Source organism: Neobacillus soli NBRC 102451 (assembly GCF_001591665.1).
Taxonomy (GTDB): Bacteria; Bacillota; Bacilli; order Bacillales; family Cytobacillaceae; genus Neobacillus; species Neobacillus soli.
Map to the genome: position 1 here is coordinate 1 of NZ_BCVI01000040.1, position 57,671 is coordinate 57,671.

Sequence of the window (57,671 nt, forward strand, 5' to 3'; positions counted from 1 at the left end):
GAATGTAGGCATCCTCTTTTACTAATTTTTCTTCAACATTAGTACCAATTCTTCATCCGGCGTAACATAAACCGTCTGCTGATTGTCATAAATCACAAATCCCGGCTTGGCGCCGCTAGGTTTTTTAACATGACGAACTTTCGTGAAATCAACTGGTACGGAGCTAGAGTTCCGTGCTTTACTATAATATGCAGCCAAAACAGCTGCCTCCCGAATGGTTTCATCTGCTGGTTCTTTGCTGCGAATTACGACGTGGGATCCCGGAATATCCTTCGTATGGAACCAAATTTCATCCCTTGCCGCAAGCTTATTGGTTAAATAATCATTTTGCTTATTATTTTTTCCGACGATGATCTCGGTCCCATCTGTAGCAATAAAGTGATCCAAAACCGGTTTTGCATTTTGAAGCTTCTTTACTTTCCGTTTCTGGCGTTCGCGAATATAACCGCCCTCGACTAGCTCCTCGCGAATCTCTTGAATATCCTTCGGTGAGGCCGCCTGTACTTGCTGCTGTAAATTATCAAAGTAAGCTACCTCAGCCAAGGCGAGATCAATTTGCTCAACGACAACAGCAACCGCATTTTTTGCCTTTTGGTATTTGGAGAAATATTTTTGGGCATTTTCAGATGGCGTTTTCCTAGGATCCAGTGGAATCGTAATCGTTCCGCCTAATTCATCATAATAGTTGAGAACTTCGATTTCCTTCATTCCCTTTTTTGCTGCATAAATATTGGCGGTTAACAGCTCACCAAAACGCTGATATTGATCAGCTCGCTCTGCTTCTTTTAACGTGTCCTCAAGCTTCGAAATTTTCTTTTCATTTTTTTCCTTTTCATTCCCAATAAATCGTTCAATGTCATTTCCTTGCTGTTTCACCCGGTCGCGTTCCGCCTTGCCAAAATAATAGCGGTCAAGCATTTCACTAATCGTAGAGAAGGTCTTTATTTCTCCCTTTAAATGCTCGAGCGGGAAAAGATAATAAGCGTCCTTGCCGCCTGATGAGATGATGGCAGGAGAAATATCCCCTGATTCCACCTTTTTAATCAAACGAATAAACGTCTCTGGTACGGTCGTTCGATTGGCAAGGCCGCTTTGGAAAATAACTTCCTTTGCGAAAAGCGGCGAGGTACCTGCAAAATGCTCGACTAGCTGCCGGTCTAGCTTGCCGCCATTAAAATCGACACTTCGTAAAACGTCCTCTTCCGAAGCCATGAATGGATATTGCTTGTTTTGCGCAGGAGGAAATACGTATGGCTGCCCCGGCAAAATGGCTCTAAAGCTATTTACGGCAAAGGAGATATGCTTGATGCTATCAAGAATAACATTGCGCGTTTTATCAACGATAATAATATTGCTATGTCTGCCCATAATTTCAATGATCAGCTGTTTATAGCTAATATCGCCGATTTCATTTCTGCCTTTAATTTCAAAAATGATCATCCGGTCTGTTTCTACCTGATATAAATCCTCTAATATATAGCCCTCGATATGCTTTCTGAGCAGCATACAGAACATCGGCGGTTCACTTGGATTATCATAGGCTTCATTGGTGAGCTGAACCCTTGCGTAGCTTGGGTGTGCTGATAATAATAGCTTTTGATTTACCCCGTTTGCACGAATGGTGAGAATTACCTCATTTTTATAAGGTTGATGAACCTTGTTTATCCGTCCGCCCTTAAGGGAACGAACAAGCTCATCGACCATTGCTTTTGTAAATAAACCATCAAATGACATGGAAAACATCCTTTTCTACATACATATATATTAATTATAGCTTACTTAATTAATCCCTGTCTTATTTTACCCTTCAACTTTGGAAGTTTCACTTAATCATAGCATTTTTTTGGACGACCCTGAATAAGCTTTCCTTAGAGCGAGTCTCTTACAATTAAGGGGGAAGTGAGATGGTCGGATGAAATTCCATGAAATGAAGATAGAACAAGTAGAAAAGGCCTTAGAAACCGACTTTTCTTCTGGATTATCACAGGAAGAAGTAAAGAAACGCATTGCTGAGCATGGGCATAATGAATTGGACGAAGGAGAAAAGCAATCAGCTTTACTCTTATTTTTTAGTCAATTTAAAGATTTTATGGTCTTAGTACTCTTAGCCGCTACCTTGATTTCCGGCTTGCTTGGCGAATATATCGATGCGATTGCCATTATTGCGATCGTTATTATTAATGGTATCCTTGGGTTTTATCAGGAACGGCGGGCAGAAAAATCGCTGGCAGCGTTAAAGGAATTGTCCGCGCCCCATGTAGCAGTACTCAGAGACGGTAAATGGATTAAGGTTCCTTCGAAAGAAATTGTCATCGGAGATATCCTCAAGTTTGTCAGCGGCGACAGGATTGGTGCTGATGTCCGTGTGATTGAATCCAAAAGTTTAGAAATAGAAGAGTCGGCCCTTACTGGTGAGTCTGTTCCTGTTTCAAAGCATATCGACTGCCTAACAAATCCCAACCCGGGAATTGGCGATATGGAGAATATCGCCTTTATGGGCACGATGATTACGAGGGGAAGCGGTCATGGGGTTGTCATTGCGACCGGGATGAAAACAGCCATGGGGCAAATTGCCGATTTACTCCAAAATGCCCAGGCGCAAGACACACCATTGCAGCGCCGTTTAGAACAGTTGGGGAAAATTTTAATAACCGTTGCATTGCTGTTGACAGTACTTGTGGTTGTGGTCGGTATTTTACGGGGACACGAGATATATGAGATGTTTTTAGCGGGTGTTTCCCTTGCAGTGGCAGCCATCCCAGAAGGACTGCCGGCGATTGTGACCGTAGCATTATCACTCGGTGTTCAAAAAATGATCAAAAAAAATGCGATTGTCAGGAAGCTGCCGGCAGTTGAAACCCTAGGCTGTGCGTCGGTCATATGTTCTGATAAAACAGGGACGATGACACAAAACAAAATGACCGTTACCCATTTATGGAGCGGGGGAAATACGTGGACAGTCGACGGGGTAGGGTATCAGCCGCAGGGTCACTTTTACCAAAATGACCGTAATGTTCACCTTAAAGATGAGAAAGCATTACAGCAAATGCTGATTTTCGGAATGTTATGTAATCATTCGGATTTGGTCAAAAAGGAAGATGATTTCATTCTTGATGGCGATCCCACCGAAGGGGCACTGCTGGTAAGTGCGATGAAAGCAGGCTTTAATCGTCAAAAATTGCTAACTGAATTCACCATCATCAATGAATTTCCTTTCGATTCTGCCCGAAAAATGATGAGTATTCATGTAAAGGACAAACAAGGCCGGCACTTTATTATCACAAAAGGTGCACCGGATGTTATTTTAGGTAAAAGTGAATCGGTTCTTTGGGATGGACGGACACAACTTTTAAATAAAGAGACGCAAATTAAGGTTCAGGATTCAATTGATAATCTTGCTGCACAGGCGCTTAGAACCATTGCGATTGCCTTTAAGCCAATCCCGGCTAATACCATCATCCTAAGCGAACAAGAAGCAGAGAAAAAGTTAACGTTTATTGGTGTGCAGGGAATGATTGACCCGCCAAGACCTGAAGTGAAAAAGGCTGTAAAGGAATGTAAGGAAGCGGGTATTAAAACTGTGATGATAACTGGTGACCATGTGATTACGGCAAAGGCGATTGCCTCAAAGCTAGGAATAATGACAAACAAAAGCAAGGTGCTCGATGGGAATGGGTTAGCTGATATGTCGGTGGAAGAGCTCGAAGATGTGGTCGATGACGTGGCTGTTTTCGCCAGGGTTTCACCAGAGCATAAATTGAAAATTGTCAAAGCATTACAAAATAGAGGACATATCGTGGCAATGACGGGTGATGGAGTGAATGATGCCCCAGCTATTAAAGCAGCAGATATTGGAGTAGCGATGGGGATAACCGGAACAGATGTCGCCAAAGAAGCTTCAGCACTTATCTTGTTAGACGATAATTTTGCTACAATTAAGGATGCGATTGTAGAGGGTAGAAACATTTACGAAAATATCCGCAAATTTGTACGCTACCTATTAGCATCCAATGTAGGTGAAATTTTGGTGATGTTGTTTGCCATGATTTTAGCACTGCCGCTGCCACTTGTACCCATTCAAATACTGTGGGTAAATCTGGTTACCGACGGCTTGCCGGCCATGGCACTTGGTCTCGACCGTCCAGAGGATGATGTGATGAAGCGAAACCCGCGTAGCCCGAATGAAGGTATTTTTTCACGCGGATTAGGCTGGAAAGTAGTCTCCCGTGGATTTTTAATTGGTATTGTAACATTACTTGCATTTATCATCGTTTACCATAACGATCCGACACAACTTCCATATGCCCAAACGGTGGCTTTTGCCACACTCGTTATGGCCCAGCTTATTCATGTTTTTGATTGCCGCAGTGAAAAGTCAGTCCTTTCAAGAAACCCATTTGGGAATCCATATCTTATTGGGGCTGTTATTTCATCGCTCGTTTTAATGGTTGGGGTGATTTATTTGCCAGCATTGCAGCCGATTTTTCATACAGTTCCAGTCGCTGCTAAAGATTGGCTCCTGATTATCGGGCTTTCAGCTGTTCCAACTTTTTTACTAGCGGGATCATTTTTGTTAAGAAAAACAAAATAAAGTGTGTTATAATCCAAAAGGTAATAGAAAAACTCTATTACCTTTTGCCTTTTTACAAAAGTAAAATTCACGATCCATTTTTCATAGATTGGATGTGCAAGTGATGGTTATTAGTATGACAGGCTTTGGAAGAGGTAGGTCAGAATCGGATTCCTTCTCTGTAAATGTGGAAGTGAAAACAGTAAACCACCGTTTTTGCGAAATGAATATCCGAATGCCGAGGCGGCTTTTAAAAATTGAAGATAAAATAAAAAAGAAACTGACCCAGCATATCCGTCGTGGCCGGGTTGAGGTGTACGTAAGCTTAGAAGGTGATGGTGTCGTAACCCGCACAGTCCATGTTGACTGGAAATTGATTGAGGAATATTACCAATTTATTAAGCAGGCACGGGAAAGATACGATATTGAAGGGACCGTCACACTTCAGGATTTGCTAAGCCGAAGTGAACTTTTACATATTGAAGAAAGTGAAGTTGGCAATGAAGAGCTTGAGAATTTAGTTCTTAACGCTGCAGAGGATGCAGTTATTTTATTAAAACAAATGCGGGTGGCTGAAGGAGAAGAATTAAAAAAGGATTTGCTTACCTCCATAGCTCATTTAGAAACAACGATGATTGAACTCCAGAAGTATGCACCACACGTTGTTCAATCATTTAAAGAGCGTTTAACGAAAAGGATGCAGGAGTTCGTCAATGGACAAATCGACGAAGCAAGAATTTTAATAGAGGCAGCGGTTTTTGCTGATAAAGCGGATATTAATGAAGAAATGACAAGGTTGAAAAGTCACACCCAACAATTCAAAGAAGCGCTAAAAAGCCAAGAACCTATTGGGAGGAAACTTGACTTTCTCGTTCAAGAAATGAATAGAGAAGCAAACACAATCGGTTCAAAGGCAAATGATTCAAACATTGCAAAGAAAGTAGTAGAAATAAAAAGTATCCTTGAGAAGTTGAAGGAACAGGTTCAAAATATTGAATAGCATTGTTTAGAAAAGGTTTGACACGGCCAAAATATATTATTGATGATTGGATGATGACGATGTCGATTAAATTAATAAATATTGGATTTGGAAATATCGTTTCTGCCAATCGGATTATCTCAATTGTCAGCCCTGAATCTGCACCAATAAAGAGAATTATCCAAGATGCCCGCGACAGGGGATCATTGATTGACGCTACATACGGAAGACGTACACGTGCAGTGATTGTTATGGATAGCGACCATGTAATTTTATCAGCTGTACAGCCAGAAACAGTGGCACATCGCTTGTCGGACCGTGATGAAACTATTGATGAAGGGTAGGATATTTGAACATGCAGGAAAAAGGATTGCTGATTGTACTTTCTGGGCCATCCGGGGTTGGAAAAGGAACAGTTCGAAAAGAAATATTTTCACATCCAGATACAGCTTTTGAATACTCGATTTCAATGACTACGCGCTCACCTCGTGCCGGAGAAATAGATGGGGTCGATTATTTCTTTAAGTCAAAGGAAGAGTTCCAACAATTAATCGGGCAAGATAAGCTGTTAGAGTACGCTGAATTTGTCGGGAATTATTACGGGACTCCTGTTGATTATGTTCGTGAAACTCTGGATTCCGGTAAAGATGTCTTTTTAGAAATTGAAGTAAAGGGTGCCCGCCAGGTTCGTGAAAAGTTTCCCGAAGGGTTGTTTATTTTCCTCATGCCGCCAAGTCTGACTGAATTAAAAAACCGGATTGTGACAAGAGGAACGGAAACAGATGACATTATCCACAATCGAATGTTGTCTGCCCGTGAAGAAATTGAAATGATGGAATTATATGATTATGTCGTTGAAAATGACCAAGTCGAGCGGGCCTGTGAACGTGTCAAAGCAATTGTCACTGCTGAACATTGCCGCAGAGAACGCATAGAACATCGTTATAAAAAATTACTGGAGGTTGAATAAAATGTTATATCCTTCTATCGATTCATTGCTTGAAAAAATTGATTCTAAATACTCTCTTGTCTCCGTTGCAGCGAAACGTGCGCGTGCGATGTCGCAAGTAAAGGATGAGAGACTGCCAAAGTATGTTTCTTATAAGTATGTTGGGAAAGCACTTGAGGAAATTTACAGTGGTGAGCTTACCTATCGGATTTCCAAACAGGCAGAAGCAGCTACTGACTGATCAAAAAGATAATGAACATGAAGTAAACCGTGAAAGAAGGTCTGACGATAAAGGAAAACTCCTTACGTGTCAGCCTTTTTTATTTTGCTTTTACAATAGATGTTGATTTTTGTCGATTTTAAGTAGGAAAAAGATGAAAAATTGCTAGCTATCTAGCATAATAAAAAAGAGTTAGTGTTTTAAAAGTGAGGGATTAACTGATGATAAAGGATAAAAAGATATTAGTATGTGTTACAGGAGGTATAGCTGTTTATAAAGCAGCGGCGCTGACGAGTAAGCTTGTCCAAGCTGGTGCGCTGGTGAAGGTCATTTTAAGCGATTCAGCTGCGAAATTTGTTACCCCATTAACCTTTCAGGCATTATCCCGCAATGAAGTCTATACGGATACCTTTGACGAAAAAAATCCGCGTGTGATTGCCCATATTGATTTAGCGGATTGGGCAGATTTAATTCTTGTTGCGCCAGCAACGGCTAATACCATTGCCAAAATAGCCAATGGAATCGCCGATAATATGATTACCACTACATTGCTAGCTGCCGTTTCACCTGTTTGGATAGCCCCGGCGATGAATGTGCATATGTACGAACATCCCGCTGTGAAAAAGAATCTTGCCATTTTGGCCGACTATGGATATCAATTTATCGAACCTGGGGAAGGGTATCTTGCCTGCGGATATATTGGTAAAGGCCGCCTGGAGGAACCGGAGAAAATGGTTGAGTTGATTCAAGAATTTTTCAGGCATGACAATGTCCAACAACTAACGGGGAAGACAGTGGTCATTACAGCAGGACCGACCAGAGAAAAAATTGATCCTGTCCGTTTTATTTCCAATCATTCCACAGGGAAAATGGGGTATGCTCTCGCCGAAGAGGCGAAAAAACAGGGTGCTCATGTCATTTTAGTTTCGGGACCTGTTCACCTTCCCGCCCCTTCAGGGATAAATATGGTAAAAGTTGAGAGCGCGGAAGAAATGTACAATGCTGTTATGGGTTATTTTGACCTTGCTGATGTAGTGATTAAAACAGCAGCCGTTGCCGATTACCGCCCCAAAATCAGCTATGACCATAAGGTGAAAAAGCAGGCAGGTGACACGAGCATCGAACTGGAAAGAACGAAGGATATTTTGTTTGAACTGGGGAAAAGGAAGAATGGTCAGGTGCTCATAGGTTTTGCTGCTGAAACCGAAAAGGTTGAAGAATATGCAGGCAAAAAGCTAACCACTAAAAATGCTGATATGATTGTTGCCAATAATGTGAAAGCGGCTGGAGCGGGATTTGGGACAGATACAAACATTGTCACCCTCTTCAAACGTAATGGAACTGTTACCGAATTACCACTTATGTCAAAAAGTGCTGTTGCAAAAAGGATTATTGAGGAAATTACTTCTCTTCTGAAGGATATGGGTAAAAATGGAAATAGCTAGTGTGATTGTTGACGTTCCGACAAAGCAAACGGATCGAGCTTTTGATTATTTAATTCCGGAGGATTGGCGGGGAACGATTCAGCCAGGAATGCGAGTCATAGTTCCGTTTGGCCCAAGAAATATTCAAGGGTTTGTCACCGAGCTGAAATCCGAATCAGCCTTTAAAAAATTAAGAGAAATCATCGAACCCATGGATCTTAAGCCCGTTTTAAACCAGGAATTATTAGAGCTTGGTGACTGGCTGACTGAAAATACGCTCTGCTTTAAAATCTTCGCCTATCAGGTTATGCTGCCGGCAGCATTAAAGGCGAAATATGAAAAAAAAGTCAAGCTTTCTATAGGGATGGCAGTTGCCGATTTACCGATTCAGCTCCAGGGCTTTTTTGAAAACCAGGAGATGCTTGAATGGGAAGAAGCATTAAAAAAAGGAATTGTTCCCCTTTTACAAAGAGAGGCGGCAAAGGGCCATCTTGAAGTCATTTATGTGGTCAAAGAAAGGGTTAAGAAGAAACAGCGGAAATTTGTCCGCCCGCTTGTCACCCTTGATGAATTAAAAAAAGAAGTGGAACGCTTCCCGGCAAAGGCAGAAAAGCAAAAGTTAGTATTAAGCTATTTTGTCGAGCATTTTCAAGCTGTTGAATTAAGGGAGTTGACCTCAAATCTTAAAACCTCAGCAGCTACAGTGAAGGCCCTGGTTGAAAAAGGGATCCTTACTGAGTTTGAAATGGAGGTATACCGTGATCCATTTGAACATCGAACCTTCAAACGAACGAAACCATTACCATTAACGAATTCACAGCAAACGGCCATCGTGCCGATTTTAAATGCTATTGAAACAAATCGGCACGAGGTGTTTTTACTATATGGTGTTACGGGAAGCGGTAAAACTGAAATCTACCTGCAATCGATCCAGGAGATTATTGAGAAAGGTCAGGAAGCGATTGTACTAGTTCCGGAAATTTCGCTTACCCCACAGATGGTAAATCGCTTTAAAGGGAGATTTGGAGAACTAGTAGCGGTAATGCACAGTGGGTTATCGGCGGGCGAAAAATATGATGAGTGGCGTAAGATTCAACGCAAGGAAGTAAAAGTGGTTGTGGGAGCCAGATCTGCCATTTTTGCGCCGTTTGAGAATCTCGGGATTATTATCATTGATGAGGAGCATGAGACAAGCTATAAACAGGAGGAAATGCCGCGCTATCATGCCAGGGATGTAGCAATAGCAAGGGCAAAAACATACAGCTGTCCCGTTGTGCTTGGAAGTGCCACACCCTCACTCGAATCCTTTGCAAGGGCGCAAAAAAAGGTGTACCACCTTTTATCATTGCCAAGCCGAATGAACAATCAAACTCTTCCTTCCGTGGAAATCATTGATATGCGTGAGGAGCTTCGTGAAGGCAATCGCTCGATGTTTTCACGGAAGCTACTTGAAATGCTAAAAGACCGCCTTGAAAAAAAACAACAATCGGTATTATTTTTAAATAAGCGCGGTCATTCATCCTTTGTGATGTGTCGGGACTGCGGTTATGTGATGAATTGCCCGAATTGCGACATCTCGCTGACCTACCACCGTGTGAATGAACAAATGAAATGCCATTATTGCGGCTATGAAAGCTATGTACCAAAGCAGTGCCCTGAGTGCACAAGTGAGTATATACGTTATTTTGGAACAGGGACACAAAAGGTAGAGGATGAGCTTGGGAAAATTCTCCCTGAAGCCAGGGTCATTCGAATGGATGTCGATACAACGGGCCGAAAGGGTTCACATGAACGGCTATTAAATGATTTTCAAGAGGGCAAGGCCGATATATTATTAGGAACGCAAATGATTGCGAAGGGACTGGATTTTCCCAATATCACCCTAGTTGGTGTTCTATCCGCTGACACGATGCTCCATTTACCAGATTTCCGCGCGTCCGAAAAAACTTTTCAACTGCTAACACAAGTAAGCGGACGAGCCGGACGTCATCAATTGCCAGGTGAGGTTATTATTCAAACCTATACGCCTGAACACTATAGCGTAGAACTTGCGGGAACCCAAGATTATGATCTCTTTTATCAACATGAAATGATGATCCGAAAAACTCATCATTATCCGCCATTCTATTATCTTTCACTCATTACAGTCAGTCATGAGCAATTGATGACTGTTGTTTCGGCTACAGAGAAAATTGTTAATTATGTCCGCTCGCAAGTTTCCAAGGATGCAGTCGTTTTAGGACCTGCAGCCTCACCCGTAGCAAGGATTAATAATAGATATCGCTATCAATGTCTGATAAAATACAAACGGGAACCGAACCTTTCGAAAATATTGAAAACGATTCTTGACCAATATCAGAAAGATACGAAAAGCGGCTTACTGGTTTCGATTGATTTAAATCCCTATATCCTAATGTAATCTCCCAAGAATCAAGCTGGAAAAAGGTTATCATTTTGATTTTTGGGTGAAAATGAATAGTACCAATTTATAAAAAATTACACCTCTTATCATGAGGGCAGTATAAATGGAGGAACAGTCCTTGGCGATACGAGAAATTGTAATATACCCTGCCGAGATTCTTGAGCAAACATGCACGGCAGTGGTGAAATTTGACAAGAAACTTACAAGAGTGCTTGATGATATGTATGACACAATGATTGAATATGATGGGGTCGGACTTGCTGCTCCGCAAATTGGACTAGACGCTAGAATGGCCATAGTTGATATTGATGATGAATTGGGGACAATCGAGATGATTAACCCACAAATTTTGGAATCCTTCGGCGAGCAAACTGGACCAGAAGGCTGTTTAAGTTTTCCTGAACTATTTGGCGAAGTGACGAGGCCTAATTTTGTTAAGATTGAAGCATTTGACCGTAAAGGCAGGAGGTACACGCTCGAGGCTGAAGGTTTCTTAGCCAGAGCCATTCAACATGAAATCGATCATCTTGACGGAATTTTATTCACGACAAAAGTAACGAGATATCTTACGGAAGATGAGTTAAAAGGAGTAGAGAGTGAATGACGAAAATTGTTTTTATGGGCACACCTGATTTTTCAGTGCCAGTCCTTAGGCAAATCATCAATGATGGCTATGAGGTCATTGGGGTTGTAACCCAGCCGGATCGGCCGGTAGGCAGAAAAAGAGTGTTAACTCCGCCGCCGGTTAAGGTAGAGGCATTAAAACATGGAATCCCCGTCTTTCAACCTGAAAAAATCCGTCAAGAAAAAGAGCTTGAGGAAATCCTTTCATTAAATCCAGATTTAATTGTAACGGCCGCCTTTGGGCAAATTTTACCCAATAGGCTGTTAGAAGCTCCTAAATACGGCTGTATTAATGTCCATGCATCGCTATTACCGGAACTTCGCGGCGGTGCACCGATTCATTACGCGATCATTCAAGGGAAAAAGAAAACCGGTGTGACGATCATGTATATGGTTGAGAAATTGGATGCCGGTGATATTTTAACAAGTGTTGAAGTTCCCATCACAGAACAGGACAATGTGGGTACACTGCACGTAAAGTTAAGTGAGGCTGGGTCAAAGTTGTTATCCGAAACCTTGCCGTTCCTTCTGGAAGACAAACTTATTCCTAAACCGCAAAACAATGCTGAAGCAACGTTCGCAAGCAATATTAAGCGGGAACAGGAAAAGATTATCTGGTCGAATTCAGGGGAAGAAATCTATAATCAAATCCGTGGGCTAAACCCTTGGCCAGTTGCCTTTACAACGATAGATGGCCAGATATTAAAAATATGGCGGGCAGAAAAGGTTACCGGCTTAATGAGTCAAGGACCGGGAGCTATATTAAAAATAGAATCAGATGGCATTACGGTCGGCACTGGTGACCAGACAGCTATTAAATTTCAAGAAGTACAGCCTTCCGGGAAAACAAAAATGACGTGTGAGCAATTTTTGCGGGGCGCTGGCTCGAAAATAACATTAGACAGCAAGCTGGGGGAATAAGATGACGGCGCCAAAAAGAAATGTCCGTGAAACCGCAATGGATCTACTAGTAGCCATTGAGAAAAACCAATCCTATAGCAATTTGCTCCTTAACAGCACGATTGAAAAACATGAACTGCCTGCAAAAGACGTCGGATTACTGACAGAATTGACATATGGCACATTGCAAAGACGAATGGCGTTAGACTATTTTTTAAAGCCCTTCATAAAAAATAGTAAAAAGCTTGAGAATTGGATTCACCATTTATTAAGACTCACCCTTTATCAAATGATTTACCTTGATCGAATACCGGACAGAGCAGCGATTTATGAAGCGGTAGAAATTGCTAAAAAACGCGGTCATAAAGGGATTGCTAGTTTGGTTAACGGGGTGCTCCGCAGCATTCAGCGCGAAGGGCTTCCATCCTTGGAGGAAGTTTCTGATCCTAGCGTTAGATTAGCGATTGAAACTAGTCATCCCGAATGGCTTGTCACTAGATGGGTAAACCAATTTGGCTTCGATAAAACGAAAGAAATGTGTGAAATTAATTTAACCGCACCGTTACAGACAGCAAGAGTAAATCTCACAAAAATTTCTCGAGATGAATGTATAGTGCTTTTAGAGGAGGAAGGCTTTCAAATTGAAAAAAGCCCAATTATTCCTGAGGCTATCAGGTCGATAAAGGGGAATTTAGCCGCATCCTCTGCCTTTAAATCAGGAATGTTTACGATTCAAGACGAAAGCTCGATGCTCGCCGCCTATGCATTAGGTGGTGAACAAGAAGACTTGGTCCTCGATGCCTGTGCGGCACCAGGAGGAAAAAGTACTCATATTGCTGAAAAAATGGACAATACGGGTGAAGTGATATCGATTGATCTTCACGAGCACAAGGTAAAATTAATCAATGATAATGCCCGCCGTTTAGGGTTAAACAAGATTAAGACCATCGCAATGGATTCTAGACTTTTACAGGAAAAGTTTGCGGATGAAACATTCGATCGGGTACTGCTCGACGCACCGTGCTCCGGTCTTGGTGTGATGAGGAGAAAACCTGATATGAAATATACGAAAACAGAAAAGGATATCGAGCGGTTAAGCGGTATTCAGCAAAAGCTATTAACATCCGTTTCTCCCTTAGTGAAAAAGGGCGGTATTCTCGTCTACAGCACATGTACTGTCGATAAAGAGGAAAATGAACAAACGGTCATGACATTTTTGGAAAATTATCCTGAGTTTGAAGCGGATTTATCATTCAAGAATCGGATGCCTGAAGCGATTCAACCACTCATCAATGGTTTTGACCTCCAAATTTTCCCTCAGGATTTTGGCTCTGATGGGTTTTATATTGCAGTATTAAGAAAAGCGTAAGCGGCCATTTAGCGCACGACTAACTGGAGCGCTTCGACTGAGATAAAGGAAACACGGAGAGCGAAAGCGATTCGATGTTGACTTATCGTAGGGAGGAGGGCGAAGTACACTAGTCGCTGGCCGCCGAAGCTAGACAATAGAAAGAAGGTGTAACAGTTGGAACAATTGAATACAACTGAGACAAACACAAAATCGGACATAAAGAAAAAATCTATCTACTCTTTAGAGCTTCACGAATTAAAAAACTGGCTCTCTGAAAATGAGGAAAAGCCATTTCGGGCCGAGCAAATTTTCGATTGGCTTTATAAAAAGCGAATAACCGCATTTGAAGATATGAGCAATGTTGCAAAAAGCTTGCGAGATAAACTTGACGAACATTTTCAACTGACAACCCTAAATACTGCTATTCAACAAACATCTGCTGACGGAACGATAAAGTTTCTGTTTGAATTACATGATGGCTATTCAATCGAAACCGTCCTCATGCGCCATGATTATGGAAATTCCGTCTGTGTAACGACGCAGGTTGGCTGCCGGATTGGCTGTACCTTCTGTGCCTCAACACTTGGTGGCTTAAAAAGGCATTTAGAAGCAGGCGAGATTGTTGCACAGGTTGTCAAAGTACAACAGGTACTTGATGAAACAGACGAGCGGGTTGATTCCGTGGTAATCATGGGGATTGGTGAGCCGTTTGATAACTACGATAATATGATGTCATTTTTAAAAATTATTAATCATGACAAAGCACTTAATATTGGGGCACGGCATATCACCGTCTCAACAAGTGGAATTGTTCCAAAAATCTATCAGTTCGCTGATGAAAAAATGCAAATCAACTTTGCTATTTCCCTCCATGCCCCGAATACAGAATTACGGTCAAGGTTAATGCCGATTAACAAAGCATATAAACTTGATGACTTAATGAAAGCAGTAAGGTATTATATCGATAAGACAGGTCGCCGGATAAGCTTTGAATATGGTCTTTTTGGCGGGGTAAACGATTCCACTGAGCATGCGGAAGAATTAGCAGCCCTCTTAAAGGATATTAAGTGCCATGTGAATCTTATTCCAGTTAATTATGTCCCTGAAAGAGACTATGTTCGAACACCTAGAGATAAAATTTTTGCATTTGAAAAAACACTAAAAAATCGAGGAATTAATGTAACCATTCGCCGTGAGCAGGGGTCAGATATAGATGCAGCATGCGGGCAGCTTCGAGCAAAGGAGCGAAAAGAGGAGACGAGGTGACAAAAGTGAAGGCTGTTTTTAAAACGGACCAAGGTAAAGTTCGCCAGAATAATGAAGATAGCGGGGGGACTTTTGTAAATCAAGATGGACATCTTCTAGCCATTGTAGCAGATGGAATGGGTGGTCACCGAGCCGGTGATGTGGCCAGTCAAATGACATTATCACATTTACAAAAAATGTGGGAGCAATCTGAAGGGATTCAAACCGCTGATCAAGCCGGAGCATGGCTGAAAACCCATGTTCTCCAGGTGAATCGATTATTGTTTGAACATTCCAAAAGCAATCAGGAATGTGAAGGAATGGGTACTACCATTGAGGCAGTGATTGCTACAGATCATTTTACAACTATTGCCCATGTAGGCGACAGTCGTTGTTACATCTTAAATGATTCTGGATTTAAGCAGCTAACTGAAGATCATACGCTCGTCAATGAATTAGTCCGAACTGGACAAATCACAAAAGAAGATGCAGAGCATCACCCTAGGAAAAACTGGATCTTAAGGGCATTGGGAACAGAAAAAGACGTGAAAATTGATATCAAAACAATCATGTTCGAAGAAGGGGATTTTCTCCTTCTTTGCTCTGATGGATTGTCAAATAAAGTTAGCGACAATGTAATGGTTCAAATTCTTCAAAATGAAGATTCGCTGGAACAAAAGGCTTCATCATTTGTTAACATCGCAAACGAAAATGGTGGAGAAGACAACATCACCCTGATTATATTAGAGTTTGTTGATGAAATTGAATTGGGTGATGATAAGTGATTATTGGGAAAAGAATAAGCGGCCGCTATAAAGTTCTTGAAATGATTGGCGGAGGCGGGATGGCAAATGTTTATTTAGCGCATGATATGATTTTGGACAGAGATGTTGCCGTAAAAATGCTGCGCCTCGATTTTGCCAATGATGAGGAATTCATTCGACGCTTTCATAGAGAAGCACAATCCGCTACTAGTCTTGCCCATCCCAATATCGTAAGTATTTATGATGTTGGTGAAGAGGATTCCCTATACTATATTGTCATGGAATATGTGCATGGGCAAACCTTAAAGCAATACATACAACAGCATTCATCATTAAGGGTAGATGAAGCACTAGATATTATGATGCAATTAACTTCGGCTATTTCAAATGCTCATCATAATCATATTATTCATCGGGATATAAAGCCGCATAATATATTAATTGATGGTAATGGTAATGTGAAAATTACTGATTTTGGAATTGCAATGGCTTTGAGTGCTACAAGTATCACTCAAACGAATTCTGTATTAGGTTCCGTCCATTATTTATCGCCAGAACAAGCCCGTGGCGGAATGGCCAATCGAAAATCCGATATTTATTCACTTGGGATTGTCATGTTTGAAATTTTAACAGGCAGACTTCCGTTTTCTGGGGAATCAGCTGTTTCTATTGCCTTGAAGCATCTCCAATCGGAAACACCTTCTGTCAGAAGATGGAATCCAAACATACCGCAAAGCGTCGAGAATATTGTCTTAAAAGCAACAGCAAAGGACTCGTTTCATCGTTATAATAGTGTCGATGAAATGGAGGAGGATTTAAGGACGGCCCTTGATCCAGAGAGAATGAATGAACCCAAGTTTGTTATTCCGATTGATAATGAAGCAACGAAGGCAATCCCAGTAATAACCGATGAGCGTCCTCTTAAAAATTTCGATGAAACATTAGTTCATAGTACTGATAAAATAGGGCCAGCCAATAAGAAAGCAGCAAAAAAGGCCAAAAAAAGTAATAAAAAACGAAAAAAGTGGCCAATTGTGTTAATATCGACATTCTTTGCACTCGTCATTCTTGGTGTATTATCAGTTGTTTTTTTACCTGGATTATTGTCTCCAAAGGATATTAAAATTCCTGATGTAAGTGGAATGGATGAAGTTGATGCGATTTCCAAGCTAGAACTAACAGGACTAATGGCAGGGAAAAAAATCGAGATAACCGATAATAAAGTGGAGAAAGGCAAGGTCATTAAGACAGACCCCGAAATTGGCAGTACCGTAAAAGAAAATGGGAAAGTTGATTTATATATTAGTTCTGGAAAAGAAAAGTATGAACTATCAGATTATGAGGGGCGCCTCTACGAGGATGTAATCCGCTTACTCGAGAATAGAAATTTTAAAGATATTAAGAAAACTGACCAGAACGATGACAGTGAGCCAGGGACAATTATTAGTCAAAATCCACCTGGCGGTGAAGAGGTCGTTCCCGAGGATACAGTCTTAGAGTTTGTTGTCAGTAAAGGGCCAGAAAAAATTGTCTTAAAGGACTTAACACAATATAGCTTAAAAGGTGCTCAGGATTACGTTTCAATGGTAGGGCTGACCTTAGATTCCACACAAGAAAAATACGATGAAGAAATCCCTGCCGGCATGGTAATTTCCCAATCACCGAAGCAGGGGGCTGAATTGAAAAAGGGAGACAAGGTGACAGTCGTTATTTCAAAGGGAAAAGAAGATAAACCGCCAAAAAGATTTGTCAAAGATATAACGATTGAATATGTCCCAGATGTAACAGGAGAGCCCGGTCAAAAACAGGAGGTTCTTATCTATATTGAGGATATGAACCATAGTATGACAGAACCTGCTGAGACATTTGAAATAACGGAGACTAAAAAAATTCCAATTGAACTTCTTATTCCATTCGGAAAGAAAGCAGGCTACAGAGTTATTCGTGACAGCACGGTCATTGCCCAAGAAGTAATCAATTACGATGATGTGGAATGAGCAAAGCCATTCCATGCTATGCATAAAGAATGGCTGACAATAAAGAGTATCTTTAGGGTAAATTAAGCCTTTGAGAAAATGAATAGGCAGGGAGTGTGGCTATGCCTGAAGGAAAAATTATCAAAGCTTTAAGCGGCTTTTATTATGTTCTTGTTGACGGGGAATTAATCCAATGCCGTGGACGAGGGGTATTTAGAAAAAATAATATTACCCCTCTTGTTGGTGATGAGGTAGTTTTCCAAGCCGAAAATAACTTGGAAGGGTACATTATGGAAGTGAAAGAACGCAGAAATGAATTGTTCCGACCGCCTATTGCTAATGTAGACCAAGCGATACTGGTTTTTTCTGCTGTTGAGCCGGATTTCAGTACCGTGCTGCTCGATCGTTTTTTGGTTTTGGTTGAATTTAATCATATCGAACCATTAATTTGTATCACCAAGATGGACCTTACGAACAATGAGCAAAAGCAGAGGTTGGAAGCCCATAAGGAGCAGTATAAAGCGGCTGGATATGAAGTAATTCTCACTTCTTCCGAAACAGAAGGAGGAATAGAACAGTTATATCCGCATGTGGAAAATAAAATTTCTGTGTTTGCCGGCCAATCGGGTGTCGGGAAGTCTTCATTGCTTAATGTTCTTCGGCCTGATCTTGAACTTAAAACAGATGATATTTCCTCCCATCTAGGCCGCGGGAAGCATACGACAAGACATGTTGAGCTCATTAAGATTGGTAACGGACTAATTGCCGATACACCAGGATTCAGCTCATTAGAATTCACCGGTATTGAAGCGGAGGCATTGACATCCTGCTTTCCAGAATTACAGAAGGCGAGCGAGAATTGTAAATTCCGTGGCTGCTTCCATATAAGTGAGCCAAAATGCGGTGTCAAACAATCCGTTGAATCGGGGGAAATCCCAGACTATCGTTACCAGCATTATGTGGATTTCCTCCAGGAAATAAAAGATAGAAAGCCGAGGTATTAAGCATGGTGAAAATAGCACCTTCGATTCTTTCAGCCGATTTTTCAAAATTGGGGGAAGAAATTTTAGCAGTGGAGAGAGGGGGAGCAGATTACATTCATATTGATGTCATGGATGGTCACTTTGTCCCAAATATCACGATTGGACCACTGATTGTGGAAGCCATTCGCCCGATAACAAAGCTGCCGCTGGATGTGCACTTGATGATTGAAAACCCTGATCAATATATTGAAGCGTTTGTCAAGGCCGGGGCTGATTATATTACCGTTCATGTCGAGGCGTGCCGACATCTTCATCGTACCATCCAAAATATTAAATCGTATGGAATCAAGGCGGGTGTGGTGTTAAATCCAGCTACACCAGTAGACTCGATTCAACACATCATTGGGGAGATTGATATGGTGTTATTAATGTCAGTCAATCCCGGGTTTGGCGGCCAAAAATTCATTCCTGAGGTTCTTCCAAAAATAAGAAAAGTGAAAGAATTGGCGAACCAAAAAGGGGTAGCTCTGGAAATTGAAATTGATGGCGGCGTCAATCCGGAAACGGCAAAACTGTGCATGGAAGCTGGTGCGACGGTACTGGTCGCAGGCTCAGCGATTTATAATCAAACGAATTACGCAAATGCCATATCGTTAATAAGAGGTTAGTGAAAAGAAAGTCGGCATAATTGCCCGGCTTTTTTTGCCTATTGTAAAGGGGAAGAGTGTTTTGATTATCAATATTCTCGCCGGTGGTCCTGAAGACCTTTTACCTAAGTTGACTGATTTTGCTGAAAATGCTGTCTGGGTGGGAGTGGATCGCGGGGTCTTTCATCTGTTAAAAAGAGACATAAAGCCAGTGATTGCTTTTGGGGATTTCGATTCTGTTTCGCAAGAAGAATTAACATTCATTGAAGGTGAAGTAACAGAATTGAAGCGCTATAAACCTGAAAAGGATGAAACGGATATGGAGCTGGCCCTCAATTGGGCAATAGATCAGAATCCTAAAATAATCCGCTTGTTTGGAGCAACCGGGGGCAGACTCGATCATTTGTTTGCTAATGTTCACCTTTTGCTGAATTCTTCAAAAGTAAAGAACACAGCTGAAATCTTTTTAATTGACCGCCAAAATATTGTCTTTCTAAAAGAACCCGGGACCTATAAAGTTGAAAAAAGTCCTTATGAAAAATATATTTCTTTTGTTCCTTTAACGCTAAATGTTTCCAATCTTACCCTTGAAGGCTTTAAATTTCCATTGAAGAACCGTCATATTTCACTTGGGTCAACGCTATGTATTAGTAATGAACTTATTAGTGATTATGGTACTTTTTCATTTTCTGAAGGCATATTAATAGTGATAAGAAGTCATGATTAATATGTTAACTTGTAGCTGATTTCGTTCGTTTGAATAATATGTTAAGGCGTTCGAAAAAAGTTGAAATGAATAAGCTGTGGGAGATTTGTGAGGAGGGACAGTATGAAATTCTATACGATTAAACTGCCGAAATTTTTAGGCGGACTTGTCCGGGCGATGATTGGTGCGTTTAAGAAAAACGAATAAAAACATACTAAATTTAATTAGTTTCTGTTTATGACCATTTATAACCTTTTGGCACCCGTTTGGGTGCTTTTTATTTTTCCTATTGGGGAAAGATAAAAGAATCACATCAATTGTCCTCTTTTGGACAAAAAATAAAGGACATCCGATTGGATGCCCCACACCTTTTATACTCGTTCAACTTTACCGGATTTTAACGCTCTTGCAGAAACCCAAACACGCTTAGGCTTACCATCAACAAGAATACGTACTTTTTGTAGGTTAGCACCCCATGTACGCTTATTCGCGTTCATTGCGTGAGAACGATTGTTACCAGTAGTTGTTTTCTTACCAGTTATTACACATTGACGTGGCATAATGATTTCCCTCCTTAACTACCAAAAGCTATATACAGCAATCTTTTAGATGCTTCATCTAGATATAGAAAATTGTCCTAAGCAAATTTTCTAGCCTTGAGATACCTTAATAATTTATCATACAACTTATCTGAATGCAAGAGCTGTGTGGAAACCTTTCAAGAAAAAAGCCTTGACAGTCAGAAAAGCGCAAGCTTCCTTTGCGCGATGTCTGCTAGTCGCTGGGCGCTGGAGCCAGACAATTCTCAAAGTTTAAAAATATTAAACAGGCAGGTATGGCTTTCAATATTGGATTGACTATAGTAAAATGACTGTAGTCAAAGAGCAATTTTTCAGGAGGGGGAACGATTCATGTCCATTGAATTGAAAACAAAGTTCGGACAAATTGATATTTCCAACGAAGTAATCGCTACCATCGCTGGAGGAGCGGCAATCGAATGCTACGGTATTGTCGGTATGGCCTCGAAGAATCAAATTAAAGATGGTATTACTGAAATACTACGAAAAGAAAATTTTACTCGGGGCGTGATTGTGCGCCAGGAAAATGAGGCAATACATATTGATATGTACATTATTGTCAGCTATGGAACGAAAATTTCCGAAATTGCCCACAACGTGCAATCAAAGGTTAAATATACCCTCGATAAAACTGTTGGACTTGCCGTGGACTCGGTAAATATTTACGTTCAGGGAGTTCGTGTGACGAACCCGTAAGTTCGTGTGACGAACCTCAAGTAGAGGAGGAAAGTTTGTGTCAATAACAGCATTAGATGGAAGGCGTTTTGCCGAGATGGTAATTCAAGGTGCCAATCATTTGGCTGCAAATGCAAAAATGGTTGATGCCTTAAACGTTTTTCCCGTACCCGATGGTGATACAGGAACAAATATGAATTTATCAATGACATCCGGGGCGAAGGAAGTAAAAAATAATATTCAGGAACATATTGGTAAAGTTGGGGTGGCCCTCTCTAAAGGATTGCTAATGGGGGCACGCGGAAATTCTGGAGTCATCCTTTCCCAGTTATTTCGTGGTTTTTCAAAGGCCGTTGAAACGAAGGCACAAATATCCGGGGAAGATTTCGCGCATGCTTTAGAGGCAGGTGTTGAAACGGCATATAAAGCGGTTATGAAGCCTGTCGAAGGAACCATTTTAACAGTTGCAAAAGATTCAGCGAAGAAGGGTGTTCAGGCTGCCCAAAATTCGAATGATATAATCGTCATTATGGAAGAAGTATTACGGGAGGCGAAGGCTTCCCTAAAGCGCACACCTGACCTGCTTCCTGTTTTAAAGGAAGTTGGCGTAGTTGATAGTGGTGGACAAGGTCTTGTTTTCGTTTATGAGGGCTTTCTTGCGGTGCTTAAAGGTGAGGAGCTTCCGGAATCATCAGACTTGCTTCCTTCGATGAACGAGTTGGTTAGTGCAGAACATCACAAAAGTGTCCAAAGCCATATGAATACCGAAGATATCGAATTTGGCTATTGTACAGAATTTATGGTTCGGTTTGAATCAGATAAAGTGACCAAGCATCCATTCAATGAAGGTGTTTTCCGCAATGATCTCAGTCAATTGGGAGATTCTTTATTAGTGATTGCCGATGAAGATGTAGTTAAGGTGCATATTCATTCTGAACAACCTGGCGAAGTCTTAAGCTACGGACAGCGGTATGGGAACTTAATTAATATGAAAATAGAAAACATGCGTCAACAGCATTCCAATATTGTCGGCGAAATACCTACTGCGTTAGCCACTAAGCATCCTGGGTCATCAAAAGAACTTCAGGAATATGGAATTGTGACAGTTTCCATGGGTTCAGGGATTGCGGATTTATTCAAAAGTATTGGGGCGCATGCCGTTATTGAAGGCGGGCAAACGATGAATCCGAGTACAGAGGATCTCGTGAAAGCGGTGAAGGAAGTACATGCCAAAAAGGTATTTATTTTACCGAATAATAAAAACATTATAATGGCTGCGAACCAGGCAGCCGATGTTTCTGAGGAAGAAATTTATGTGATACCGTCCAAAACTGTCCCTCAAGGACTTTCTGCACTGTTAGCATTTAATCCCTCCGCAGGTCTACAAGCGAATGAAACCGCGATGAACGATGCCTTAAAGCACGTAAAGACTGGTCAAATCACCTTTGCTGTACGTGATACGCAAATTGATGGCTTAGAAATCGAGAAAGATGATTTCATGGGTATTGCTGAAGGGAAAATTGTCGTAAAGAACAAGAATAAAGGAAAAGTAGCTGAAGATCTCCTTTCACAAATGTTGGATGAGGATTCTGAAATCTTGACAATCATTTATGGTGAAGATGTGACAGAAGCGGAAGTAACCACCCTAACAGATTTTGTGGAGGAAAAATTTGCCGATGTGGAAATAGAAATCCATAACGGCGGGCAGCCACTGTATTCTTTTATCTTTTCAATTGAATAAGGAACAGCTAAAATAGAAGGGAACCTCCACTAGTGGAGGAAACCCTTCTTTTTTTGTGAAAAAACGATGGAATTGGATTATCTTAATCAAAACATAAGAGTTTCAAATATATAAATTAGTGTTAAGGGGGAGAAGCGTGTGAAGTTTAGAAGCGTATTTGATATCATTGGTCCGGTCATGATAGGTCCATCCAGTTCGCATACGGCCGGAGCAGCAAGAATAGGCAGAGTGGCAAGAAGCCTCTTTGGCAGAGAGCCAAAATGGGCAAATATCTCTTTATATGGTTCCTTTGCTAAAACCTATAAAGGTCATGGGACGGATGTAGCCATCGTTGGCGGCCTTCTAGATTTTGATACCGATGATGTAAGAATTATCAAGGCCATTGAGATCGCCAATGAAAAAGGGATGAAGCTTCGTTTTATTGAAGAAGATGCGGTTACTGATCACCCTAACACTGCAAGGATCATTATTGGTGATCATAACGGGGAGCTTGAATTGGTCGGGATATCAATTGGCGGCGGGAAAATTGAAGTGACGGAGCTAAACGGCTTTGAATTAAAGCTATCAGGAAATCATCCGGCCATCCTCGTGGTCCATAATGACCGCTTTGGGGCGATTGCCGGTGTAGCCAACATTCTTGCAAAATATGAAATTAATATTGGCCACATGGAGGTTTCACGGAAAGAGCAAGGAAAGCTTGCCCTTATGACGATTGAGGTCGATCAAAACATTGATGATAAAATTCTTGATGAGCTCGAACAGCTCCCTAATATATTAAAAGTCACAAAAATTGTTGATTAAAAGAAAAGCAGAAGCGCTGGAGCTAGACATCGATAAGGGGGAAGATATGTGTTTCGTAATGCAGCTGAATTAGTTGAAATGGCCAACAGTCAAAATAAAAAAATATCAGAAATCATGATTGAGCAAGAGGTTACCGTAACAGGCCGCTCTAGAGAAGAAGTCATGTCCTTTATGGATAGAAACCTTAAGGTTATGGAGGAAGCTGTTGAAAGAGGGATTAAAGGGGTCAAGTCACATTCGGGCTTAACAGGCGGCGACGCGGTCCTTCTCCAAAAATATATTGAAAAAGGAAACTTTTTAACAGGTGAAACCATCCTTGATGCTGTTAGTAAAGCGGTCGCCACAAATGAAGTGAATGCTGCAATGGGAACCATTTGTGCAACGCCGACTGCAGGTTCAGCGGGTGTAGTCCCGGGAACATTATTTGCGGTCCAAAAAAAACTTAACCCAACAAGAGAGCAGATGATTTCATTTCTTTTTACGGCAGGTGCATTCGGATTTATCGTTGCCAATAATGCCTCCATCTCCGGCGCAGCCGGCGGCTGCCAAGCGGAGGTTGGCTCAGCAGCAGGAATGGCTGCGGCAGCGATTGTAGAACTGGCAGGCGGCACGCCACAGCAATGTGCGGAAGCGATGGCCATTACATTAAAAAACATGCTCGGTTTAGTTTGTGATCCAGTTGCGGGTCTTGTAGAAGTTCCATGTGTGAAACGAAATGCAATGGGTGCAGCCAATGCGATGGTCGCAGCTGATATGGCGTTAGCAGGAATAACGAGCCGCATCCCATGTGATGAAGTTATTGATGCGATGTATAAAATCGGTCAATCGATGCCATCTGCACTTAAAGAAACAGCGCAGGGAGGGTTGGCGGCTACACCGACAGGTCGTGCACTAGAAGCGAAAATCTTCGGTATACCGCTCAATAAAAAGTGAATATAAACCTAAACCAATCAGTAACGGCATTAAAGGGAATTGGGGAAGAAACGGCTGAAATCTTTTCGGAAATGAAAATCTATACCATTCATGATTTATTGGAGTATTTTCCTTATCGCTATGAAGACTATTCGCTAAAGGATTTAACGGAAGTGATTCATGATGAGAAGGTAACAGTCGAAGGGAAGGTTCATAGCGAGCCTTCTCTTGTCTATTATGGCCGGAAGAAATCCAAGCTGACCATCAGGCTTTTCGTCCAGTCATACTTGATTAAAGTCGTCTTTTTTAACCAGCCTTATTTAAAAAATAAAATCGTCATCAATGAAACCATTACCGTAACCGGAAAATGGGATGCCCACAGACAAACCATCACAGCGAATGAAATGCAGGCAGGTCCAAATAGCAAACCAAAGGAATTTGAACCAGTTTACTCTTTAAAGGGCAAATTAACGACAAAAGGAATGCGAAAATTTATTAACCTTGCTTTTCAACAATATGGCAGCTTTCTTGAAGAAACACTGCCACCAGTCTTTATTAATAAATACCGGCTCCCTTGCAGACAGGATGCCATCAAAGCTATGCATTTTCCTAGTTGTCAAGAAGATGTAAAACAAGCGAGACGGCGCTTTGTCTATGAAGAATTTCTTTTGTTTCAATTAAAAATGCAAGCATTAAGAAAATTTGAACGAGAGCATTCCCCTGGCATCACGCAAAACTATGATTTAAAAAAATTAACAGAATTTATCAATACCCTTCCTTTTCCGTTAACAAATGCCCAAAAACGGGTGGTTAATGAAGTGTTGGCGGAATTAAAATCGCCATTTCGGATGAATCGTCTATTGCAAGGGGATGTAGGGTCTGGGAAAACTGTCGTTGCAGCGATTGGTTTGTATGCCTGTGTGACAGCGGGCTTTCAAGGGGCGCTAATGGTTCCTACAGAAATCTTAGCAGAACAGCATGCTGAATCCTTAAAAAGCCTTTTAGAACCTTTTAAGGTAAGGTGCGAGCTGCTAACGAGTTCCGTCAAAGGGAAACGCCGCCGGGAACTCCTTCAGGATTTAGCGGACGGAGAAGTAGATATTTTAATTGGCACTCATGCTCTTATTCAGGATGAGGTTGTTTTTAAAAGACTTGGCTTTGTGATTACGGATGAACAGCATCGCTTTGGTGTGGAACAGCGAAGAGTGTTAAGGGAAAAAGGAGAAAATCCTGATGTCCTGTTTATGACCGCAACGCCAATACCTAGAACACTAGCAATCACGGTATTTGGTGAAATGGATGTTTCCATCATTGACGAAATGCCAGCTGGAAGAAAAACAATTGAGACATACTGGGCAAAACCGGAAATGCTTGAGCGTGTTCTAGTCTTTGTCGAAAAGGAATTAATGAAGGGGCATCAGGCCTATGTCATTTGCCCATTAATTGAGGAATCGGACAAGCTTGATGTCCAAAATGCCATTGATGTCCATACGACACTAAGCCACTATTTCCATAACCGTTATCAGGCGGGCCTCATGCATGGCCGACTGAGTTCCGATGAAAAGGATTCGGTTATGAAAGCGTTTAGTGCAAATGAAGTACAGGTGCTTGTATCAACAACTGTTGTTGAGGTTGGGGTGAATGTACCGAATGCAACGATGATGGTTATTTACGATGCTGAACGGTTTGGACTTTCACAGCTGCACCAGCTCCGCGGGCGCGTTGGGCGCGGAAGCGATCAATCCTATTGTATTTTACTCGCAAACCCAAAGTCTGAAGTGGGACAAGAGCGGATGAGAACCATGACAGAAACGAACGACGGATTTGAATTGAGTGAAAAGGATCTGGAATTAAGAGGACCAGGTGACTTTTTTGGCAGAAAGCAAAGCGGTGTTCCCGAATTTAAGGTCGCAGATATGGTCCATGACTACCGTGCCCTTGAAACAGCAAGAAATGACGCGGCGTTACTGATTCAGTCCGAAACCTTCTGGACCGCTCCTGAATATCAGCACTTAAGAAAAGGGCTTGAAGTGTCAGGTGTCCTAGAAGGAGAAAAGCTAGATTAACCCATTACTTTTCTACTTAATTTTATTTTTTAAAGGAATACTAAAAAGAAGGCTGTATTAGAGGTCATTATTGATTTTGTACTATGTTGATTGGAGCGGAAGGCGCGAGACTCCTGCGGGAGTACGGGGCAGGGGAGACCCCACAGGCGCTTCAGCGCCGAGGAGGCTCCCCGGCACGCCCGCGGAAAGCGAAGCGCCTGGAGCGCAAATCAACAGGCAAGTTAACACAGCCAAAAAAAAGCAGATAGTAAGAATGAAAATTTAATTCTTGCAATCTGCTTTTTTAAATTTTATACTACTCTTAGTACCTAGTCATAAGATCTCGGAACGGTGTGAAAAATGATGAGAAAAAGTAAAAAAGAACGTCAAAAATTGTTGACGTCGACCATAGAAAATAATCTATTTATTACCGATGAAGACTTAGCGGAAAAATTTCAGGTTAGTGTCCAAACGATTCGGCTGGATCGGTTAGAATTATCGATACCAGAACTCCGTGAACGAATTAAAACGGTGGCCGAAAAACGTTTCGAAGATGAAGTCCGTTCCCTGCCGCTTGAGGAAGTTATTGGTGAAATTATTGATATAGAATTAGATCATAGTGCGATATCGATTTTTGATGTAAAGGAAGAACATGTCTTTAGGAGAAATAATATTGCCCGCGGGCACCATGTTTTTGCCCAGGCAAACTCCCTTGCTGTCGCTGTAATTAATGATGAATTAGCATTAACTGCAAAAGCCAATATCCAATTTAAACGTTTGGTAAAATTAAATGAACGGGTTATTGCCAAAGCAAAAGTAACGAAAATTGATGAGAATGCTGGCAGAACGTTTGTTGAAGTGACAAGTTTTGTGAATAATGAGACTGTGTTTACTGGAGAATTTGAAATGTACCGTTCGAAAAATCGTTAAAGGATGAGGCAAAATGAAATTAGCAATCGATGCCATGGGCGGCGACAATGCCCCAAAAGAAATCGTATTAGGCGCAATGAAAGCCGTTCAGGCATTTTCAGATATACATATCACCCTTGTCGGGGACGAAAATAAAATTAACGAAACATTAACAGTTCATGAGCGGATTTCAGTTTTACATACAACCGAGGTTATACTTGGAACCGATGAACCGGTGCGCGCGGTTCGACGTAAGAAAAATGCCTCGATGGTACTTGCAGCCCAGCAAGTAGCGGAAGGATTGGCAGATGCCTGCCTCTCTGCAGGGAATACAGGGGCATTAATGGCAGCAGGTCTTTTCGTTGTTGGAAGAATTGAAGGGATTGACCGCCCTGCCTTAGCGCCCACACTGCCAACCATCGGAGGGGAGGGCTTCCTGCTCCTTGATGTCGGAGCAAATGCCGATGCCAAACCTGAGCATTTGCTACAAAATGCAATAATGGGTTCCATATACAGTGAAAAGGTTAGAGGCATAGCAAACCCTCGTGTTGGCCTTTTAAATATCGGAACGGAAGAAAAGAAAGGGAATGAGCTGACAAGAAACGCTTTTGACCTTTTAAAATCTGCAAATCTTAATTTTATCGGCAATGTTGAGGCCAGGGATTTACTTGATGGTGCTGCGGATGTGGTCGTAACGGATGGTTTTACGGGCAACATGGTATTGAAGACCATTGAAGGAACTGCCCTGTCCATGTTTAAAATGTTAAAAACGGCTTTAATGAGCAATTTCAAAAGTAAATTAGCGGCTGCAGTGTTGAAACCAAATCTTATGACTTTAAAAAATACAATGGATTATTCTGAATATGGCGGGGCTGCCCTTTTTGGCTTAAACTCCCCAGTCATCAAAGCGCATGGCTCATCAAACGGACAGTCCATCTTTAGTGCGATTCGGCAGACAAGGGACATGGTAAATTATGATGTCGTTGGATTAATAAAACAAACGGTAGAAAATGCAAGTCCTTCTAAATAGGATGATAAGGGAGTGCTTAGAATGGGTAAAATAGCCTTTGTGTTTCCCGGCCAAGGATCACAAGCAGTTGGGATGGGAAAAGCGTTAGCAGAAAAACACGCTGATGTCATGGAATATTTTATGAAAGCAGATAAAACGCTAAATTCTCAGTTGAGTAAGCTTATTTTTGAAGGACCAAAAGAAGAATTGACGTTGACGATTAATACACAGCCTGCCTTGTTAACAACAAGTATAGCTATATTAGACTTTTTCAAAAAGTCCGGGATTAAAGCGGACTTTGCCGCTGGTCATAGCTTAGGAGAATATACTGCTCTTGTAGCTGCAGGTGCACTTACCTTTGAGGAAGGCGTCTATGCCGTACGGAAACGGGGCGAGTTTATGGAGAATGCCGTTCCAAATGGTGAAGGTTCCATGGCTGCTGTATTAGGACTTGATCGTGATAAGCTTGCAGCGGTAACCAAAGAAGTGAGTGATTCAGGTGTACCAGTTTCTTTAGCTAATTTAAATTGTCCAGGACAAATTGTCATTTCCGGGTCGAAACAAGGGGTAGAGTTAGCAGGGGTGAAAGCAAAAGATGCTGGGGCGAAAAGAGTGCTGGCCTTAGAAGTAAGCGGCCCTTTTCATTCTACTTTAATGAAACCTGCGGCAGACCAATTGCGTGAGGTTTTAGATGGCATTGAAATGAAAGATGCTTCCATTCCGGTCGTGGTAAATGTTACTGCAGAACCAATTAGTTCTGCTCCTGAGTTCAAGGATAAATTAATTGAACAGTTATATTCCCCGGTATTATGGGAAGACTCCGTCGTGAAAATGATTGAGCTTGGCGTGGATACCTTCATTGAAATTGGTCCTGGAAAGGTCCTTTCCGGCTTGATCAAAAAAATTGATAAAACGGTAAAAACTTATTCGGTGTCAGACGCTGAAAGTGCGCAGGCAGCAATAGAAGCGCTAAAGGAGGAAAAACTATGAGTTTAGCAGGGAAAGCAGCCCTTGTAACTGGCGCATCGCGCGGGATCGGCAGAGAAATTGCCCTGGAACTTGCAAGACAGGGTGCGGATGTTGCAGTAAATTTTTCAGGCAGTGAGGCAAAAGCAAATGAGGTCGTGGATGAAATTAAGGCCCTTGGCAGGGATTCTTTCGCAGTAAAATGTAATGTATCAAATGCAGAAGAAGTGGCTGAAATGGTTAAAGCGTCGATTGACCACTTTGGTAAGCTTGATATTCTTGTTAATAACGCGGGAATTACAAGGGATAATTTATTAATGAGAATGAAAGAAACGGAATGGGACGATGTTATCAACATTAACCTAAAGGGAGTTTTCCTTTGCACAAAAGCGGTAACGAGGCAAATGATGAAGCAGCGGGTTGGCCGCATCATTAATATAGCCTCCATTGTCGGTGTCAGCGGGAATCCGGGACAGGCGAACTATGTGGCAGCAAAAGCCGGAGTTATTGGTTTAACAAAGACAACAGCAAAGGAGCTTGCTTCTCGAAATATTACCGTCAATGCTATTGCACCGGGATTTATTACGACTGATATGACGGATAAATTACCTGAAGAGGTCAAGGCAGAAATGTTAAAACAGATTCCTTTGGCTCGTTTAGGAGAGCCTAAAGATATCGCGAAAATGACGGCATTCCTTGCATCTGATGATTCTTCCTATATAACAGGACAAACCCTTCATATTGACGGCGGAATGGTTATGTGATTTTAAAAAACATGGTGTATTTATTGAATGAAATACTCTATAATAGCTTGAGGGGAGGTGAACAAGCATGGCAGAGGTATTAGAACGTGTTACAAAAATCATCGTAGACCGCTTAGGTGTTGATGAGTCTCAAGTTAAGCTTGAAGCTTCATTTAAAGATGATCTTGGCGCTGATTCCCTTGACGTAGTTGAATTAGTAATGGAATTAGAAGATGAGTTCGATATGGAAATTTCTGACGATGATGCTGAAAAAATTAGCACGGTTGGTGACGCTGTTAGTTACATAAATAACCTTAAGTAATCTCGTTAGATTTATTCATAAAGCTCCGTTTCCAAACGGGGCTTTATTCTGTATGATAGAACTTGGCAGAACTATCTGCCAAGTTTCTTTGTGTTTTATAGTTGGATATAATAGTGTGTAAATTAGATGCAAGGTGGAGACGTTTTTATGCGCAAGAACAATAAGGAAAAAGAGTTGAATAATCGCGCAATAGAAAATCTATTCAAGGATTTTCAGGACAAAATCGGAATTTCAATTGAAAATGAAAAGCTATTAAAACAAGCTTTTACTCATTCATCCTATGTGAATGAGCATCGCAGAAAGCCTTTTGAAGATAATGAAAGGCTTGAATTTTTAGGAGATGCAGTCCTTGAGCTGACCGTGTCCCAATTTCTCTTCAAAAAATATCCCACAATGACAGAAGGAGAATTGACGAAACTCCGAGCTGCGATTGTTTGTGAGCCATCGCTTGTTGTTTTTGCGAACGAGCTTAGCTTTGGGAAATTAATTTTGCTAGGGAAAGGTGAAGAACTGACGGGTGGCAGAGCTCGTCCAGCTTTACTTGCAGACGTTTTTGAGGCCTTTATTGGGGCCCTCTATTTGGACCAAGGGATTGAAACGGTCATTAAATTCCTTGAAAAGACTGTTTTTCCTAAAATAAATGCAGGTGCTTTTTCTCATGTGATGGATTTTAAAAGCCAATTGCAGGAATTAATTCAACGGGATGGGACAGGTGCACTTGAATATCGTGTCCTCCAAGAAATAGGTCCGGCCCATAATAAGGAATTTGTTTCTAGAGTATCCTTGAATGGTAAGGAATTAGGAGTAGGGACTGGGAAGTCAAAGAAGGAAGCGGAACAGAATGCTGCGCAAATGGCACTGGACCTATTAAAAGAAAAAACAACCTAGAAATAACAAGATGTTGCAAGATGTGCCCCGCTTGCATGCAAGGGAGGAAAATGAAGTGTATTTAAAACGGTTGGACATCCTTGGTTTTAAATCATTCGCTGATCGCATCGGTGTTGATTTTGTTCCTGGCGTAACCGCTGTTGTAGGTCCGAATGGGAGCGGAAAAAGCAATATTACCGATGCAATCCGCTGGGTGTTGGGTGAACAGTCGGCAAAATCCCTCAGAGGGAGCAAAATGGAAGATATAATCTTCGGTGGCAGTGATTCAAGAAGGCCGCTGAATATTGCTGAAGTTACCTTAACATTAGATAATCAGAATCATGGGTTGTCGCTTGATTATAACGAGGTAAGCGTCACAAGGAGAGTCTCCCGATCGGGTGACAGTGAATTTTTAATAAATAATCAGCCGTGCCGATTAAAGGATATTATCGATTTGTTTATGGACTCTGGGCTGGGAAGAGAAGCGTTCTCAATTATTAGCCAAGGAAAAGTGGAAGAAATCTTAAATAGTAAAGCCGAAGACCGAAGAACTATTTTTGAAGAAGCGGCCGGGGTTTTAAAATATAAAAACCGCAAGAAAAAGGCGGAAGTAAAATTGTTCGAAACCCAGGACAATTTAAATCGTGTGAATGATATTTTACACGAGCTAGAAAGCCAAGTAGAACCATTAAAGATGCAAGCATCGATGGCAAAAGACTTTTTAGAAAAAAAAGAGGAACTTGAAAAATTTGAAGTGGCTCTAACGGTCTATGAAATTGAAGACCAGCACCGGAAATGGGAGCATTTATCAAAACAATTGGAAGAACATCAACAGGAAGAGCTGAAGCTTTCTTCTAGCCTGCAAGTAAAGGAAGCCAAAATCGTCGAAATAAGGGACCAAATTTCAGCGCTTGATGAGTCGATTACAGACCTGCAAAATGTGCTTCTACATGCCAGTGAGGAGCTAGAAAAGCTTGAAGGTCGTAAAGAGGTATTAAAGGAACGAAAGAAAAATGCAGCACAAAATAAAGAACAGCTTACAACCAATATCTGTGAATTAACCGAAAGAGTTAACCAGTTCAAAAATAACCGTAGCAAGCTCGCTGAGACTGTCGGGATTCTTGAACAACAGGTTAAACAACTTCAAGCTCAGTTAAAAGAAAAACAGGGAAAATTACAGTTATATTCCGAAAACATCGAAGAAAAAATTGATTTATTAAAAAGTGAATATATTGAATTACTAAACGATCAAGCAGGCGCAAAAAATGAATTAAAATATATTGAGCAGCAGCTTGAACAGCAGGAAAGAAAGAGTGCGCGTCTTGATGTTGAAAATGATAAATTTATCCAGGATCGACAAATAGCTGAGAGTAAAAAAGGTAAAATTCTATCAGCTTTAGATCAAATTCAACAGAAGCTTGCGGATCAAACAGCCGCCTTTCGGGATAAGCAGCGAAAGCTTGAGACAACAAAAAATAATTATCAAAAACAAGAAAAGACCTTGTATCAGGCCTATCAGATTCTTGCGCAGGCAAAGTCAAGAAAAGAAATGCTTGAAGAAATGGAAGAAGATTATTCAGGCTTTTTCCAAGGTGTAAAAGAAATCCTTAAGGCCCGCGGGAAAAAACTCGAGGGAATAGAAGGCGCCGTGGCCGAGCTTGTGACAGTTCCAAAAGAGTACGAAACGGCACTGGAGACAGCATTTGGCGGTGCATTGCAGCATATTGTTGTCGATACGGAACAAAATGCCCGTGCAGGCATCCGCTATTTAAAACAGAACGCCTTTGGCAGAGCCACCTTTTTACCGCTGAGTGTCGTGAAGGGAAGATCATTGTCGTCTGCACAGTTGTCATCCATTCAACTGCATCCGTCTTTAGTTGGAACCGCCGTAAGTCTTGTCAAATTTGAGCAAAGGTATGCGGAGGTCATGAATAACCTCCTTGGGAATGTCGTGATCACCAAGGATTTAAAAGGCGCCAATGAATTGGCGAAAATTCTGCAATACCGCTGTCGTTTGGTGACGCTGGATGGAGATATTGTTAATCCAGGCGGCTCAATGACGGGTGGAGCGGTTAAACAAAAAACAACTTCTTTATTAACACGCAAAGGGGAGCTGGAGGATTTAACAGCAAAGCTTGTGGTAATGGAAGAAAAAACGATTGAATTAGAACGTCTTGTAAAAACGTTAAAAGAAGATGTGCAAAACTCGGAAATACAGCTTGAAGGCATTCGCAAAGACGGGGAAGAATTAAGGTTAAATGAACAGTCCTTGAAAGGGGACCTTCTTCATGCAGAGATTGAAGAAAAGAATATTAATGACCGATTAGCGATTTATGATCTCGAAAAGAAACAATTCTTCGATGAACAAACGACCCTTTTGAAAAGGAAAACGGAACGATCCGAGGCGATGGAGACCTGCCAGGTAATGATTTTAGCGCTTGATAATCAAATAGTGACGCTTACTGAACAAAAGACGAATGATTCAACATCGAAAGAAATGCTTATCAACGAAATGAATGACTTAAAAGTAGCGTTCGCAGCTAAAAATGAGCAGTATTTGAATGCAAAGGAACGGTATACACTCGTTAAGAAGGATTTTGAAGAGAGCGAACAAAAGCTTGCCCTTTATACAGATGATCTTAACCTGTTAACCTCGGAAATGACGAACAGTTCATCGGGGGAGGAACAGCTAGAAGCTGCTGCTAAAAGAAAACAACAAGATAAAGAAGCAACGTTACAGTTAATTACTGCTCGGAGACAGGAACGGCTGACATTACAGGGTTCACTTGAGGACTCAGAATTGGAAGCGAAAGAACTGAAGAGACTTCACAGAGGGATGATTATCGTTTTAAAAGACGAGGAAGTAAAAATCAATCGTATGGATGTGGAGCTTGAAAACCGTCTTACCCATCTTAGAGAGGAATACTTATTGTCCTTTGAAGGTGCGAAGGAGCAATATCCATTAACGATTCCCATAGAAGAGGCGAGGAAAAAGGTTAAATTAATTAAGCTGGCCATTGAGGAGCTTGGCAATGTCAATGTCGGTGCGATTGAAGAATATGAGCGTGTCTCTGAGCGCTATCTGTTTCTAAATGAACAGAAGAACGATCTTCAAGAAGCAAAAGATACCCTTTACCAGGTGATTGATGAAATGGATGCGGTAATGAAAAAACGTTTTGAACAAACCTTCAACGGGATTCGAGAACATTTCGAACCGGTGTTTCAAGCGCTTTTTGGCGGCGGTCGGGCAGATTTGGTTCTTACGGCACCGGAGGATTTATTAACGACCGGTGTGGAAATTGTCGCGCAGCCGCCAGGTAAAAAGCTTCAAAACCTTGGTTTATTATCGGGCGGGGAGCGTGCTCTAACAGCAATTGCCCTCCTGTTCTCGATTTTAAAAGTACGTCCCGTTCCGTTCTGTATTCTCGATGAAGTTGAAGCTGCCCTGGATGAGGCGAATGTATACCGTTTCAGCCAATATTTAAAGCGGTACAGCAAGGAAACACAATTTATCGTGATCACCCATCGCAAAGGGACGATGGAGGAGGCGGACGTCCTATACGGGGTTACCATGCAGGAATCAGGTGTTTCAAAGCTTGTATCTGTTCGCTTAGAGGATACGAAGGAACTTGTTGAAACTTAACTAAGGAAGTGAAAGCATGAGCTTTTTTAAAAAATTAAAAGAAAAAATTACGAAATCGACGGATACAGTAACAGAAAAGTTTAAGGAAGGTCTGACGAAAACTAGGGATAGCTTTTCTGGAAAAGTAAACGATCTTGTTGCCCGCTATAGAAAAGTCGATGAAGACTTCTTTGAAGAATTAGAAGAAATTCTGATTCAAGCCGATGTTGGCTTTGAGACGGTAATGGAGCTGATAGATGAGCTCAAGATGGAAGTAAAGCGCAGAAACATCCAAGACCCACGTGAAGTTCAAAGTGTTATTTCCGAGAAGCTGGTTGATATTTACAATGCCGGGGAAGAGCAATCCTCGCAGTTGAATATTCAAAAGGACGGTCTCACCGTTATGTTATTCGTTGGGGTTAATGGTGTTGGTAAAACCACGACTATCGGAAAACTTAGCTATAAGTTTAAGAATGAAGGGAAGAAGGTCATGTTAGCGGCAGGTGACACCTTCCGGGCCGGTGCCATCGAACAGCTTGAGGTTTGGGGAGAAAGAGTGGGCGTCGATGTGATTAAGCAGGCAGAAGGGTCTGACCCTGCAGCCGTCATGTTTGATGCAATTTCTGCGGCAAAATCCCGTCAAGCAGATATTTTGTTATGTGATACAGCAGGTCGTTTGCAAAACAAAGTGAACTTGATGAAAGAGCTTGAAAAGGTAAAGCGAGTGATTGAGCGGGAAATTCCAGGTGCACCGCATGAAGTGATTCTAGTTCTTGATGCGACAACAGGTCAAAATGCTCTTATTCAGGCAAAAACGTTTAAAGAAGTGACCAACGTCAGTGGAATTGTTCTTTCGAAATTAGATGGGACAGCAAAGGGCGGGATTGTTCTTGCGATTCGTAATGAATTAAAAATTCCCGTAAAATTTGTCGGTCTGGGTGAAAAAATGGATGATCTCCAGGAATTTGATGCGGAAAGATACGTGTATGGATTATTTGCCGATGAAGTGGAAAAAGCGGAATAATCATGTAAAGATAGTATCTTGACAGATATTGTCTGACCCTGTAAACTACTTGTGTAAAGGCTTTTCACTTAACATGGCATTGGAGGGAACCCTAGCATGATGCTTGAAAAGACAACACGAATGAATTATCTTTATGATTTTTACTATTCGTTGTTAACGCCAAAGCAGCAAAGCTATATGTCTCTCTATTATTTAGATGATTACTCCCTTGGAGAAATTGCTGAAGAGTATGACGTAAGCCGCCAAGCCGTTTATGATAATATTAAACGGACGGAAGCAATGCTTGAAGAGTACGAGGAAAAGCTGCTATTATTTCAGAAATTTCAAGAGCGCTCAAAACTTTTAAGGCACGCAAAAGAATTGCTTATTGAGGAGAACACTTCAAAGCAGGCAATGTTAGAAACCGTTGCCGAGCTTGAGAAATTAGATTAGGAGGCGGCATGAATGGCATTTGAGGGATTAGCCGACCGACTGCAAAATACAATTCAAAAAATCCGCGGGAAAGGGAAAGTTTCCGAAACGGATGTAAAAGAAATGATGCGCGAAGTGCGCCTTGCACTACTCGAAGCCGACGTTAACTTCAAAGTCGTCAAAGATTTTGTCAAAAAAGTCAGCGAACGTGCCGTCGGACAAGAGGTGCTGAAAAGTTTATCTCCTGGACAGCAGATCATTAAAATTGTTAACGAAGAATTAACGGCATTAATGGGGGGCGAGCAAAGCAAGATTGCCACGTCCAATCGCCCGCCAACTGTGATTATGATGGTTGGTCTGCAGGGGGCCGGTAAAACAACGACAACAGGGAAGCTTTCGCTTTTGCTTCGTAAGAAGTATAACCGTAAACCATTACTTGTTGCCGCTGATATTTACCGTCCAGCAGCAATTAAACAGCTTCAAACCTTAGGCAAACAATTAGATATGCCTGTTTTCTCCCTTGGTGATCAAGTGAGTCCTGTTGAAATTGCCAAGCAGGCAATTGCCAAGGCAAAAGAAGAGCATCATGATTATGTCTTAATTGATACAGCCGGTCGTCTTCATGTTGACGAAGCGTTAATGGGTGAGTTGAAAGACATTAAAGAATTGACTAAGCCAGATGAAATTTTTCTGGTTGTTGATGCGATGACCGGGCAGGATGCTGTCAACGTAGCACAAAGCTTTAATGAACAGCTTGGCTTAACAGGGGTTGTGCTAACAAAGCTGGACGGTGACACGAGGGGCGGTGCAGCGCTTTCTATTCGTGCTGTAACGCAAACACCGATTAAATTTGTCGGCCTTGGCGAAAAAATGGATGCCTTGGAGCCGTTTCATCCGGAACGAATGGCATCAAGGATTCTCGGCATGGGCGATGTGCTGACACTAATTGAAAAAGCACAAGCAAATGTTGACGAACAAAAGGCGAAAGAGTTAGAACAGAAAATGCGGACAGCTACGTTTACGCTCGAAGACTTTTTGGAACAGCTCGGCCAGGTTCGTAATCTCGGACCGCTTGATGAATTATTAAAGATGATGCCTGGGGCAAACAAAATCAAAGGCTTAAATAATATGCAAATTGATGAGAAGCAAATTGGCCATGTTGAAGCAATCATCAGGTCAATGACCAAGGCAGAAAAAAACAATCCGGAAATCCTTAACTCAAAACGCAAAGCACGGATTGCCAAAGGAAGCGGGCGAACTGTACCTGAAGTGAACCGCTTGTTGAAACAGTTTGAAGACATGAAAAAGATGATGAAACAAATGACAGGAATGCAGCAAAAGGGCAAGAAAAAAGGCGGATTTAAACTTCCATTTAAACCGTTTTAACTTGCCTGAAAGTGGTAATAATGACTGTAAAGAAAAAACACTTTACAAATGATTTAATAATTGATATTATACTATCTTGTGTGAAACTATTCGGAGGTGCTTATTTAAAATGGCAGTAAAAATTCGTTTAAAACGTATGGGAGCTAACAAAAACCCATTCTATCGTATCGTAGTAGCAGATTCTCGTTCACCACGTGATGGACGTTACATTGAAATCGTTGGAACATACAACCCAGTTGCACAACCAGCTAAAGTTGACATCAACGAAGAATTAGTTCTTAAATGGTTAAAAGACGGTGCAAAGCCATCTGATACCGTTCGTAACCTTTTCTCAAACCAAGGCATCATGGAAAAATTCCATAATGCAAAATTAGGTAAGTAACGCTAGCTACGATGAAACAGTTAATCGAAACAATTGTTAAGCCCCTTGTTGATTTTCCGGAGGACGTTCGAGTCAATGTCTCGGAAGACGACAACCGCGTAACCTATCTGTTATATGTGAATAAAACGGATATGGGAAAAGTGATTGGCAAACAGGGGCGTGTTGCAAAGGCCATTAGAACTGTTGTTTATGCAGCAGGATCATCACAACAGAAGAAAATTTTTCTAGAAATTGGTGAATAGCTTTTTGCATCTAGATGAAGGGAGGATTTTATCCTCCCTTTTTTGCTATCAGAAAAGCGGAAGCGCCCGGTTAGCGAAGTCCACTAGCCGCTGGGCGCTGAAGCCAGACAGTTCCCAAATTTCAATGAACTGAGGGAGGAAAATCCTATGCAATTAATTCAAACTGTTGTGGTGAAACAAATAGTAACGGAAAAGAGCAAGCAACTACTTTTTGATAATTACCATTCCCGAAAGCTTCAACTACAGAAGGAATGCGATCAGCTTCTTTTCGAGATGAAGCGGGTTGAAAAAACCAAAACCTTCCCGCCTGAGGCACTGAAAAAACAATTTGAAAAAGAAATTCAAATGCGCAAGGAAAAAATAAAGCTTCTTGAGTTTCAAATCGAACAATTACATATCCTACCTTTAGGCAGTGAATTAATAGAAAAAGAAGTTCAAGCACTGATGGATGTAAATGAGGGCGATATTTGGGATGAACAAATGGGACAGCCTGAAATTATTATTAAAGATGGAATCATAAAGGAAATAAGGTGAAAAATAAGATGGAAAAATGGTTTAATGTTGGGAAAATTGTAAATACGCAAGGCATAAAAGGTGAAGTGAGAGTCGTATCAAAAACTGATTTCCCTGAAAAACGTTATAAGACAGGGAATGTTTTATATTTGTTTATGCCAAATTCAAACAATCCAATTGAACTTACTGTGAAAAGCCACCGGACTCATAAAAATTTCGAAATACTTTCTTTTGAAGGCATTACTAATATTAATGAAGTTGAAAAGTTTAGGGATGGAATTTTAAAGGTGCCTGAATCGCAGCAGGGTAGATTAGAAACGGATGAATTTTATTATCATGAAATTATCGGTTGTCTTGTTACTACAATGGATGGAGAGGAAATCGGGAAGGTTTCCGAAATTCTCTCCCCTGGTGCCAATGATGTCTGGGTTATTAAAGGGAAAGGCGGTAAAGAAATACTGATCCCCTATATCCATGATGTAGTCAAAAAAGTCGATGTAAACGAAAAAGTGATCATCATCCACCCGATGGAAGGCTTACTATCATGATGAAGATCGATATTCTCACCTTATTTCCGGATATGTTTTCTGGAGTATTAGGGCAATCCATGCTGCAAAAAGCAGCTGAGAGAGCTGCGGTCGAATATAACGTTGTTAATTTTCGGGATTATGCCGATAACAAACATTCTACTGTCGATGACTATCCTTATGGGGGCGGGGCAGGAATGGTATTAACGCCACAGCCAATCTTCGATGCCATTACAGCTTTAAGGGAAAAAGCACAGAGTAAACCACCAAGAGTGATTCTCCTTTGCCCACAAGGGGAACGGTTTGAGCAGCAAAAAGCAGAGGAACTGGCAAAAGAAGAGCACTTAATTTTTATCTGCGGCCATTATGAGGGCTATGACGAACGAATTCGCCAGCATATTGTCACAGATGAAATATCGATTGGCGATTATGTATTAACGGGTGGAGAGCTAGGAGCGATGGTTGTGGTTGATAGTGTGGTCCGTCTCCTGCCGGAAGTGTTAGGCAATCAGGAATCCCATCTTAAAGACTCCTTTAGCACGGGGCTGCTAGAGCACCCCCATTACACAAGACCTGCGGATTTCCGTGGGTTAAAGGTTCCCGAGGTTCTCCTATCCGGAAATCATAAGTTAATTGATGAATGGCGTAATAAAGAAGCATTGCGCCGTACACTTGAAAGAAGGCCAGATCTGTTCGCTAAAATCGAACTTACAACAGAACAGGAAAAATGGCTCGAAGAAGTAAAAAAAGATGGCCAGTAATATTGCGGGTCCGTAATAATTATGGTATGATACTACTTGTGACTTGAGCTGATAGTTGTCAGTCTGTGGTCTTATAACGATGTTCCGCTGCAATAACAAGTTAGTAGATGTGCATGAGCGTCTGTTGGAAGGAGTTGAAAACGATGCAACAATTAATTAAAGAAATCACACAAGAACAACTTCGTACTGATCTTCCTAGTTTCCGTCCTGGTGACACTGTCCGTGTACACGTGAAAGTTGTCGAGGGTACGCGTGAACGGATTCAGTTATTTGAAGGTGTTGTGATTAAGCGTCGTGGTGGTGGAATTAGCGAAACTTTCACAGTTCGTAAAATTTCTTACGGAGTAGGCGTTGAGCGTACTTTCCCTGTACACACACCAAAAATTGCGAAGCTTGAAGTACTTCGTCGCGGTAAAGTTCGCCGTGCTAAGCTTTACTACTTGCGTAATCTTCGCGGTAAAAAAGCAAGAATTAAAGAGATTCGATAATATGAAAAGAAAAAGAGCTTGCTCTCTGCAGGCTCTTTTTCTATACATATCTATTTGAAAAAATTGTAAAATAACTTTAGTGGGTTGTCTAAATTCTAGCTGTTTTTAAAACAATTATTAAAGTTTGATTAAAATGGATAATCCCTTCGTGTTAAATATGGTGAAGTTATGTAAAATAAGCTTTATAAAACATTTTTGTTGCTAAGATTGGTGGGGATTGTTTTGACAAAAAAGAAAAGTGAACTCTGGGAATGGATGAAGGCCCTTTTGATTGCTGTGATTTTAGCAGCGGTTATTCGGTACTTTCTTTTTGCACCGATTGTTGTAGATGGTTTATCGATGATGCCGACCTTGAAGGATCAGGATCGAATGATTGTTAATAAGTTTAGCTATAATATTGGAGAGCCAAAGCGATTCGATATCATCGTCTTTCATGCACCTGAGAAAAAAGATTATATAAAACGTGTTATAGGATTGCCAGGCGACACAATTGAGTATAAAGATGATACGTTATATGTAAATGGAAAAGCGTATGAGGAACCGTACTTGGATGCGTATAAGAAGAAATTAGAGGGCGGTCCGCTGACGGACTCTTTTAAATTAGAAGAAACAGCTGTTGGCCGTAAAACAGTGCCAAAAGGTGAATTGTTTGTCATGGGTGATAATCGCCGCTGGAGTAAAGACAGCCGTCATATCGGGACAATTCCGTTGAGCAAAATCATCGGTAAAACAAGTGTTGTCTATTGGCCAATAAAAGATGCACATATCGTTAAAGTGAAATAAAGTTTACTATCCAGCTTCAGAGCCTAGCCCCTAGAGGCCATTAGCCAAGCCGTCATGAAGGTTAAAAAGCAACCTTCCTGCCGCCTTGTCTTATCCTTGTCGGGGCTGGTTAAGGCGCTTACGCTTTTAAAGGAGGTGACAGCTTTTGACGATCCAATGGTTTCCTGGCCATATGGCCAAGGCGCGCAGAGAGGTCACGGAAAAGTTAAAGTTAGTTGATATAATTTTTGAATTAGTGGATGCTAGAATACCGTATTCATCAAGAAATCCGATGATTGACGAAATTATCCAGCATAAACCGAGGTTGGTTTTATTAAATAAGGCAGATATGGCCGATAGAGAAGCAACAAAGGAATGGATTGCCTTCTTTGCGGAAAAAGGTATAAAAGCACTCGCCATTAATTCGCAAGCGGGAGAGGGCATGAGGACCATTGCCCAGGCATCTCAGGATATAATGAAGGAAAAGTTTGATCGTTTAAGGGCAAAAGGTGTTAAACAACCGAGAGCGATTCGGGCAATGATTGTCGGGATCCCGAATGCGGGGAAATCAACATTAATCAATCGCCTTGCCCAAAAGAATATTGCAAAGACAGGAAATACTCCGGGTGTAACCAAGTCCCAACAGTGGATAAAGGTAGGCAAGGAAATGGAATTATTAGATACACCGGGGATTTTATGGCCAAAATTTGAGGACCAAGAGGTTGGCAAGAAACTGGCAATCACTGGTGCGATTAAAGATACGTTATTGAACCTTCAGGATCTTACTGTCTACACACTAAGGTTTTTGGAACAGGTGTATCCGGAACGTTTAAAGGAGCGTTATAATCTTGAGTCCCTTCCTGAAAACACAGTTGAGATGTTTGACCATATAGGAATCCTTCGCGGTTGCCTAATGGCAGGTGGTCTTGTCGATTATGATAAAGTATCAGAATTAGTCATAAAGGAAATTCGGTCGGAAAAATTCGGGCGCATTACATTTGAACGACCCAGCGACCTGATGGCTGATAAATAAATATAACATGAGTAAGCTCTCTTAACAGAGAGCTCATTTTATTTTTATTGTCAATGTAAGCCTTTACTATTACAATTATTCTGTAAAACCACCAAAAGATTTTTGGTACAGCCTATCCAGGTTTCGGTCTATTACCAGGATTTATCGCTAGTTACTTTGTAGTATTCCTTGTAAAATTAGTTAAAAAGCTGTTTGATAGTTTTAAAATAACCATCACGAGTTTAAAGGGGCGTTCTCAATGAAATATCGATCCGCTTTTGATATTATCGGTCCAGTCATGATTGGACCGTCAAGCTCTCATACAGCAGGTGCTGCACGAATTGGCAGGGTCGCAAGGACCTTATTTGGGAAACAGCCAAAGAAAGCAATCATTTCGTTGTACGGTTCATTTGCAAAAACCTATAAGGGACATGGAACAGATTTCGCGATTGTTGCGGGTCTTTTAGATTTTGATACATTTGATGAACGAATGCCAAAATCATTGGAAATTGCTAAGGAAATGGGTTTAGAAGTTGTTTTTCAGATTGAAGAGGCAGTGACGGAACATCCAAATACCGTCAAAATTAATTTATATGCTGAAGAAGATGAACTTGAAATGGTTGGGATCTCAATCGGGGGCGGAACGATTGAAATTACGGAATTAAACTCGTTTCCGTTAAAATTATCCGGCGAACATCCCGCCATCTTGGTTGTTCACAAAGACCGATTTGGTATCATTTCAGCTGTAACCAGTGTTTTATCAACATATGAAATTAACATTGGACATATGGAGGTTTCAAGATTGGAAAAAGGTGAAATGGCTTTAATGGTCATTGAGGTCGACCATAAAATTGATGAAAAGGTTATTGATGAATTATCAAAACTTTCAAATGTATCGCAAATCATTCGTATGGTTGAATAGAAAAAAATTGGGCATACATCAGGGGGAATAGACATGTTTCGAAATGTAGCGGAGCTTGTTAAACTTGCAGAAACCAATCAAGTAAAAATTGCAGAAATAATGATTCGTCAAGAAATAGAAGTGTCAGGTCTTTCTAGAGAAGAAGTCATCGGGAAAATGGATACAAATTTAACGATCATGGAACAAGCGGTGGAAAGAGGACTTAACGGTGTACATTCCCATACAGGTTTAACCGGCGGCGATGCCGTCTTACTTCAAAACTATCTAAAAAGCGGAAAAGCGCTTTCTGGACATATCCTTTTGGATGCGGTAAGTAAGGCTGTGGCAACCAATGAAGTGAACGCGGCAATGGGAATTATTTGTGCCACTCCAACGGCAGGGTCTGCAGGTGTCGTTCCGGGCACATTATTTGCTGTAAAAGAAAAATTACATCCAACACGATTGGAAATGATTGAATTTTTGTTTACCTCAGCTGCCTTTGGCTTCGTAGTCGCTAACAACGCATCTATTTCAGGCGCGGCAGGAGGATGTCAAGCGGAAGTAGGATCAGCAAGCGGTATGGCGGCAGCGGCCATAGTAGAATTGGCTGGCGGATCACCCCAACAGGCTGCCGAGGCGATGGCAATCACGTTGAAGAATATGCTTGGATTAGTCTGTGACCCTGTGGCGGGCTTAGTGGAAGTTCCTTGTGTAAAACGGAATGCCATGGGTGCCTCCAATGCCATTACGGCAGCAGACATGGCCCTCGCGGGTGTGACTAGCAGGATTCCATGTGATGAGGTTATTCATGCCATGTTCTTAATTGGCCAATCCATGCCTTCTTCATTAAGAGAAACAGCAGAAGGCGGTCTTGCTGCAACACCGACAGCAAGAAGATTAGAACAGGAAATATTCGGCAACGGCAGCACAGTTAAACTCAAAGACCTAGTTATTTCCTAACAAGAAGGCTGTGCTAAAAGCCAGTGTTGATTTTGTAACAATGTTGATTGGAGCGGAAGGCGCGAGACTCCTGCGGGAGGACGGGGCAGGGGAGACCCCGCAGGCGCGAAAGCGCCGAGGAGGCTCCCGAACAGCCCTAAGGTGCGCGAAGCGCCTGAAGCGCAAATCAACAGGCTAGTTTAATAGAACATTACTAGTGAAGTAGCACACGTTTGTGTGCTATTTTTTGTATTGTATTTAGCATTATGACAAGGTATTATTACAACGGGTGAAAAAAATGAAGATACAAACAATCGCAGAAATAGAACGACAATTGGAAAATATAGAGGCAGAAAATGATCCGTTCTTGTTGGATATCCGTCAAGATGAGCGAAAGGGTGTTCAACAGCTAATTCAAAAATGGCAGAATAAAAGGGCGAAGAATCAACAGCTAAAAGAAAAATTTGCTGAAATGAATGCTTATGAAAATAAATGGCGTTCAATTGGATATGAAATGATTGCCGGAATCGACGAAGTGGGAAGAGGGCCGCTTGCAGGGCCGGTTGTTGCAGCGGCAGTCATTTTACCTAAAGACTTTTTCCTAGCGGGTATTGACGACTCAAAGAAACTTTCCGAAAAAAAACGGCTGGAATTCGATCTAATTATTCGAAGGGAAGCACTGGCGTTTAGTGTAACGATGATTGAGGCAAAGGAAATTGATGAAATTAATATTTATGAAGCAACAAAAAAGGCAATGAATGCGGCAATCGCAGCCTTAGACCCTAAACCGGATTTCTTGCTGATTGATGCGATGAAGCTTGAAACTCCCTACTCGTCTGAATCCATTGTTAAAGGTGATGCAAAAAGCATCTCGATCGCGGCAGCATCGATTATCGCTAAAGTAGCTAGAGATGAGCTGATGAAGGAAATTTCGCTCCACTATCCAGTCTATGGGTTCCAGCAAAACATGGGATATGGAACAAAGGAACATATCAACGCAATCTACCAACATGGTATTACCTCTTATCATAGAAAAAGCTTCGCACCAATCAAGGACATTATTAAAATATAATTTTTTGCATAATGGTGGACAAGGTATCTGTCATTATATAAAATGAAAACGGAGTCAATTTTTAGAAGTGTAAGATATAGGAGGATGGGAAATGAATATCCATGAGTATCAAGGGAAAGAGATCCTCAGACAATATGGGGTAGCTGTTCCAAACGGAAAAGTGGCCTTCACTGTGGAAGAAGCAGTCGAAGCGGCGAAAGAACTTGGCACACAGGTTTGTGTCGTAAAAGCACAAATTCATGCTGGTGGACGGGGGAAAGCCGGCGGTGTAAAAGTAGCGAAAAACCTTGAAGAAGTTCGTACATATGCTAGCGAAATCTTAGGGAAAACACTAGTTACACATCAAACAGGTCCTGAAGGAAAAGAAGTTAAACGTCTGCTTATCGAAGAAGGCTGCGATATCAAGAAAGAATACTATGTTGGTTTAGTATTAGACCGTGCTACTTCAAAGGTTGTGTTAATGGCATCTGAAGAAGGCGGTACAGAAATCGAAGAGGTTGCTGAAAAGTCACCTGAGAAAATTTTTAAAGAAGAAATTGACCCGGTTATCGGTTTACAGCCTTTCCAGGCGCGTCGAATCGCGTTCAATATCAATATTCCGAAAGAGTTAATCAATCAAGCAGTAAAATTCATGACAGCTTTATATACTGCTTATATCGAGAAGGATTGCTCCATTGCAGAAATTAATCCGCTTGTCGTTACAGGTGATGGTAAGGTAATGGCACTGGATGCGAAATTGAACTTTGATTCCAATGCGTTATATCGTCAGAAAGAAGTATTAGCGTATCGTGACCTTGAAGAAGAGGATGCGAAAGAAATCGAAGCATCTAAATATGATTTAAGTTATGTTTCTTTAGATGGAAATATCGGCTGTATGGTTAATGGTGCCGGACTTGCCATGTCAACGATGGATATCATTAAACACTATAGCGGAGACCCTGCAAACTTTCTTGATGTTGGGGGCGGTGCTACAGCAGAAAAGGTAACTGAAGCATTCAAAATTATCCTTTCTGATCCAAACGTAAAAGGTATTTTCGTTAATATCTTTGGTGGAATCATGAAGTGTGATGTTATTGCTGAGGGTGTAGTTGAAGCAGCTAAGCAGGTTGGACTAAGTGTCCCACTTGTTGTTCGCTTAGAAGGAACGAATGTTGACTTAGGTAAGAAAATTTTAGCTGAGTCCAGCATAGACATTATTGCTGCAGAATCCATGGCTGACGGCGCACAAAAAATTGTTTCATTAGTGAAATAGGATCTATTAGAAAGGGGAATTAACGTGAGCGTTTTTATTAATAAAGACACAAAGGTAATTGTTCAAGGGATTACAGGTTCAACCGCCCTTTTTCATACAAAACAAATGCTTGAATATGGCACTCAAATTGTCGGTGGTACATCTCCAGGTAAAGGCGGAATGGAAGTTGAAGGAGTTCCGGTCTTTAACACGGTTAAAGATGCAGTTGAAGCAACTGGTGCTGTAGCATCCGTTATTTATGTTCCGGCGCCATTTGCAGCCGATGCGATTATTGAAGCCGTTGATGCAGATTTAGATCTTGCTATTTGTATTACTGAACACATCCCAGTACTGGATATGGTAAAGGTAAAACGTTACATGGAGGGCAAAAAGACACGTTTAGTTGGTCCTAACTGTCCAGGTGTTATTACTCCTGACGAATGTAAAATTGGTATCATGCCTGGTTACATTCATACAAAAGGCCATGTCGGAGTTGTTTCTCGTTCCGGTACATTAACATACGAAGCAGTCCATCAATTAACCACAGCAGGACTTGGCCAAACGACAGCAGTCGGTATCGGCGGCGACCCTGTTAACGGGACAAACTTTATCGATGTTTTAAAAGCCTTCAATGAAGACCCAGAAACATATGCGGTTATCATGATTGGTGAAATCGGTGGAACAGCTGAAGAAGAAGCTGCTGAATGGGTAAAAGCAAACATGACAAAACCTGTCGTTGGCTTTATCGGCGGACGTACAGCCCCTGCTGGTAAACGTATGGGCCATGCTGGTGCCATTATTTCAGGCGGTAAAGGTACAGCTGATGAAAAGATCCGCGTAATGAACGAGTGCGGTATTAAAGTAGCTGACACACCATCAGTAATGGGTGAAACCTTAATCGGAGTTCTTAAAGAGCAAGGCTTATACGAAAAATGTAAAACACACTAAAACACACCAACAGATATAACAGATAGTCCCTCATAATTGAGGGGCTATTTATACATTCTTTAAAAATATTAAGGAGGCTTATTTTAAAATGGATGACTTTAAAGAAAAGCTTATTACCTTATTACATTACCCGAATATCTCGTGGAATACCGTTTATCAAATGCTAAAAAAAGACCCAACTCTCCAGTCACTGCATCGAATCCATTCGCAGACACTTCAGCAGACTAATCTTTTTCCACCGATTAACTCCAGGAACTCTTCCACAAATTCTTCTATCATTACTCTTCATCCTGACATCATTCATGAGCAAATTCGTCAGTACGAAACTAATGATATTGTTGTCATCACTATTTTTGATGAGCGATATCCCCGCTATTTAAAAGAGATCTACCAGCCGCCATGGGCATTATTCGCTAAGGGTGACCTCTCCCTTTTAGAAAAAGAACCAAAGCTGGCCGTAGTGGGGTCACGTCAAGCTACACAATATGGAAAAAATGCCATTCGGTTACTCTTTCCCGAGTTAATTGATAATGGCGTCCTTATTGTCAGTGGTTTAGCGAAGGGGATAGATGCCCTTGCCCATGAATATGCGATTAAAAATGGCGGAAAAACAATCGCCGTTATTGCTGGTGGATTCTATCATATCTACCCAAAGGAAAATTTAAACCTGGCATTAAAAATGATGAAATCACAGCTAGTTCTTTCCGAATATCCTCCCGATACAAAACCGCTCAGATGGCATTTCCCATCGCGAAATCGAATCATTAGCGGTTTATCAAATGGTACATTTATAATAGAAGCAAAGCGAAAAAGCGGCTCGCTCATTACTGCCAATTTTGCAGTTAATGAGGGGAGGGAGGTATTTTCACTGCCTGGGAGCATTTTTAATCCTTACTCCATAGGGGCAAACGACTTAATTCAGCAAGGGGCAAAACTCGTGACAAGTGCTGAGGATATTTTAAATGAATTAAGATTAAACTCTTAAGTAAATAAGAATTTTTGCTAAAAATCCGTTAATTTTAAAGGATTTTTTGAAAAAATAGAGAAATAAGCTAAAAAAGGTTGCAATAATTTCTAATATGTTATACATTTTCCAACAGATGTTCGAAAAAAAGAATATATGTGGAAAGACTAAATACTATTATAAATAATATATAAATGAAAATTTTTGGGGATTGACAGTTTTGTAAAGTATTTTCTCCGGTTCAAGTTGGTAAAACTGGAATTTAGGAAAGCTTCTCAAAAAAAGTAAGCAGCTGAGAAACAGGCTTTTGCCAAGTTCGGGGCGCTTCTACACTTTCCCTCTTAAGGAGGATGTTTGAATGGCAGATTTCCTTGTAATTGTCGAATCGCCAGCAAAAGCGAAAACGATTGAACGGTATTTGGGAAATAAATATAAAGTAAAAGCATCAATGGGGCATATACGTGATTTGCCAAGGAGCCAGATGGGGGTCAATGTAGAAAATGACTTTGAACCCAAATATATTACCATTCGCGGCAAAGGCCCCGTATTAAAAGAATTAAAGACAGCGGCTAAAAAGGCAAAGAAAATTTATCTCGCAGCTGACCCTGATCGCGAAGGGGAAGCAATTGCTTGGCATTTAGCACATAGTTTGAATGTTGATATTACCTCAGATTGCCGTGTAGTTTTTAATGAAATCACGAAGGATGCCATCCAAGAATCCTTTAAACATCCGCGCCCCATAAATATGGACGTGGTTGATGCCCAGCAAGCCCGCAGAATTCTTGATCGGCTTGTTGGTTATAACATTAGCCCGCTCCTTTGGAAAAAGGTGAAAAAAGGGTTAAGTGCAGGTCGGGTTCAATCTGTCGCCGTCAGGTTAATCATTGATAGGGAAAAGGAAATTCAGGCATTTATTCCAGAAGAGTATTGGACGATAGATGGTGAATTTTTAAAAGGAAAAGATCATTTTAGCGGACAGTATTTTTCTTTAGCTAATAGAGAAAAGTTTGAACTGAAATCTGAACAGGATGTCCAAACAATTCTACAGCAAATGGACGAAAATAAATTCAAAGTCGTTTCTGTCACAAAAAAAGAACGAAAAAGAAACCCTGCGCCGCCGTTTATTACTTCCTCCTTACAGCAGGAAGCGGCAAGAAAGCTGAATTTCCGTGCAAAGAAAACAATGATGCTCGCACAGCAATTGTATGAAGGGATTGAGCTGGGTAAAGAAGGTACGGTTGGTCTCATTACCTATATGAGAACGGACTCGACCAGAATTTCCGAAGTCGCCCAAAAGGAAGCTGCCGAGTACATTCGAACTGAATTTGGTGAGAATTATTTAAAAGAAGAACAAAGAAAAGAAAAAAAGCAAGCGAATGCCCAGGATGCCCATGAAGGGATTCGTCCGACCAGTACATTTAGAGATCCAGGTAGTTTAAAGACTTTTCTGTCGAGGGATCAATTCCGCCTATATAAATTAATTTGGGATCGGTTTTTAGCCAGCCAAATGGCCCAGGCAGTCATGGATACGATGAGTGTAGATTTACAGAATGGAAATGTTCTGTTCCGTGCAACCGGCTCAAAAATTAAGTTTCCCGGCTTCATGAAGCTTTATGTTGAGGGTTCCGATGATCAAGAAGATGGACCAGTTAAAATGCTTCCCGACCTAAAAGAGGGGGATGAAGTGTTCAAGAAGGATATTGAGCCGAAGCAGCACTTCACACAGCCGCCCCCAAGGTACACGGAGGCAAGACTTGTAAAAACGTTAGAAGAACTCGGTATTGGCCGCCCTTCCACATACGCGCCTACATTGGACACCATTCAAAAGCGTGGCTATGTATCGCTTGATAATAAACGCTTTGTCCCTACGGAGCTTGGGGAAATTGTTCATGAAGTGATGGTGGAATTTTTTCCGGATATCATAGATGTGGAATTTACAGCGAAGTTGGAAAAAGGATTAGACTATATTGAAGATGTAAAAATGCCTTGGATAGAACTAGTTGATGCATTCTACAAAGAGTTTGAGACACATTTAAAAATAGCCGAGCAAGAAATGGAAAAAATAGAAATAAAAGATGAACCTGCTGGTGAAGATTGTGAAAACTGTGGCAGCCCAATGGTGTTTAAAATGGGCCGCTATGGAAAATTTATGGCCTGCAGCAACTTCCCAGATTGCCGGAATACGAAACCGATTGTGAAAGAAATTGGTGTTACCTGCCCCAATTGTAAAGAAGGACAGATTATTGAGCGGAAGAGCAAGAAGAAAAGACTGTTTTACGGCTGTACTAAATATCCCGAATGTGAATTCATCTCTTGGGATAAGCCTTTATCGCGCCCTTGCCCTAAATGTGAAGGGCTGCTGGTAGAAAAGAAGTTAAAAAAAGGTGTTCAAGTCCAATGTGTTAATTGTGACTACAAGGAAGAACCGCAAAGCTAAGAGTAAGAGAGTGGACAAAGTCCACTCTTTTACATTTGTCTAAACATAAAACTTTTTTCTTTTTGATTCGTATAGTACAATGCAAGATGGACTTAAAATGAGGGGAAGATAATGATAGTGCCGTTTCCCTTGTTGTACATAATTAATTAGGTTGATTTAGGAGGTCACTACATGAATGATGTAACAATAAATGTTATAGGTGCTGGGTTGGCAGGAAGTGAAGCGGCTTGGCAGATTGCTAAACGCGGTGTGAAGGTCCGCCTTTTCGAAATGAGACCGGTAAAGCAAACCCCAGCACACCATACAGATAAATTTGCGGAATTAGTTTGCAGTAATTCGCTTAGAGCTAATACGTTAACAAATGCGGTAGGCGTTTTAAAAGAAGAAATGAGAAAGCTTGATTCCGTGATTATTGCTGCCGCAGATGCTTGTGCCGTACCAGCTGGTGGTGCCTTAGCTGTTGACCGCCATGAATTTGCTGCTAAAGTAACAGAGATGGTAAAAAATCATGAGAATGTGACAGTTGTAAATGAAGAGGTAACCGAAATTCCTGATGGGCCCACCGTAATTGCTACAGGTCCGTTAACAAGCCCGAATCTCTCAGCGCAACTAAAAAGCTTGACGGGTGAAGACTATCTTTATTTTTATGATGCAGCAGCACCGATTATTGAAAAAGAAAGCATCAACATGGATAAAGTTTATTTGAAGTCCCGCTATGATAAGGGAGATGCAGCGTATTTAAATTGTCCGATGACAGAGGAAGAGTTTGACCGTTTTTATGAAGCGCTTATTTCTGCAGAAACAGTTCCTTTAAAAGAATTTGAAAAAGAAGTCTTTTTTGAAGGCTGTATGCCAATTGAAGTGATGGCTGCAAGGGGAAGGAAAACGATGCTTTTTGGTCCGTTAAAACCAGTTGGCCTTGAGGACCCGAAAACAGGAAAGAGACCATTTGCGGTTATACAGCTCCGTCAAGATGATGCGGCAGGCACACTTTTTAATATTGTCGGTTTTCAGACACATTTAAAGTGGGGGCCGCAAAAAGAAGTTATTCAGTTAATTCCTGGTCTTGAAAATGCTGAAATTATTCGATATGGTGTGATGCATCGCAATACATTTATTAATTCCCCCAAGGTACTGAAGTCTACTTACCAATTTCGATTTCGGGAGGATTTATTTTTCGCAGGTCAAATGACCGGTGTTGAAGGATATGTAGAATCTGCTGCAAGCGGGTTAATTGCTGGGTTAAATGCAGCCAGGTTAGTGCAGGGGATGGAGCCACTTGAATTTCCAGCTGAAACTGCCCTAGGGAGTATGGCGCGGTATATCACCACAGCAAATCCAAAGAATTTCCAACCAATGAACGCGAATTTTGGCTTATTTCCCGAACTTCCGGTAAGAATTAAAGGGAAGCAGGAAAGGAACCTTGAGCACGCAAACCGAGCGTTGGAAACAATTCAGAACTTTATGAAGGTTTTGTAAAATTTATTGCAAGGGCTATTGAAGTATGTTACTATTTAGTAGCCCTTGCAGAGTGAATGTAATAACAATTGTGAAAGTTTTATTAAAGTTTTTTATCGGGTATTTACAAATGGAGTGAAATTACGCAAAATAAACAATTGACCATTATCAACATGTAATTAGTGATTTCTTTTTATTAAGCGTTTGAGGGAACGGTTTAACAAATGAAACAAAACGACACTGAAGAAAAACGTATATAGCCCTGCATCCAAGGGCATAAATGAATACAGTTTTCATAATCTTCATGTATAAGGTGATTTTAACCATTGTTACATACATTATCTTCGTTAAATAGTGAACCGAAATAACTCCAAAAGGAGGAATCATCATTATGAACCAATTTCATGCAACAACAATATTTGCCATTCATCATAACGGCGAATGCTCAATGTCTGGAGATGGTCAAGTAACATTTGGCAATGCGGTTGTGATGAAGCACACAGCAAAAAAAGTAAGAAAGATATTTAATGGTAAGGTTTTGGCAGGTTTTGCTGGTTCTGTTGCGGACGCTTTTACCCTTTTTGAACTGTTTGAAGGGAAATTAGAGGAATTTAACGGGAATCTGCAAAGAGCAGCAGTCGAACTTGCTAAAGAATGGAGAAATGACAAAATGCTTCGGAAGTTGGAAGCGATGTTAATTGTTATGGACCGTGAAAGTTTACTTCTTGTATCCGGAACTGGGGAAGTTATCGAACCTGATGACGGAATTCTTGCGATTGGCTCAGGTGGAAATTATGCATTAGCCGCAGGTCGTTCATTAAAAGGCTATGCAGGAGACCAGTTATCGGCGAAACAAATAGCGAAAGCCTCTTTAGAAATAGCCGCGGACATATGTGTGTACACGAACCACAACATTATCGTTGAAGAGCTATAACGGGAAGGAGACTGTTAAACATGGGAAAGATAACTAATTTAACCCCTCGTCAAATTGTAGAAAGACTGGATCAATATATTATTGGTCAGAAGGATGCTAAGAAAGCAGTTGCTGTTGCCCTTAGGAATCGCTACAGAAGAGGCATGTTAAATGAGAAGCTCCGGGATGAAATTATCCCCAAGAATATTTTGATGATTGGCCCAACAGGTGTTGGGAAAACAGAAATTGCCAGAAGAATTGCAAAAATTGTTGGTGCACCTTTTATTAAGGTTGAAGCCACAAAATTTACTGAGGTTGGCTACGTCGGCCGGGATGTTGAATCGATGGTAAGAGATCTTGCTGAAATCTCTGTTCGTTTAGTGAAAGAGGAACGAATGCAAAGTGTGAAGGAACGAGCCGAAGAGAATGCGAATAGCCGGCTAGTCGATTTACTTGTTCCAACTGCTAAAAAAACGAATAATTATAAAAACCCGTTGGAAATGTTATTTGGGGGCGGGAATTCATCTGTTGAGCAGGAAACACAACAAGAAGATTATACCGTCCATGAAAAACGGAAAATCGTTAAAGAAAAATTAGCTCTTGGTCAGCTGGAGAATGAAATGGTTACGGTCGACGTAGAAGAGCAAGCCCCATCTATGTTTGACATGCTTCAAGGTTCAGGGATTGAACAAATGGGGATGAATATGCAGGACGCCCTAAGCAGCTTTATGCCGAAGAAACGAAAAAAGCGAAAATTAACTGTCCACGAAGCTAGAAAGGTATTAACTAGCGAAGAGGCTGCTAAGCTGATTGATATGGATGAAGTTACGTCAGAAGCGGTTTATCGTGCCGAACAAACGGGTATAATTTTTATTGATGAAATTGATAAAATTGCCAGTAAAAATTCCGGTGGTTCTTCCGCGGATGTCTCAAGAGAAGGTGTCCAAAGAGATATTTTACCGATTGTGGAAGGTTCGACAGTGGTAACTAAATATGGGTCGGTAAAAACCGATCATGTATTATTTATTGCCGCAGGAGCATTTCATATGGCGAAACCATCAGATTTAATACCAGAGCTTCAAGGCCGTTTTCCAATTCGTGTGGAACTAACTAAGCTGACTGTGGAAGATTTCTACCGGATCTTGATTGAGCCGGATAATGCTCTTATTAAGCAATATCAAGCATTATTGGAAACAGAAGGTATACAAATTGAATTTTCTGACGATGCTATTCGTAGAATTGCAGAAGTGGCCTTTGATGTGAATCAAAACACAGCTAATATTGGTGCACGGCGACTTCATACGATACTTGAAAAACTTTTAGAAGACCTGTCTTTTGAAGCTCCAGATATTGCAATGGAGAAAATAACGATTACGCCGCAGTATGTAGATGAAAAACTTGGTGCTATCTCGAAAAATAAAGACTTAAGTCAGTTTATACTTTAAGAGTAACGCCAAATATAATACCTAATACGTAAAATATTTTTGTTCAATTTTAAAATTCAATAATGGTTATAGTTAATTAGGAGGAAGAAACAGATGGATTTACTTACGAAGACAAGAAAGATTAATGTATTATTACAAAAGGCTGCTGGAAAACCAGTCAACTTTAAAGAGATGGCCGAGACGTTAAGTGAGGTTATTGAAGCGAATATTTACGTTGTCAGCCGCCGTGGCAAACTTTTAGGCTTTACTATTCATCAGCAAATTGAAAACGAACGTATGAAACAAATGTTTGAGGACCGCCAATTTCCAGAAGAATATACTAACGGTTTATTTAGTATTCAAGAAACGTCTTCAAATCTTGATATTGAAAGTAAATATACTGCCTTTCCGGTAGAAAACAGAGATTTATTCCGTGAAGGTTTAACAACTATTGTTCCGATTATTGGTGGTGGTGAACGTCTAGGGACATTAATCCTGGCAAGATTGCAGGAAAAATTCCATGATGATGATCTAATCCTGGCTGAGTATGGTGCAACTGTAGTAGGTATGGAGATTTTACGCGAAAAGTCAGAAGTGATCGAAGAGGAAGCAAGAAGTAAAGCGGTTGTGCAAATGGCAATCAGTTCATTGTCTTATAGTGAGCTTGAAGCAATTGAGCACATCTTTGAGGAACTTAATGGCCGTGAAGGCTTATTGGTTGCTTCGAAAATTGCTGACCGAGTTGGTATCACCCGTTCAGTTATTGTAAATGCATTAAGAAAGCTTGAAAGTGCAGGGGTAATCGAATCCCGTTCCCTTGGTATGAAAGGAACTTATATCAAAGTTTTAAATAATAAGTTTCTAGTTGAGCTTGATAAATTAAGATCTAATTAATAAATACATTTCCCTGGGCCAGCCTGGGGAATTTTATTTTTGCAAAAGTATACTTGATTGTTGCTGGCACATATGCTATATTATTTGATGGTGTTAATACACACGCTCGTTGATTTAAACAGACGGTGCTGTTCATAACAGTTTCTGTTTAAAAATGAAGTGAGCGGAGGAAAACAAACCATTAGGAGGAAAAAACATGTCAGTTATTTCAATGAAGCAATTGCTTGAAGCTGGTGTACATTTCGGACACCAAACTCGCCGTTGGAACCCTAAGATGAAGAAATACATCTTCACAGAGCGTAACGGTATCTACATTATCGACCTTCAAAAAACAGTTAAAAAGGTTGAAGAAGCTTATAACTGGGTGAAGGAACTTGCTGGTAACGGCGGAACAGTTCTTTTTGTTGGTACAAAGAAACAAGCTCAAGATTCTGTTAAAGAAGAAGCAGCTCGTTCTGGTATGTACTTTGTTAACCAACGTTGGTTGGGTGGTACTTTAACTAACTTTGAAACAATTCAAAAGCGTATTAGCCGCTTAAAAGATATCGAAAGAATGTCTGAAGACGGTACTTTCGAAGTATTACCGAAAAAAGAAGTTGTTCAATTAAAGAAACAACAAGAACGCCTTGAAAAATTCTTAGGCGGAATCAAAGACATGAAGAAGCTTCCAGATGCACTATTCATTATTGATCCTCGTAAAGAGCGTATTGCAGTTGCAGAAGCAAAGAAATTACACATTCCTATCGTAGGTATTGTTGATACAAACTGTGATCCAGACGAAATCGATGTTGTTATTCCAGCGAATGACGATGCGATTCGTGCGGTTAAGCTTTTAACAGGTAAAATGGCAGATGCCATCCTTGAAGGAAAGCAAGTTGTTGAAGAAGAAGAAGAACAACAACCAACTGCATAAATTATTGTAGTGTAGAAATGAAAAAGGTGATAAGAGGTGAACCACCCTTTATCACCTTTTTTTAAGAAGTAGCCAATGAAAATAGTTTTTTCTTACTCTACATTGGCTAAGATATGGATACATAGTAAAATAAAGGAGGAATTTACATTATGGCAGTTACTGCTCAAATGGTTAAAGAATTACGTGAAAAAACTGGTGCAGGGATGATGGATTGTAAAAAAGCACTTACAGAAACAGATGGTGATATGGAAAAAGCAATTGATTTCCTACGTGAAAAAGGAATTGCAAAAGCTGCAAATAAAGCAGACCGTGTAGCTGCTGAAGGTTTAACTTCTATCTTAACAGAAGGTAACGATGCAGTTATACTTGAAGTAAACTCCGAAACTGACTTCGTTGCTAAAAACGAAGGCTTCCAAACGCTTGTTAAGGAACTTGCTGCACACCTTATTAATAACAAACCGGCTACTGTAGAAGAAGCTTTAGCTCAAACAATGGAAAACGGTACAACTGTTGACTATCATATCAATGCTGCGATTGCTAAAATTGGCGAAAAGCTTTCACTTCGTCGTTTTGCTGTCGTATCTAAAACTGACAATGATGCATTTGGTGCTTACCTTCATATGGGTGGACGTATCAGCGTGTTAACCGTTCTTGAAGGAACTACTGATGCCGATGCTGCAAAAGATATTTCCATGCACATCGCAGCACTTAGTCCAAAATATGTTTCCCGTGACGAAGTTTCACAAGAAGAAGTTGAGCATGAGCGTCAGGTTTTAACACAACAAGCTCTTAACGAAGGCAAGCCTGCGAAAATCGTTGAAAAGATGGTAGAAGGCCGTCTTGGAAAATACTTTGAAGATGTTTGCGTGCTTGACCAATCTTTCGTTAAAAATCCTGATCAAAAGGTTCGTCAATTTGTTGAATCCAAGGGTGCAACACTTCGTGAATTCGTACGTTTCGAAGTTGGAGAAGGCATTGAAAAACGTGAAGATAACTTTGCTGAAGAAGTTATGAACCAAGTAAATAAACAATAGTCAATTATTCTCTGGCTTAAAACAAAACAAGTTTTAAGGGAATGTTACTGGAATAGGTTGTGAATAGGGGACACGGTGTGTTCCC

The 57,671-nt window shown here is 41.0% G+C and carries 55 protein-coding genes; 53 read left to right on the plus strand and 2 right to left on the minus strand.

Features of this window, described 5'->3' with window-relative positions; all coding sequences use genetic code 11:
* Positions 1-21: 21 nt before the first annotated feature.
* Positions 22-1,734 (minus strand): Rqc2 family fibronectin-binding protein, encoded by a 1,713-nt coding sequence (locus BSO02S_RS14425; protein WP_066068489.1) that lies wholly within the window; start codon positions 1,732-1,734, stop codon positions 22-24.
* A gap of 178 nt (positions 1,735-1,912) precedes the next feature.
* Between BSO02S_RS14425 and BSO02S_RS14430 the strand changes: the two genes are divergently transcribed.
* From BSO02S_RS14430 to spoVM, 17 genes are all read left to right on the plus strand, one after another.
* Positions 1,913-4,591, plus strand: a complete 2,679-nt coding sequence (locus BSO02S_RS14430; protein ID WP_066068491.1) for a calcium-translocating P-type ATPase, SERCA-type — start codon at positions 1,913-1,915, stop codon at positions 4,589-4,591.
* 103 nt (positions 4,592-4,694) lie between these two features.
* Complete coding sequence (locus BSO02S_RS14435) at positions 4,695-5,570, plus strand: YicC/YloC family endoribonuclease (RefSeq protein ID WP_066068494.1); 876 nt, start codon at positions 4,695-4,697, stop codon at positions 5,568-5,570.
* A gap of 59 nt (positions 5,571-5,629) precedes the next feature.
* Positions 5,630-5,893 carry an extracellular matrix/biofilm regulator RemA gene (remA, locus tag BSO02S_RS14440; protein WP_066068779.1) on the plus strand — a complete coding sequence of 88 codons (264 nt, stop codon included), beginning with the start codon at positions 5,630-5,632 and terminating at the stop codon, positions 5,891-5,893.
* 11 nt (positions 5,894-5,904) lie between these two features.
* Positions 5,905-6,519: a guanylate kinase gene (gene gmk, locus BSO02S_RS14445; RefSeq protein ID WP_066068496.1), complete on the plus strand. Its 615-nt coding sequence runs from the start codon at positions 5,905-5,907 to the stop codon at positions 6,517-6,519.
* Position 6,520: 1 nt separating this feature from the next.
* Entirely contained in the window at positions 6,521-6,739 is a 219-nt protein-coding gene (rpoZ, locus tag BSO02S_RS14450) for a DNA-directed RNA polymerase subunit omega (RefSeq protein WP_066068501.1), read from the plus strand.
* Between the two features lie 200 nt (positions 6,740-6,939).
* Positions 6,940-8,163 (plus strand): bifunctional phosphopantothenoylcysteine decarboxylase/phosphopantothenate--cysteine ligase CoaBC, encoded by a 1,224-nt coding sequence (coaBC, locus tag BSO02S_RS14455; protein ID WP_066068504.1) that lies wholly within the window; start codon positions 6,940-6,942, stop codon positions 8,161-8,163.
* Complete coding sequence (gene priA / locus BSO02S_RS14460) at positions 8,150-10,561, plus strand: primosomal protein N' (protein WP_066068506.1); 2,412 nt, start codon at positions 8,150-8,152, stop codon at positions 10,559-10,561. The genes coaBC and priA overlap by 14 nt, the downstream gene beginning before the upstream one ends.
* A 121-nt stretch (positions 10,562-10,682) precedes the next feature.
* Positions 10,683-11,168, plus strand: a complete 486-nt coding sequence (def, locus tag BSO02S_RS14465; protein WP_066068508.1) for a peptide deformylase — start codon at positions 10,683-10,685, stop codon at positions 11,166-11,168.
* A complete protein-coding gene (gene fmt / locus BSO02S_RS14470) occupies positions 11,165-12,109 on the plus strand; it encodes a methionyl-tRNA formyltransferase (protein WP_066068511.1) in 945 nt (314 codons plus the stop codon). Before def ends, fmt begins: the two co-directional genes overlap by 4 nt.
* Position 12,110: 1 nt before the next feature.
* Complete coding sequence (rsmB, locus tag BSO02S_RS14475) at positions 12,111-13,457, plus strand: 16S rRNA (cytosine(967)-C(5))-methyltransferase RsmB (RefSeq protein ID WP_066068514.1); 1,347 nt, start codon at positions 12,111-12,113, stop codon at positions 13,455-13,457.
* A 156-nt stretch (positions 13,458-13,613) separates the two neighbouring features.
* A complete protein-coding gene (gene rlmN / locus BSO02S_RS14480; protein WP_066068516.1) occupies positions 13,614-14,705 on the plus strand; it encodes a dual-specificity RNA methyltransferase RlmN in 1,092 nt (363 codons plus the stop codon).
* A gap of 5 nt (positions 14,706-14,710) precedes the next feature.
* Positions 14,711-15,469 (plus strand): Stp1/IreP family PP2C-type Ser/Thr phosphatase, encoded by a 759-nt coding sequence (locus BSO02S_RS14485; RefSeq protein ID WP_066068782.1) that lies wholly within the window; start codon positions 14,711-14,713, stop codon positions 15,467-15,469.
* Entirely contained in the window at positions 15,466-17,445 is a 1,980-nt protein-coding gene (pknB, locus tag BSO02S_RS14490) for a Stk1 family PASTA domain-containing Ser/Thr kinase (RefSeq protein WP_066068518.1), read from the plus strand. The genes BSO02S_RS14485 and pknB overlap by 4 nt, the downstream gene beginning before the upstream one ends.
* Before the next feature lie 101 nt (positions 17,446-17,546).
* A complete protein-coding gene (gene rsgA, locus BSO02S_RS14495; protein WP_066068521.1) occupies positions 17,547-18,428 on the plus strand; it encodes a ribosome small subunit-dependent GTPase A in 882 nt (293 codons plus the stop codon).
* A gap of 2 nt (positions 18,429-18,430) precedes the next feature.
* Entirely contained in the window at positions 18,431-19,075 is a 645-nt protein-coding gene (gene rpe / locus BSO02S_RS14500) for a ribulose-phosphate 3-epimerase (protein WP_066068524.1), read from the plus strand.
* A 61-nt stretch (positions 19,076-19,136) separates the two neighbouring features.
* Positions 19,137-19,781 (plus strand): thiamine diphosphokinase, encoded by a 645-nt coding sequence (locus tag BSO02S_RS14505; RefSeq protein WP_066068527.1) that lies wholly within the window; start codon positions 19,137-19,139, stop codon positions 19,779-19,781.
* A 102-nt stretch (positions 19,782-19,883) separates the two neighbouring features.
* Positions 19,884-19,967: a stage V sporulation protein SpoVM gene (spoVM, locus tag BSO02S_RS14510; RefSeq protein ID WP_035445740.1), complete on the plus strand. Its 84-nt coding sequence runs from the start codon at positions 19,884-19,886 to the stop codon at positions 19,965-19,967.
* Between the two features lie 164 nt (positions 19,968-20,131).
* Here spoVM and rpmB read toward each other — a convergent pair whose 3' ends face one another.
* Positions 20,132-20,320 carry a 50S ribosomal protein L28 gene (rpmB, locus tag BSO02S_RS14515; protein ID WP_066068532.1) on the minus strand — a complete coding sequence of 63 codons (189 nt, stop codon included), beginning with the start codon at positions 20,318-20,320 and terminating at the stop codon, positions 20,132-20,134.
* A 351-nt stretch (positions 20,321-20,671) separates the two neighbouring features.
* On the opposite strand from rpmB, the gene BSO02S_RS14520 reads away from it, so the two are divergent.
* The 36 genes from BSO02S_RS14520 to tsf all read left to right on the plus strand — a co-directional run bounded on the left by BSO02S_RS14520 (position 20,672) and on the right by tsf (position 57,586).
* On the plus strand, positions 20,672-21,034 hold the full coding sequence (locus BSO02S_RS14520) for an Asp23/Gls24 family envelope stress response protein (RefSeq protein WP_066068535.1): 363 nt from the start codon (positions 20,672-20,674) through the stop codon (positions 21,032-21,034).
* Positions 21,035-21,071: 37 nt separating this feature from the next.
* On the plus strand, positions 21,072-22,754 hold the full coding sequence (locus tag BSO02S_RS14525; RefSeq protein WP_066068538.1) for a DAK2 domain-containing protein: 1,683 nt from the start codon (positions 21,072-21,074) through the stop codon (positions 22,752-22,754).
* Positions 22,755-22,892: 138 nt separating this feature from the next.
* The gene (gene sdaAB / locus BSO02S_RS14530; protein ID WP_066068539.1) at positions 22,893-23,555 is read left to right on the plus strand and encodes an L-serine ammonia-lyase, iron-sulfur-dependent subunit beta; all 663 of its coding nucleotides are present in this window, start codon (positions 22,893-22,895) and stop codon (positions 23,553-23,555) included.
* Positions 23,556-23,603: 48 nt separating this feature from the next.
* Positions 23,604-24,488, plus strand: coding sequence for an L-serine ammonia-lyase, iron-sulfur-dependent, subunit alpha (gene sdaAA / locus BSO02S_RS14535; RefSeq protein ID WP_066068542.1), 885 nt, complete (start codon positions 23,604-23,606; stop codon positions 24,486-24,488).
* Positions 24,485-26,533, plus strand: coding sequence for an ATP-dependent DNA helicase RecG (gene recG, locus BSO02S_RS14540; RefSeq protein ID WP_066068543.1), 2,049 nt, complete (start codon positions 24,485-24,487; stop codon positions 26,531-26,533). The genes sdaAA (BSO02S_RS14535) and recG overlap by 4 nt, the downstream gene beginning before the upstream one ends.
* Positions 26,534-26,875: 342 nt before the next feature.
* Entirely contained in the window at positions 26,876-27,442 is a 567-nt protein-coding gene (fapR, locus tag BSO02S_RS14545) for a transcription factor FapR (RefSeq protein ID WP_066068546.1), read from the plus strand.
* 13 nt (positions 27,443-27,455) lie between these two features.
* The gene (gene plsX, locus BSO02S_RS14550) at positions 27,456-28,451 is read left to right on the plus strand and encodes a phosphate acyltransferase PlsX (protein WP_066068548.1); all 996 of its coding nucleotides are present in this window, start codon (positions 27,456-27,458) and stop codon (positions 28,449-28,451) included.
* A gap of 21 nt (positions 28,452-28,472) precedes the next feature.
* Complete coding sequence (gene fabD / locus BSO02S_RS14555) at positions 28,473-29,420, plus strand: ACP S-malonyltransferase (RefSeq protein ID WP_066068551.1); 948 nt, start codon at positions 28,473-28,475, stop codon at positions 29,418-29,420.
* Positions 29,417-30,160, plus strand: coding sequence for a 3-oxoacyl-[acyl-carrier-protein] reductase (gene fabG, locus BSO02S_RS14560; protein WP_066068554.1), 744 nt, complete (start codon positions 29,417-29,419; stop codon positions 30,158-30,160). Before fabD ends, fabG begins: the two co-directional genes overlap by 4 nt.
* A gap of 67 nt (positions 30,161-30,227) precedes the next feature.
* Positions 30,228-30,461, plus strand: coding sequence for an acyl carrier protein (locus BSO02S_RS14565; protein ID WP_066068557.1), 234 nt, complete (start codon positions 30,228-30,230; stop codon positions 30,459-30,461).
* Between the two features lie 147 nt (positions 30,462-30,608).
* Entirely contained in the window at positions 30,609-31,349 is a 741-nt protein-coding gene (rnc, locus tag BSO02S_RS14570) for a ribonuclease III (protein WP_066068559.1), read from the plus strand.
* A gap of 55 nt (positions 31,350-31,404) precedes the next feature.
* On the plus strand, positions 31,405-34,971 hold the full coding sequence (smc, locus tag BSO02S_RS14575; protein WP_066068562.1) for a chromosome segregation protein SMC: 3,567 nt from the start codon (positions 31,405-31,407) through the stop codon (positions 34,969-34,971).
* A gap of 16 nt (positions 34,972-34,987) precedes the next feature.
* Entirely contained in the window at positions 34,988-35,974 is a 987-nt protein-coding gene (gene ftsY, locus BSO02S_RS14580) for a signal recognition particle-docking protein FtsY (RefSeq protein WP_066068565.1), read from the plus strand.
* A gap of 99 nt (positions 35,975-36,073) precedes the next feature.
* The gene (locus tag BSO02S_RS14585; protein WP_066068783.1) at positions 36,074-36,406 is read left to right on the plus strand and encodes a putative DNA-binding protein; all 333 of its coding nucleotides are present in this window, start codon (positions 36,074-36,076) and stop codon (positions 36,404-36,406) included.
* Positions 36,407-36,418: 12 nt separating this feature from the next.
* On the plus strand, positions 36,419-37,771 hold the full coding sequence (gene ffh, locus BSO02S_RS14590) for a signal recognition particle protein (RefSeq protein WP_066068569.1): 1,353 nt from the start codon (positions 36,419-36,421) through the stop codon (positions 37,769-37,771).
* A gap of 109 nt (positions 37,772-37,880) precedes the next feature.
* Positions 37,881-38,153, plus strand: coding sequence for a 30S ribosomal protein S16 (gene rpsP, locus BSO02S_RS14595; protein ID WP_066068573.1), 273 nt, complete (start codon positions 37,881-37,883; stop codon positions 38,151-38,153).
* 11 nt (positions 38,154-38,164) lie between these two features.
* Entirely contained in the window at positions 38,165-38,395 is a 231-nt protein-coding gene (locus BSO02S_RS14600; protein ID WP_066068576.1) for a KH domain-containing protein, read from the plus strand.
* Positions 38,396-38,542: 147 nt separating this feature from the next.
* Positions 38,543-38,929 carry a YlqD family protein gene (locus BSO02S_RS14605; protein WP_066068579.1) on the plus strand — a complete coding sequence of 129 codons (387 nt, stop codon included), beginning with the start codon at positions 38,543-38,545 and terminating at the stop codon, positions 38,927-38,929.
* An 8-nt stretch (positions 38,930-38,937) separates the two neighbouring features.
* Complete coding sequence (rimM, locus tag BSO02S_RS14610) at positions 38,938-39,456, plus strand: ribosome maturation factor RimM (RefSeq protein WP_066068582.1); 519 nt, start codon at positions 38,938-38,940, stop codon at positions 39,454-39,456.
* Positions 39,456-40,196 carry a tRNA (guanosine(37)-N1)-methyltransferase TrmD gene (gene trmD, locus BSO02S_RS14615; RefSeq protein ID WP_174524246.1) on the plus strand — a complete coding sequence of 247 codons (741 nt, stop codon included), beginning with the start codon at positions 39,456-39,458 and terminating at the stop codon, positions 40,194-40,196. Before rimM ends, trmD begins: the two co-directional genes overlap by 1 nt.
* 143 nt (positions 40,197-40,339) lie before the next feature.
* Positions 40,340-40,684 carry a 50S ribosomal protein L19 gene (gene rplS / locus BSO02S_RS14620; protein WP_007087766.1) on the plus strand — a complete coding sequence of 115 codons (345 nt, stop codon included), beginning with the start codon at positions 40,340-40,342 and terminating at the stop codon, positions 40,682-40,684.
* Between the two features lie 222 nt (positions 40,685-40,906).
* On the plus strand, positions 40,907-41,467 hold the full coding sequence (lepB, locus tag BSO02S_RS14625) for a signal peptidase I (protein WP_066068588.1): 561 nt from the start codon (positions 40,907-40,909) through the stop codon (positions 41,465-41,467).
* A 145-nt stretch (positions 41,468-41,612) separates the two neighbouring features.
* Positions 41,613-42,479, plus strand: a complete 867-nt coding sequence (gene ylqF, locus BSO02S_RS14630; protein WP_066068591.1) for a ribosome biogenesis GTPase YlqF — start codon at positions 41,613-41,615, stop codon at positions 42,477-42,479.
* 238 nt (positions 42,480-42,717) lie between these two features.
* Positions 42,718-43,380 carry an L-serine ammonia-lyase, iron-sulfur-dependent subunit beta gene (gene sdaAB / locus BSO02S_RS14635; RefSeq protein ID WP_066068595.1) on the plus strand — a complete coding sequence of 221 codons (663 nt, stop codon included), beginning with the start codon at positions 42,718-42,720 and terminating at the stop codon, positions 43,378-43,380.
* A 33-nt stretch (positions 43,381-43,413) separates the two neighbouring features.
* Positions 43,414-44,319 (plus strand): L-serine ammonia-lyase, iron-sulfur-dependent, subunit alpha, encoded by a 906-nt coding sequence (sdaAA, locus tag BSO02S_RS14640; protein ID WP_066068598.1) that lies wholly within the window; start codon positions 43,414-43,416, stop codon positions 44,317-44,319.
* A 277-nt stretch (positions 44,320-44,596) separates the two neighbouring features.
* The gene (gene rnhB / locus BSO02S_RS14645) at positions 44,597-45,370 is read left to right on the plus strand and encodes a ribonuclease HII (protein WP_066068601.1); all 774 of its coding nucleotides are present in this window, start codon (positions 44,597-44,599) and stop codon (positions 45,368-45,370) included.
* Between the two features lie 91 nt (positions 45,371-45,461).
* Positions 45,462-46,622, plus strand: a complete 1,161-nt coding sequence (gene sucC / locus BSO02S_RS14650) for an ADP-forming succinate--CoA ligase subunit beta (RefSeq protein ID WP_066068603.1) — start codon at positions 45,462-45,464, stop codon at positions 46,620-46,622.
* Between the two features lie 24 nt (positions 46,623-46,646).
* Positions 46,647-47,549 (plus strand): succinate--CoA ligase subunit alpha, encoded by a 903-nt coding sequence (sucD, locus tag BSO02S_RS14655; RefSeq protein WP_066068606.1) that lies wholly within the window; start codon positions 46,647-46,649, stop codon positions 47,547-47,549.
* A gap of 88 nt (positions 47,550-47,637) precedes the next feature.
* The gene (gene dprA / locus BSO02S_RS14660; protein ID WP_066068609.1) at positions 47,638-48,534 is read left to right on the plus strand and encodes a DNA-processing protein DprA; all 897 of its coding nucleotides are present in this window, start codon (positions 47,638-47,640) and stop codon (positions 48,532-48,534) included.
* 337 nt (positions 48,535-48,871) lie between these two features.
* Positions 48,872-50,950 (plus strand): type I DNA topoisomerase, encoded by a 2,079-nt coding sequence (gene topA, locus BSO02S_RS14665; protein ID WP_066068612.1) that lies wholly within the window; start codon positions 48,872-48,874, stop codon positions 50,948-50,950.
* A gap of 171 nt (positions 50,951-51,121) precedes the next feature.
* Positions 51,122-52,429, plus strand: a complete 1,308-nt coding sequence (gene trmFO / locus BSO02S_RS14670) for an FADH(2)-oxidizing methylenetetrahydrofolate--tRNA-(uracil(54)-C(5))-methyltransferase TrmFO (protein WP_066068615.1) — start codon at positions 51,122-51,124, stop codon at positions 52,427-52,429.
* Between the two features lie 370 nt (positions 52,430-52,799).
* Positions 52,800-53,342, plus strand: coding sequence for an ATP-dependent protease subunit HslV (gene hslV / locus BSO02S_RS14675; RefSeq protein ID WP_066068617.1), 543 nt, complete (start codon positions 52,800-52,802; stop codon positions 53,340-53,342).
* A 20-nt stretch (positions 53,343-53,362) separates the two neighbouring features.
* On the plus strand, positions 53,363-54,766 hold the full coding sequence (gene hslU / locus BSO02S_RS14680; protein ID WP_066068620.1) for an ATP-dependent protease ATPase subunit HslU: 1,404 nt from the start codon (positions 53,363-53,365) through the stop codon (positions 54,764-54,766).
* A 93-nt stretch (positions 54,767-54,859) separates the two neighbouring features.
* On the plus strand, positions 54,860-55,639 hold the full coding sequence (codY, locus tag BSO02S_RS14685; protein ID WP_066068624.1) for a GTP-sensing pleiotropic transcriptional regulator CodY: 780 nt from the start codon (positions 54,860-54,862) through the stop codon (positions 55,637-55,639).
* 196 nt (positions 55,640-55,835) lie between these two features.
* Entirely contained in the window at positions 55,836-56,552 is a 717-nt protein-coding gene (gene rpsB, locus BSO02S_RS14690; RefSeq protein WP_066068627.1) for a 30S ribosomal protein S2, read from the plus strand.
* Between the two features lie 149 nt (positions 56,553-56,701).
* A complete protein-coding gene (tsf, locus tag BSO02S_RS14695; protein WP_066068629.1) occupies positions 56,702-57,586 on the plus strand; it encodes a translation elongation factor Ts in 885 nt (294 codons plus the stop codon).
* The last annotated feature ends 85 nt before the right edge of the window (positions 57,587-57,671 follow it).

Coding starts and splice junctions, on each gene's coding strand:
- rpoZ (WP_066068501.1), top strand. CDS start 6,521: ATGTTATATCCTTCTATCGATTCATTGCTTGAAAAAATTGATTCTAAA.
- rplS (WP_007087766.1), top strand. CDS start 40,340: ATGCAACAATTAATTAAAGAAATCACACAAGAACAACTTCGTACTGAT.
- BSO02S_RS14435 (WP_066068494.1), top strand. CDS start 4,695: ATGGTTATTAGTATGACAGGCTTTGGAAGAGGTAGGTCAGAATCGGAT.
- BSO02S_RS14585 (WP_066068783.1), top strand. CDS start 36,074: ATGCTTGAAAAGACAACACGAATGAATTATCTTTATGATTTTTACTAT.
- rpsB (WP_066068627.1), top strand. CDS start 55,836: ATGTCAGTTATTTCAATGAAGCAATTGCTTGAAGCTGGTGTACATTTC.
- sdaAA (WP_066068598.1), top strand. CDS start 43,414: ATGTTTCGAAATGTAGCGGAGCTTGTTAAACTTGCAGAAACCAATCAA.
- plsX (WP_066068548.1), top strand. CDS start 27,456: ATGAAATTAGCAATCGATGCCATGGGCGGCGACAATGCCCCAAAAGAA.
- hslU (WP_066068620.1), top strand. CDS start 53,363: ATGGGAAAGATAACTAATTTAACCCCTCGTCAAATTGTAGAAAGACTG.
- trmD (WP_174524246.1), top strand. CDS start 39,456: ATGAAGATCGATATTCTCACCTTATTTCCGGATATGTTTTCTGGAGTA.
- codY (WP_066068624.1), top strand. CDS start 54,860: ATGGATTTACTTACGAAGACAAGAAAGATTAATGTATTATTACAAAAG.
- trmFO (WP_066068615.1), top strand. CDS start 51,122: ATGAATGATGTAACAATAAATGTTATAGGTGCTGGGTTGGCAGGAAGT.
- rnc (WP_066068559.1), top strand. CDS start 30,609: ATGCGCAAGAACAATAAGGAAAAAGAGTTGAATAATCGCGCAATAGAA.
- rsmB (WP_066068514.1), top strand. CDS start 12,111: ATGACGGCGCCAAAAAGAAATGTCCGTGAAACCGCAATGGATCTACTA.
- dprA (WP_066068609.1), top strand. CDS start 47,638: ATGGATGACTTTAAAGAAAAGCTTATTACCTTATTACATTACCCGAAT.
- BSO02S_RS14425 (WP_066068489.1), bottom strand. CDS start 1,734: ATGTCATTTGATGGTTTATTTACAAAAGCAATGGTCGATGAGCTTGTT.
- rpe (WP_066068524.1), top strand. CDS start 18,431: ATGGTGAAAATAGCACCTTCGATTCTTTCAGCCGATTTTTCAAAATTG.
- fapR (WP_066068546.1), top strand. CDS start 26,876: ATGAGAAAAAGTAAAAAAGAACGTCAAAAATTGTTGACGTCGACCATA.
- BSO02S_RS14430 (WP_066068491.1), top strand. CDS start 1,913: ATGAAATTCCATGAAATGAAGATAGAACAAGTAGAAAAGGCCTTAGAA.
- sdaAB (WP_066068595.1), top strand. CDS start 42,718: ATGAAATATCGATCCGCTTTTGATATTATCGGTCCAGTCATGATTGGA.
- ftsY (WP_066068565.1), top strand. CDS start 34,988: ATGAGCTTTTTTAAAAAATTAAAAGAAAAAATTACGAAATCGACGGAT.
- ffh (WP_066068569.1), top strand. CDS start 36,419: ATGGCATTTGAGGGATTAGCCGACCGACTGCAAAATACAATTCAAAAA.
- rpsP (WP_066068573.1), top strand. CDS start 37,881: ATGGCAGTAAAAATTCGTTTAAAACGTATGGGAGCTAACAAAAACCCA.
- spoVM (WP_035445740.1), top strand. CDS start 19,884: ATGAAATTCTATACGATTAAACTGCCGAAATTTTTAGGCGGACTTGTC.
- coaBC (WP_066068504.1), top strand. CDS start 6,940: ATGATAAAGGATAAAAAGATATTAGTATGTGTTACAGGAGGTATAGCT.
- BSO02S_RS14600 (WP_066068576.1), top strand. CDS start 38,165: ATGAAACAGTTAATCGAAACAATTGTTAAGCCCCTTGTTGATTTTCCG.
- BSO02S_RS14520 (WP_066068535.1), top strand. CDS start 20,672: ATGTCCATTGAATTGAAAACAAAGTTCGGACAAATTGATATTTCCAAC.
- BSO02S_RS14605 (WP_066068579.1), top strand. CDS start 38,543: ATGCAATTAATTCAAACTGTTGTGGTGAAACAAATAGTAACGGAAAAG.
- fabD (WP_066068551.1), top strand. CDS start 28,473: ATGGGTAAAATAGCCTTTGTGTTTCCCGGCCAAGGATCACAAGCAGTT.
- tsf (WP_066068629.1), top strand. CDS start 56,702: ATGGCAGTTACTGCTCAAATGGTTAAAGAATTACGTGAAAAAACTGGT.
- rimM (WP_066068582.1), top strand. CDS start 38,938: ATGGAAAAATGGTTTAATGTTGGGAAAATTGTAAATACGCAAGGCATA.
- remA (WP_066068779.1), top strand. CDS start 5,630: ATGTCGATTAAATTAATAAATATTGGATTTGGAAATATCGTTTCTGCC.
- hslV (WP_066068617.1), top strand. CDS start 52,800: ATGAACCAATTTCATGCAACAACAATATTTGCCATTCATCATAACGGC.
- sucC (WP_066068603.1), top strand. CDS start 45,462: ATGAATATCCATGAGTATCAAGGGAAAGAGATCCTCAGACAATATGGG.
- gmk (WP_066068496.1), top strand. CDS start 5,905: ATGCAGGAAAAAGGATTGCTGATTGTACTTTCTGGGCCATCCGGGGTT.
- fmt (WP_066068511.1), top strand. CDS start 11,165: ATGACGAAAATTGTTTTTATGGGCACACCTGATTTTTCAGTGCCAGTC.
- topA (WP_066068612.1), top strand. CDS start 48,872: ATGGCAGATTTCCTTGTAATTGTCGAATCGCCAGCAAAAGCGAAAACG.
- rsgA (WP_066068521.1), top strand. CDS start 17,547: ATGCCTGAAGGAAAAATTATCAAAGCTTTAAGCGGCTTTTATTATGTT.
- priA (WP_066068506.1), top strand. CDS start 8,150: ATGGAAATAGCTAGTGTGATTGTTGACGTTCCGACAAAGCAAACGGAT.
- rpmB (WP_066068532.1), bottom strand. CDS start 20,320: ATGCCACGTCAATGTGTAATAACTGGTAAGAAAACAACTACTGGTAAC.
- rnhB (WP_066068601.1), top strand. CDS start 44,597: ATGAAGATACAAACAATCGCAGAAATAGAACGACAATTGGAAAATATA.
- fabG (WP_066068554.1), top strand. CDS start 29,417: ATGAGTTTAGCAGGGAAAGCAGCCCTTGTAACTGGCGCATCGCGCGGG.
- BSO02S_RS14565 (WP_066068557.1), top strand. CDS start 30,228: ATGGCAGAGGTATTAGAACGTGTTACAAAAATCATCGTAGACCGCTTA.